Raw genomic sequence first — 57671 nt, forward strand, 5'->3', positions numbered from 1 at the left:
TGGCATTGAATGCTGAAAAGGGGTTTTCCAATAAAAACGTGGAGGTAAAAAACTCCTAATTTTATGAATATAGGAAGCGGTTCGAGGACTGTTGTGAGTGAATGGGGCCTGCCGATGGCGCGTTCAGGTGAGCGACTACAAATGTGTTGGCGCTATTTGGCGGCTAAATCGGACAGCTCCAACTCTTCGATTGGAGAGATTTTTTTATGGAATGAAAGTGAGAGAGCATTCATTCGCGTGAGACCCTATGAGTTTACGCCGGAGGAAGATGATGTGGCTAAGTCCGGAGTGGGAGTCTATACGGGTGCATTGAATCCTTGTGATCCTCATTTGAAAGTGAATAGTGTCTGTGTCCCAGTTTATTATGAAGCCGATATTTTCCTCCAAAAGTAAGTCCGCGATTTCAATCTGTCTCTCATCCTTCAACGGGAGGAGGATTTGGAAGTATCAACGGAAGTGTTTATTCGGCTGCGGTTGAAACAAGTTCAGAAGAGAGTGATCTGGGCGCTGGATCTTTATAGATTACAAGTCAAACCAGCCTGAAGCGAGATGAGTGTTGCAGTACTCACTTCGCTACGGTTTCGTTGCTGCTCTTGACTTAAATCGACCCCTTGAGGGCCTAAAGCAATGTGGAGGTCCTGAAGTTAATCAAGTAGATTTGAAGCTCGAAAGAGTGGGTCGGCAAAGGCATACGCATTTTCAGATGATCAAATTGTCGTCTGATTAATCTTTAGAAAAAAATTTGTCAAAATCTACGGGGGCCGGACATTCAATTATTTGTCCTACTATTTTAACGAAGGAACAATGCAAAAACATTCGTTGCAATTGGTACCGGTCGTGTATCATTCGATTGTATTTTAAGTCGCCATACCGAGGATCACCAATCAAGTGATGTTTAGCTAAGGCTGTGTGTTTTCGGATTTGATGTTGTCGCCCAGTAACCAACACAAATTTACAGAGAGAAAAATAACGGTTGGATCTCAGAACTTGAAATCTAGTCTCACAGGAAACCCTATCCTTAAAGGTGCCTTCAGGATTCCTACGACCCTCAGCTTTGTCCGTGAGAGGAGTAGTCCAAATGCCCTCACAAACATCGAGTTGGCCTCGAATAATACCAGTATAAATCTTTTCTACCTTTCTCCCTTGAAATTCATTGGCTAAATCTCTCGCACAATCCTTGGTCAATGCGATGAGCTGGATTCCACTTGTTTCCTTGTCGAGCCGGTGGACAGGAAATAGGAGAGAAATGCCCATTTCAGCTTCAATTGTTGACAATAAATTTTCTGTGTCTTCACAACTGTGGACAGATTTCCCTGTTCCTTTGTTTACGGCAAGAAAATCACTATTTCTAAATAGAATCTCTAATTTGCTCATAAGGCACAAAAAATGCCGCAAATATTTGAATTTGGCAACAAGGGCCGCATTTGACATTTGAGTCAAGACAACGATCCCCCATCTAATATGTCATTTGGCCCAAAATACAGCTACCTACTAACCGGGCACAAATAAATGCAACTAAGAAAAAAATTACTTGCAGTCCGGTACATCAAAGTGCTTCTTAAATAATAGCTTCTTTGCAGCGGCGTTACCGACGTCGCCTAAGACAGGTATTTCAAAGTGAAGAGACTGTTTAAAAGTCTTCGTTTCCCAGCGAATGCATTCGCCAAGTCCTTTGTTAGATCCCAAATCCTCCAGATCGGTACACACTTCCGTTTCATAACTCAATGGCAATCTGACGAGTCTTTTTCCATATTTGACGCATTCCAATTCCTGCACGTTTTCTTTGGTTGCGGGATGAGTGACATATGCTTCACAATAACTGATAGGTTCAATAGTTCGAATAAAATTATCTTTTTTGCACGTGTTGAGGAATCCGTGGCTGTGGGCATAATCGCCAAACCGAGCGATAGGATCGTTGACCGTAACGTTGATCGTACTGACGATTTCACTCCAGTCGCTACTCGGATTAATATAGTCAGCTTGCGCACCTGCGATTATAACGAAACTTATTAAGGTCATCAGCTTTTTCAAAATGCCCCCTCTTTGTTGGTGGTTGAAAGACTGACTCGTAAGGTACGTTCATTCGGGAGACGCACTTGTCTATCGAGTCAATCAGAGGCACCACTAGTCGAATGGGGATGTGAGGTCAAATTAAATTGAAATCTATAGATGGAAAGATCGAATATGCTATGAACGTTGAAATTTTGATCCTTTCAGATCGGAATTGACGATGTAAAAAATGTATTTACAATATTCTATTAGACAGAAAATGGAAGGGTACGGAGCTATCATGTCGATGGGTGGAAGGAGCTTATGCCAACGCAGAGATTTTTTTCAATACCATTTCATTGGAATTTTTTCTGTCACAATTTGAAATGAAAATTATAATCAAGAGTGCGCAGGAGATGAAAGAAGGGTTGGTTGGAAAATGATAAAAATGGATTTTGTGTTGGTTCCTTTTGTTCTGATGGTTTGCCTTGTTGGTTTGACTTCCTGTCGATGTAGCAAGCCTTTCATTCCAGAAAATGTACTCATAGAATTCGCGAATCATGATCTGTACGTTGAAGGATCTGATCAAACTTCCATTCTAGCGGGCTCGAATTTTACGACTCGATTTCAGGGATCGGATTCAAGGTTAAAGGTCAGCCAAACTCATAACATAGACGAGGCAGATGCAGAGACTCGTGCACGAGATCGCATTTACTTTGTAACTTCGCTCTATAGGACTCAGGTATCACCTTATCCAGACCGTCTGTCGAACATCATTTCTTGTGAGAGTCTTCCAGTCACAGATTCGCGCGAAATTGCAGGAGGTTGGGTTAAGCGCGTCCAATTGTGGGCTAATGAGCGATATACATTTGGAAGCTGCGAGAAAGGTCAACAGACGCAATTGGCCTTGGTGGTGATGGTTTATTGCAAAGAAAAGAAAGCCTATCTTGATCTGGAATACTTCTTGGGGGATAAGGATCATACCGAGGCTAATTTGAGTCGGGCAAACGCCTTTGAGGCTTCAATAAAGTGTCGTTGATTGATCCTTAGAACTGATCTGTATCTCTTTTATCCAGGAGAGTTAGCTATGCTCGGAATTGGTGATCTTCAAGATTTATCTGTTTGATCTGAGCAAAATATTGAAACTAAGGCGCCGACTTTATAATGTAGTGCATTATTTTGATTGATGAGGACGAGGTATTTTACTCTGCGTAAATTCGCTGCGTTAGATTTTTCTTTGGACATGTTTCCATGGTCAACACTTGTTATATTCGATTTCAGCGAATTATCGCTAGACTTGGGGAGTTTTACGGGGTCTTTGCGACTCATAGCAGCACAAATCAAAATCTGACCAAATTCTAAAATGGGAAATTAATGTCTTGATCCTCGCGGAGCACTATATTAACCAATAAAAGAGGGAAAAATTTCATACTAAGGGGGTAAAAGGTGCAAATATTAGGCATCTTTTTGGGTATTGCATTGACTTTTTTTCATAATGACCTTTTTGCCGATCAAAAAGTGGAAATCAAAAACAATCGACTTCATGTAGGTTCCAATCCGGAACCATTTTTATTTGGGGCGGAACTCCAATATTTCAGACTACGAGCTGGCCATGGTGCGAATATTCCAGCAGACAAAGTTTACCAATTGTGGGAGAGCGCACTTGGACAAATGCGCCGGGCAGGGATGAACTCCTTGAGTTTTTATATTCCTTGGGATTTTCACGAGTATCGCGAAGGTAAATTTGACTTTAAGGGAACTGTGGACGAGGACCAAGACGGGAATCCAGATTATCCCTCCCGCAATGTCGTCTACTTCATAGAATTAGCTCGAAAATATGGATTCAATCGAATCATGGTTAGGCCGGGGCCCTATATCAATGCTGAATGGGGATTTCTGGGTTTCGGTGCCATTCCGCTATGGTTTCATGAAAAGTATCCTGATTCCCACATGCGAAATCCTTTTGGTCGTCGCACGAAGCTTTATGATTACCACAATCAGGATCTTCTTCGATTGACGAAGAAGTGGTTTCAGGCCGTCTATGATCAAGTTCTGCAGGCGAACATGGGCGATGATAGTCCGATTGTATTTCTTCAGTTGGATAATGAAACAAATTTTATGTGGCAATCAATTTACAATCACGACTACAGTCAGGCCTCGATGGATCGCTATCGAAAATATCTTACAGATGAATACTTGGTGATTGGAAAAGTTAACAAGATTCATGGCCGAAATTATCAGGATTGGAGCGAGGTTTTCCCTCCTGTAAAACCAGGAAATAATCTTGCCGAAGATGCTGATTGGTACCGATTCAATGACTGGAGCATCTTCACTTATTTAAAAGAAATTCGAAAAATGTGGGAAGCGATTGGGATTCATGAACCACAGCTTCTCTTCACTCTTGCTGAGAGCTACAACGCTACTGAAAATGGACTTCTTCCGAATTTTAAACTGCGCTCTTGGCCTGGAAAAACAGGAATGATGACCGTAAATCTTTATCCTAAGACTTATGAATCAGGTCAGCTGTTAAACCTGCCTTTTAAGTCAGACATTGATGTTAAGTCTATGGTGCAGGCCAATAAGTTTTACATTGGCAATCAGGAGTGGTTGCTAGGACCTGAAATTCAGGCTGGCTGGTGGCGTGGAATCGGCGTTTCGGAGGCTGCTCGAACTCAAACCTACCTAACAACCATAGGCCATGGCCTTAAGGCTCTTTTTGTATATTATTTTAGCGAGGGGCAAAATTGGCAACATGACTGGGCCTATCACCAGATCCGTCCGATATTTGACAAGCTGCTAGCAGATCAAGGGTTTGAATGGGTTCCATCCGGGCAGCTGCCAGATTCATTTTGGGAGGAATTGCAAGATCGTGTTGATGACAATATTGTCGTTGGATTCAATGCTAAGGGCATCATATTGGATGGTCCAAATGCTGGCGCTGATTTGTATTTTGATGCTCCACTCGATGCTGAAGCTAATCCTCGCCCGCACTTTCATATTTTGGAAGATATTGGTAATAAAATCGCCCAGCCGTTTGGAGATTTTTTAGCTGGAGCCATCGAGGTGTCCGATAAGATCGGGTTGCTTAAAGATGTAAATTGTCATGCTCCTTCTCGAGCGGGCCAAAAGGACAACGTCCTATTGAATTCCGATTGGGCTGGAGGACTATTGGGCTTTTTGCTGCAAGCGGGATACAATCCCCGTATACTTCATGCTCATCTATTAAACGAGAAGTCATTGAAGGAACAAAAAATCGTGTTCCGCCAGGATTGTGGAGTTAGTAGTCATTCTTCGGCGATTCAGCTTAAGAATTACGTCTCGCAAGGTGGCGTTCTCATCAATTTTGCCGAACATACTTTTCTAGACGAAATAAAGAGCCAGGACCCTTTGCTTTGTGAGAATAAGGAATTTGCGTCTTTGAAGCTTCAATGGCAGGTTTGCACTCTTGGAAAAGGTCTCATCCTTCAAATTAAGGATCCATTTTACAGTCGGGTAAATTCTGACGACTACGCATCCCTAACAAAAATGATAGATTATCAACGATGGATGAAGGCGGAAATACCTGCATCATGGCCAGAACCACGGTTATCTATTGTCGGCGGTGGAGATAGAACGGTAGTTTTCGGTCGGATTTCACCTTCAAAAACGGGACTTTGGATTACCGTAAAAACTGGTCAAAAAGCAAAACAGGCGGTTGCAATTCGTATTGGCTCCGAAACATTAGCTATTGCAGGTTTGGCAAACTCAAAGCTGACCATACAAAACGTCGTGAGCGGCGAAAAAATGAGACACCTAATCGAGAAATCCGGAGATATTATCGTCAATATTGACCTTCAGTCTGAGGACAGTAAGGCCCTATTTGTCAGTCAAGAATTATAGTGAGGTAAATACAAAACAAATGACCGGGAGGGTTGTTCTATGCGCAAAGGAATTGTGCTCGTTGTATTGTCACTTTTGTGGTTTGACGCTTTAGCAGGACCTGAGTCCTTAGTCATGAGAAGGTACTTCGTTTCGACCTACCAAAGCTTAGAGTGCATGCGTGGGAAGGACGGACTTCTCATGGATAAGATTTTTGTAACCAATGAGAATAAACCCTGTCCCGTTGTTCCTGCGCCATATGTGGATACATCGCCCAGTAATATTGGTCTTGATCTTCTTGTTCAGGCCGAGGCCTTGCGTGATTCAATTCTTTACCGTCGAGCACTTAAAAATATTAACACCACTTTGATGACACTTACCAAAATGAGCTACCATGTCGATAGCGGCCTATTTTTCAACCGCTACAGGGTCGATGGCACTCTTATTCCAACGGACTTGTTTGTTTCTTCGGTAGATAATGTTCATCTCTATTTGGCCCTTTGGACTCTAAGCCAGCCACCCTACTCTTTCGATGTTGCTAGGGATCTTGTGCAACGAATGAATCTTTCTATTTTTCACGAGCCAAATACTGATTTGGCCTACGGAGGAATTGAATATCGGCATGGGCAATGGAAATTGGTTGGATGGGGATATCGTTACCTGGGAACTGAAGCTCGAACTATCTATGCGTTGGGGAGAGCTCTCCAGATTTTTCCCACCGCACGCACGTCCGACAACGTTGTGGCCGAACTCTTTGTCCATCCTAACTTAGGTGAATTATTTGGGCTTTGGGACGGAGGTACTTTCCAACTTCTCTTGCCGGAACTCTTGCTTAAAGAGAGTCAATACTCAAAGAAGTTTAATCAATGGTTTCATAACTATATCAATTTCGTCGAAGCCGAAAAAACAAGAAGGGGTCTTCCCGTTTTTCCTGCTCATTCAGCCTGTCAAATCAGGGCCATACCAGATGACTACAATGGACATGTTGGTAGCCTCAGTTTAGTCAGTACATTCAATTTGGAGGCTTTAATTCCATCTATTCGAGACATTTGGGAGCAGGTCGTCTCTCCTCATGCTCTATTTCTTATGGCCACCGTTGACCCACAGCGCATGTTCCCGGAGATAAAGGGAATGGAATCTCTTACAGATGGACACAAAACGCTCTATCATCAAGAGCTGGGCTGGATGGATGGACTTCATGTGAATGGATCGATGAATGGGCACATTGTTCCAGCACTTCTAGCTTTAGATCAAACAATCATTGCCCTTTCTTTGATACAGTCAATGTCTTCCGATGGTCTTTTGAGTTCGGCGCGTCTGCTTCAGCAAGATCCGGCTCGAGTTGAGAGGCTGAAAGAATTCTATGGGGAAATTGAGCACTTGATGTCTCGCCGCCCTCAGTAGGATTTGATTTAACCTGAACCTGACTGACGGACCCTTTACTTGTGGTCATTTTTTGGCGATACCGAAAGAATCTCATCGGTTATCCCTTTTTCATCTGGTATTATTTTTACCTCAGATAGTCTCGGTATCAAGGTTGACCAATTTTTATCTTTACTAAAGATGACCCTAAAGAGAGGAAGTGATTCTGCGACTCTTTTTGCGTTAACGAGGGAAACGGCATGCCAAAATTTCATTTCCAGGTTTTCGGGAAACATCTTTTCTGCTTTTCCGTAATGATTGAGGGCTTCGTCAATTTTTTTCTCTTCAATCGCTAAATCTCCTTGATTCATGTGCTCGTACGCCTTGTGTAAAGTGTAGAGACGCCTGAGTTCCAAAATTGGATCTGAATTGTCTTCAACGTGCAAATCGACGAGACGCCCGCTTGTTGATTGGGATTGAGAAGGCTGCCCTGCCACAACCAGAATGGCCGCAGATTGCTTTCCCCTCAAGTCACCTCCCGCAGCCTGTGCGGCCTCTAATGCCTTGAGCAATCGCTCAGCAAGGGGACCTTTGCTTTCCAGAAAGGCTCTCTCCATGACTTCCGGAACGCCTTCTTTTATCATCAGATTTGATTGAACAGAATAGTTCTCCCCGGAGCGATACCCGGCAAATTTGATACATGACTTGCCGGAATGAGTGGCTACATTTCCCTTAAAATCAAGCATTGCAACCTGCCGAATCTCTGGATGAGGGTCGGCGGCCCTTATTGCCTGTAGTGCCTGCTTTGCTGACCAACCTTCTTCCATCAATTTAATTCCACTCGTTCCGTAGCGCGTATCTATAAAGGACTGAGTTGCTACAACACCAACACCGGCTTTGCCCCAAGGCACAAGTGAGCCAATAGCGAACCAGTGTGATTGAACAGCCACACCCATCTCTCCCGTTCGGGGGTCTCGTGCGACAATGGAATAGGTGTGTACGGGTCTCGTTGATTTTGGCCTTTCGATCGCTCTGGCTTCAGTGAGAAGCGAAAAGTGAAAGAGGGACAGAACTGAAATATAATAGATAGCCCTTTTCACAAATTTCTCCGCTATTATTGAATTATAAGAAATGGCCGAGGGAGATTACAAAACGGCCATTTGTGAGTCAAGTAGGGCTCGCTATGTTGTATTTACAGAATATGCAAGATAAATTACAGGCTTGTTAGATTTCTTCTAAAGGTTTGAGTAACGGTGGATTTCATGTGGGTCACTCGTCTAAAATCAGCCAATTTTGCCTTAATATATTTTATTTCTGTGAGGTTGCTTGGTTGCTCCCCATCTCACTCAATTCGGTTTCCCACCGCTGCAGAAGTTTCGAATCTTCAAGAAAGGCCTTCACTGAGGGTGTTGGCCAAAAAACGTGACAGACGAATTGGCGTGGGAGCCGTCAATTCCGTATCGAAGTATTCTGATTATTCTCGAAAACTAATTGCGGATGAATTTGACTTTCTTGTCTCAGATTACTTTATGAAATGGAAATGGATTCACCCTCATCGTGATCTCTGGAATTTTGATGTTTCTGATGAATTGGTGAGATTTGCTCAGTCCCACTCGCAGCAGGTGAAAGGGCATGCATTGCTTTGGCATCGATCTCTTCCTGACTACGTAAAAAACAATCCTATCGGTTGGAGTGAGGTGAGAGAGCATATCGAGACCTTAATGATAAGGTACAGGTCCCAGTTGTCTGCAAATGGAGACAAGACTCTTTTTGCTTGGGATGTTCTTAATGAAGCTATTGGTGACGTTGACGGAAATGGAAAAGTGGTCCTTCGTGAAACAATTTTTAAGCGGTCTTTGGGTGACAACTATGTGGACAGAGTTTTCGCATTAGCAAGAGCAACCGATCCCGATGCACTTTTGATCTACAATGATTTTGGCCTTGAGCTTCCGGGTCCGAAATCGGAATTCGCATTGGCATGGCTTGAGGAATTGAAGTTGCGAAAGGTGCCAATTGATGTGATCGGTTTTCAATTGCACATTCCGTTGTGGAAAAAGGGGGCCCTAGAGAAATTTGAAACGAATCTGAAGAGGTATTCAGGTCTTGGATTCCAGGTGATTTTGAGCGAAATCGATGTAGCTTTGTTTTCATCTCAAGAGGAGTTTCAATCGATGAGCGAGGAGCAGGTGAATCAACGTCTTGAGAAACAGAAGAGAGTTTATGCAGAATTAATGAGAATATGCTTAAGGAATTCAAAGTGCATTGGACTCAGTCCATGGGGATTGAGTGATGGGGACTCTTGGCTAAGAAAAACTTTAGGTAAGAATTTTGAGGCCCCCCTCCTCTTCGATGATAGATTCCGAAAAAAACCCGCCTATTGGGGGATTCATGAAGCTTTGGAGTCACCTTAGGTGTAAAAGCTATTTGATACTTTTAGCCAATGCGGAAGTATTTAGTTGCGTGGACATGACTCTCTCGGTCGAGACGGTTCACAACTTAGTGCATCAGTTTTTCGATTGCCACCTCCACCTTCTGATTTTGTAAATTTTGATTTTTGGAACATTCGTCCTCAAGCTGACTCTGGCTGCCAAAATCGGGCAGAGGATTCGGACGAGCCTCAGCGAGGGCGGCGCCCTCGACCGAGGAAGAATCAAGGACATATTTCTTGTACGGGTCATATCCGTCTTCCCAGGTTTGTTTGGGAGTTCTTCCCAGGCAGTGCTTTCCGCTATGGGTTCGACGGGCATTGTATTCCTCTATATAGGTGTCCAGATCAGCCTGTATTTGCGCGGTGGACGTGTATCGGGTTTTTCTGAAAGCCACAGCATAAAATTCCTCTTGGATGATCTGGTTGAGACGTTCCGTGCATCCGTTGGTCTGAGGGTTACGCGCCTTTGCAGAGAATGCTCAATGTCGTTCAGATGAAGGAACAGCTGGTAGAGATCCGAACTTCTACTCCCGATTACTCGGATCCTCGGTCGGTCAGTGTCCTGAGAAGACGGACTTGTTCCTCATCAAAAAATGGAAGGACTTTGTCGTTCAAAAAATCAGCAGCCGTGATTGCTGTTTTGTCTGGGTAAAGCTTTGCAAAACCGACATTCGAAAAGGTGTCGATGCCGGTTTGTTGATATATCTTACCAACCCCTTTGATATAACCAACGTAATAAGTGTCCTGCCCGAGTAGAAACCTAGGGCGGAAGGTTTCAATCTCACCGTGAGCTTGCTTCTCTTCCTTTGCAGACTCGAGCTCCACAATTTGTGATTCGGTCAGAATCACGCCCCTCTCACTGGCAAAATTCTCAAGATGCTTCAAGCGGTCTGGCTTCCGAAGCAGATTGTGCCTGCTCCAAATTCCTCGGACTCTACCATCGCTGATCATCCTCCCTTTGATTTTGGGCTCGTGAGCGACAAGGTTCTGGCCTCGGGTTGGATACTCGAGGCTGTAGTCCAATACCATCTTTTCAATCTCCGGGCTCAGGCGATTTGCAATTCGTGGAGACCTTCGTGACTTCTCAAGTAGCCCTTCAAGACCATCTTCCGCGATCGCTGTTTTGATGTCATAAAAATGCTGCCGACTGACACCAAGATTGCGGCAGGCCTCAGAAATATTTCCGAGCTTCTCCGCAAGTTCCACTATGTTAACTTTCCGATTAATAATATACCGACTCAAATCTTCATCAGACTAATGTCTTGGTCGTGTAAACGCTTTTCAACAATTCCTCAGATGAAATGGCTTTTTTCGTATCCGTGGATCTGAAATTTCAGAATTTCTGGCAATCTTTGGCCACAATTGATTTTGTTTTGTGTCCCAAGATATCTGTTATTCGGTTTGCGACCTCCTGTCCTACGTAGCAAGCTCCTTTCTGTGAGAGATGTTCGAAATCGGTTTCAAAAAGATCTTTTAATCTTACTGTATTCATCACATCTAGAATGATTGATCTTGTTGAAAGGATTCTAGCTGGGGTAGATCCAAGTCCTATCTCCAGAACCTCGTCTCTCTCGTTTGGATATTGAAGAACCAATACTTTTACACCCTTTTTGTGAGCAAAGTCGACGAGCTCTTTATAGGCTTCGAATGACGGTATGGCGGATCTGCGTTTCTGGAAAATTCCCTGGTTACGAAAGACCTCGTTAAGCATGGAATCGTTATTAGAGATGGCGTAAAGTGAAAGTTGTCCTTTGTAAAGAGCGCGATCATCGGGGAGCCTCGCGCTCAATTGCTCCATGATTTCCTTGGCTTCATTCGTTTTTCCTATCGTAACATAGAACTGAATGAGGGAAACGGAGATTTCCTCGGGAAGTTTAACTTTACCGTAAATAGCCTTTACAGTTTCAAAACCCCGATGCATTTGCTTTTTAGCAAAGTAGCATTTAATCAGAAAGTTAAGCTGGTTCTTGGTAATCAATCCGAGCCGCATTGATTTTTCGAAGAGGGGAACAGCTCGGCATTTTTGGAGAGCATAAACTGCCCACGACTTATAGACCAAGATAGGGCCAGTATTTTGTAAGCTCTCGGGTAGAGATTCGGCGAATTCAATTACCTTCTTGGACATTCTTAGCCAGGAGAGGGATCTGATATAATCAGAGGCAATAGCTTCATCAATAAGAAATTCCGTTTTCTGGTCAAGATATCTCAGAATGTCTTTTACCTCCTCAATCTTTCCAATTTTTGCATAGAATGAGGCCGCTCTTGCCTTTATCTTCCCAAAAGAAAGAGGGTCCCATGGAAAGTCCTGAAGTTCGTTGATAATTGATAGGGCGGCTTCAGTTCTTCCGCTATTTGAAAGAATTTTCAGGTAGGCCAAACATTTATCTGGCTCCTTCAACGCCTTCATCTTAGTACAATCACCCTTATTTGAATCCGAATGATATATTAAAAGCGAAAGCGCATTGCCAATGCCATAAAAGCTCTCTCCCAAGCGACTTATGTGATCAAAGAAAAAACTCAAAACTCGCGAACGAGTGGTGATGTAACTAAATATTGGTGTCGTTTGTTGTCCAGTTTCTGATTCAAGGTCAGATTTTCCGAGCATAAGCACGATGAGAGCAGGATTGTATTGTTCAATATCGCGACGAATACTCTGAGTGACCTCTTCAGTTCTGAGAGCCGCCTTTGACATGTCGACCAAAGAAATGTTCAATTGAGACAGGCTGTTTGCAATGAATTTTATCGGATCTACAAAAATGGAATCGCCATAGACCAAAACCTGTGAGTGCCTCTCTGGGAGCGAGGAGTGCGCCCGAATCAGAACTCGGAAATACAATCCAAGTTCTGTGGCCATAAATAGAAAAGTCAAGATCAGAACAAATTTAGCCATTTCTCTGGATCTATTGCCTTGACTAATTTTTTTCATTTACTTACCAGAACATTTAGTGGAGGCAAAGTATAACAGTTTGGTGGGAGCTAGAAAAGTATGGAAACAATGATCGATCAAATTTTATTGGATAACTTCATTAACGGGCCTGCCCTGAACTGTATCTGGGATTTCGATGTTCATGAGCCTAAGCAGGGTAGGCAGCTGATCAATTTGCTTGATGGGTGCCGATAGTGAGTGAGCTTTTCTCACTCCTGGCCCCATAATCAGAAAAGGTGTCCAGGTTGCCTTGGTTGAATCTTTTTTTATAGCTTGCTTGTATCCACCCTCAAGAGGGACAGAAAAAAATGAGAGATCTTCAGTCATGTCCTCAGTCCACCCGTATCCCGGATTGTTTGATAAAATCAGATCACCCACGCGGTCCTTCGGCAATTCAAGAACTTCTTCTACGTCTTCCCACTTGGTTATGCCCCCAAAGGGAGATTTGCCATCGCCATCTCGTACTTCCCCCAGTACCTGAATAACTCGCTCGCGAAGTTGGTCATAGTCTGACCCATTTGCCCTGTGCCAGTTCCCACTCAATCCCCGAGGTCCAAGAAATATTCCGTGCATTTGCAAAAACACAGCTTGAGATTTCTCCCAATTGACAACTGGCTCTCCCGTGTTTGGTTCTATGGTAAATTTTAATAGACCTTTATTAGCCAGAATGTTATTAATTCGAACGCTTTGGTTGAGGACATGTGCTCCGTGATCCGAGCTGAAGACAATCAAGGTATTTGGATCTGAGTTTTTGATTATTTCGCCCAACATTGCATCGAGTCTTTTGTACATTCCAAGCACTTCAGTAAATCTATCGTCCCGTTCTTTAGCAGATGCTTGTTGATACTTAGCGCCCAATGGATCAACATACTGAATCCACCATCGTGATGTAAGCATTTGATTGGGATTGTAGACGTCATGTATGACCGCGTCTGGGTTGTACCGTGTTATAACTTCTTTGATTGCTTTTGTGTGCCAATCAAATGAAAATCCCATTTCATCCAAAAATGTACTTCGATCTTCGGGATAATAGATCAGTTGAGGTGGGAAATTATCAACAAAGTCGACCATAGGTCCTAGACTCGTCTGAAGATCGTTTGCAATCTGTGCGGGAGAGGTTATGAAATTATTCAAATTATCATAGAGCACGCGGACCCGGAAGAAACCCTCCTCTTTTATTCGGATAACATGAAAGCGCACATGGGATAAAAATGAAATATCTTCGACTTTCAAATTTGCTGGATGCCATTTTCCCCAATCGCCCTGTTTAAGATCGTCAAGAATTTCCTTTTTATCATGAGAAAAAAGAATCTTGTCGTACACTTTCTCTTTTCCATCAACTTTGCTCCCGTAGACGTAAGCAAAAAACCGTCCTCCCCAGTCTTTAATTTCAAACTCGAGAGGTGGTACAGAACTATTTATCTTTAAGGTCCAGCCCTCCGCAGGTTTTGCATCGACATATTGAGCTAATTTTGGTCCTTGAGTAAACAGCTTAGCGCGTCGACCCTGCTGAAATTGCAATTTTCCGTCACCTCGGGACTCATAGTTAACAGAATGTATATCTGCACCCCAGCCACCCCATCTCCCGCGGATGACAATTCCTTTTTCTATTTCAGGGGGTGTTGAGCCGGGAGTTGAAATGATGGCCACTTTTCTTCCCGCATTTTCAAGCATTGACCAAATAGCCGGGACTTTTCTTGCGACAGACCGAAATCCCCCAACTGATACCTTATTTAGGGGTTGACCTTCTGTGTGCATTGGACCATCAGAAACACCGTTTGCCTTTGGTGGCGCTCCGCTCAGCAAGGCAGCAAAATTCACTGGGGTGTGAGAGGGAAAAACGGGTATGGAATAGCCATAGGAGCCCTTATCCATCATTGTTTTAAAATTTGGAAGATCTCCCCGTTGGGCCCATTGATAAAGGGTAAAGGTGTCCGGTTCGGCGCGCACACCGTCGGGGATCAGCCAATACAGCTTAGTTTTTGTATCGGTCCTTTGAATATTCCTTCGGACAAAATATGTTACAAAAAATGCCAAAATAAAAAGGCTACAGAGGAACAATAACTTTTTCATTTCTCAGAGATCCCCTTCGCGTACCTATTGAAATTATAATTAACTAGTTTAGATAGACAAGAAAAATGTCGGGAAACCCTAACATGGAGGCATCTGCTCAAAGTTGTATGTCACTGCGTTTCTATCCATCTGTCTACCAGATGGTTGGGTAGCCACTCAGCGCGGTAGATTTGTTTTGGCGACTCAGCACTTCCGTTGGTTGGCTGTGGATACCGCCATTTCCACAATATTGCTCCGTACGAATCAATTTCAACAATAGAACTGTGTTCGCATCCATATGAAAAGAGGGTATTTCCGTTGTCTCGCCTCTGCACTGATCCGAGTCCCCTGCAACACATCCCGCCAACAGGAGGTTCGGTGTAACTCCAAACTACTTTGCGGGAAACGGGGTCAATTTCCTCTATGTAAGACGCAACGCCGGGGACATGATATTGTTCTCCTCTATGACAAAGAGTTACAAGTTTTTCATTTGAAATGCTTGGACTTGTTGCGCTTCGGTTGGAAAATGCTAAAATTCGACCATTGGTCAACCAAATGGCGTTGTGAATTCCGCACTTTGATGCGGCCTGAAAGGCCCAGACAACCTTTCTGTTTTCCTTATCGAAAATGAGTGCAATTCCGTTGTAGTTGTCAGATATAAGTACGTTACCTGCTCGAAATTCTGGATGATCTTTCATTAAGTTATTTGGCGGAATAATCTCCACGGAATTGATGTGAAAACGACCAAATGACCCATTTTCAATCGTATCCACTTTATAATAGCTGGGCTCTTTCAATGGCCCATCTATCAATGATTCGATTTCTCCCAAATGATCTTCGGGACGCCAACGCAGAATCTCCTCTCCAGACTGAGAGATATTGACAATAGAATCAATCTTATTGCGCCGGTTTTCCATATTTTCAAATTCAAGATTTATATACCAAATTGATTGATCTATTGGGGAAATGGAAATGTCATGAGAAACGAAATTTGGAACTTCCCAAATTCTATTGTAGTTTCTCATCTTTGTAATGGATCCGTGAAAATTGTCTGCGTAGAGAGCCGTGATCAAATCCCCGTTTTCCATCATGTTGCAATGCATTCCGTTGAGTTTTCGTGTGAGGGACCCATCCCTTTTAATAAGAGAGCACCCGATTCCAAAGGACTGAACCAATATGTATCCATCATCCTCGGGAATTTTGTTTTGGTTCCAAAGTAAAACCCCGTTGTCTCGTGCCTTTTGTAAAATTTCTTGATTATAATTTTGAACATAAAAAAAATGAAGAATGATCAAAGCAACAAAGAAAAAGGCAACAAATGCAAAAATCTGCAGGAATTTTTGTCTATTTTTTTTGGTCATTTGGAATCCACTTAAGCCACTGGGAACTTGATTCTTTTGGGTTGGCTTCGAGATATCGACCGGTTGTCGCAATGTTTTGGTGCCCTAAGGTCTTTTGGACCACGTGAATTGGAGCTCCATTTTCAAGAGCATGAGTCGCCGAAGTGTGGCGAAACCAATGTGGGCTGGGAACAGGATCGATTTTAGCTCTTTTAGCGGCCTTTTTTATAATTCGAAAAACTTGCGTTGTTGAGAGAGAACCGCAAGGTTCCTTTGTGGACATAAATAGAGGGGACTGAGGATCTACTCCGAGATTGTGTTCAATTCGGTAGGTCCATATTTCCTCTATGATCTCGTTAGGGACGAGTAGATTCCGGGTGATGGCTCCTTTTCCAAGAATTTGGATGAGAGAGTGCGATGCCTCCTTTCGTCGAATATCTCCAATTTTTAGGGAACAAAGCTCACCGACTCTCATGCCAGAAAAGTAGAGAAGCTTCATTATTGCACGATTTCTAGGGCTTGATTCAAGGTCATGCATTCTCAAGATCTGTTCGTTGGAAAGTATCTTTGACCCAATTCTGTTGGGAACTCTAATTGGAGATAGGCTGACGGCCGGATTTCTTTCGAAAAAACCAGTTTTTGTGAGAAAGGTGAGAAAGGACGAAAGGGAATTCCTGGTGAGATTTTGGGAAGCAGCTTTGAGGTTGGTCTTTGATTTTAAGAATACAACCAAGTGGCCAATTTCGATTTCCTTTAAAGATCGGACGGAATTTTCAAAAAGGTCAAGAAACTCAACCCAGACGCGCTGATAATAGCGTCTAGTATGGGGAGCTTTTTGGTAGAGCCAAGAAAAGAGAAGACCTTGCTCTTGGCTTGGCAGCTGGCCGAAAATTTGACGATAATCCTGGATTCTTTGCATTGTTATTGAGTTCCGAGAGGCATGAACGATCGGCTCAGGCGCCTGCAATTGATCGCATGAGACGGGAATTGAGTTTTTTTCCGGAATTTCTGTGTCGATATTCATCCGAATTGAACTCCTTCAGATTGTTCAATATCTGCGCGAAAAGGGAGGATTGCATAAATCTTATTTTCTTCCGTTCGAGGCATCAAGGTAAAATAATCGCAAATGCGTCGATAGGAGAGGTCGAGTGGACCAGCACAAAGCTCGAAGAGCCATCCTGTGAAATAGAATTGACGCATCAGTGACTCTACTATTGTGAAAAAGGGGATTTCGGTGGGATGGACGTCGCCCGTCCTTGCCTGTCCAAGGACTTATCAAGTAAATTTGATTTTAGGCTACTGTCGCTAGTGACCTTGCTCAATTCTGCTAATTTTAGATGCCAAGGGGACTTTCAATTTTTTAAATATCAACGCAAGAAAGAGAAATAGGAAAAGGAAAAAAATTGCGAGGATATTTCCGAATTCTTGGATGTCAAAGCTCTGAACCTTTTTAAGTGAGACTCCAGCTTGGATCAATAGCGCTATGTTGAAGAAGGCACCCAGGGATATCGAGGCAAAGAAATACAAAATTGGGAGCCGAGTATAGCCAAAAGTGAAATTTAGCACTCCGAAGGGAAAGAGAGGACTTAGCCTTAAGAGAACCAAATAAAGAAATTTGCGCGCGCCTAAATCCGGATTGAACTGGATTAATTTTGATTGACGGCCAATTCTTGGAAATTTATGAGAGATAAAATTAAAACCATATCGCCCCGTCGCGTATCCAAGAGCGGCGCTGAAAAACGTTATGGAAAAAATTGATAAGATAGAAGGCCAAAATCCCAATAAATAACCACTGGCCACGTTGATGAGAGCGCAAAAAGGAAGGCTGAAATAAGAGCAAACGAGGTGCGCAGCCATTAAAAAAATAATTGTAAGGGCTGAATTCGATCCGGTAATCCGCGTGAGAACTTCCAAATGAGTGGTAACTTTCTGTTTGGTTTCTTCGGATATCAAGAACGAAAAGTGTCTCATGATAAAATAAAGGACCAGACTCAGCAAAAGGGCCTGGCAGACAGATTCCATATGTTTCTTCTTAATGACCATAAACAAAGTCTTGTTCCTTTTCTAGATTGCACAGCCGTCTACTACGGCTTTTGGCTGCCATTGGCCTCGGTCCAATTGCCAGGGAGAGGTGGCAACTCTTGGCAAGCATTGCAAAGGAACGTCACGCTTTCAACTCTTGATTTGAAAGAATCACAAAAATATTCAAGATTTCAGAGAGAAGTTGCCGATGAACTCCGATCTCGCCGAAGATAGATCCTGTTTTCATCCGATCGGTTCGTTGAGTGGAAATATCGGCCTTTTCTCCGATAAGAGATTTTGAAGGGGCTAGATCTGTTCAGATAATTTGACAAGGTCCCTAACAAAAGTATAAACCCTAAGAGATTTCTATGACAAAACTTTCGAAAAAAATAGAGGAAAATGGACGACGACCCCGACGGAAAAACTGAAGTGAAATCTCATAGCCAAGTTTGGGGTTAGGTCCAGTCGTGACTCATCCGCATCTTCGCTTTGAGCTTCGAGGCGGATGTGATGCGAGTATCGTTTGTTTCGTATAACTTTCCGATAAAATCTGATTTCGATCCGGTGGGAGCACTTTTGGGGTGGTTTTTGCTGGCCAAGCAACGGAGGGCATTATGGAGTTGAACCCTGGTGAATTGGATTTCGGTAATATTAATGGTCTTCGCGAGCAGTGGGCAGAATTTGATTCTGAATTGCGGAAAGAGATCTTTTCAAAACTTTCGCGTCCTGATGCTGAGGAGCTATTTTTAAACCTCTCCGTTGACGATCAGTTGGAATTAATAGAAAAGCAGTCTTTGCTTGAGAAACGTTCCTGGCTTCGGCTTTTAGCTCTAGACGATGCGGCTGATTTAATTCAAAAATTCTCAAAAGATCAGCAGGCCGAAGCTCTCAACGTATTAGATAGTCATACTCGGAGGGAAGTCATGGGACTTCTTGCCTACGAAGAAGACAATGCTGGGGGATTAATGAATCCTCAGTATATTCGACTTCGACCCGATATGACGATTGACGAAGCAACTCAGTATCTTCGCGCTCAGGCTCGCACGCCCGTGGAAATCATCTATTACGCCTATGTTTTGGATTCCGAACAGAGGCTGAAAGGGATAGTGTCCTTTCGTGATCTCTTGATGGCTCCGCGTGAGAAGCTCATTAAAGATATCATGACATCAGAATTGGTCACTGTATCCGAAGAGATGGATCGAGAGGAAGTGTCTCGAGTGTTCACCCAGACTAACTTTGTGGCTATTCCCGTTGTCGATAGGAATCAGCGAATGAAGGGCATTGTCACATACGATGACAATGCGACGGTTGTTCAGATTGAGGCGACCGAAGATATTCAAAAACTTGGAGGTATGGAGGCTCTGGATGCTCCCTATTTCAAGGTGAATTTTTTGAGTATGATTAAAAAGAGGGCGGGGTGGTTAACCATCCTCTTTATCGGAGAGATGTTCACGGCCACTGCAATGGGGTATTACGAAGATCAAATTCAAAAAGCGGTTATTTTGGCCTTATTTATTCCCTTGATTATCAGTTCAGGAGGAAATTCTGGATCTCAGGCTTCGACTCTTATTATCCGAGCATTGGCATTGAGAGAAATTCGGCTGAGGGATTGGTGGAGGGTGTTGATACGAGAGATTGCTTCAGGATTGACTTTGGGGGCAATCTTGGGAGTGATCGGGCTTTTGAGGATCACCCTTTGGCAGCATTGGAGCCCCATTTATGGAGAACATTATCTGCTTGTTGCATTTGCAGTTTCTTCAAGTCTGGTAGGTGTGGTGCTCTGGGGCACAACGGCGGGATCTATGCTTCCTTTTCTTTTAAAGAGGTTGGGTTTTGATCCTGCCAGTGCTTCGGCCCCCTTTGTAGCGACCCTCGTGGATGTGACGGGTCTCGTGATCTACTTTACCCTTGCGAGTCTCATCTTAAGCAACACACTTCTTTGACGTGGCTGCGTTGGAAAATGAATGGATCGATAGTTCCGAGCACGTGTCTTGCAGAGGGAGTACCCTCGGATCATAAGCGTAAATATCTAGGATTTAGGACAATGTCTGCAAATGGGGCGAGGAGACTTAAAAATGGTTTGTGTTATTAAGCATTTGGCAATCCTTATTGCATGCTTTCCAGTCTTCAGCGCAGCTGGTGCAGGCTCTCGCTGTCAAAAGAGATTGGTGCACTCTCCCAAGTTGAAAGCATTGGATTCCATCTGGAGTGAAGCTGAAGCTAGAGAAATTACAACGGTTTATGAAAAAAGAAAAGCAATCTTAGCCTCTGGTGAAGATCTGAGGTCGGTCTATCTGCAAGCGGTGGGTGTTGCCGAGGCCAACACAAAATTGCGGGCTGAGGCCATTGCAGATGAAATTGCTAAGGGGGGCATTGCGAGTTTTGGAGGAGTTGACGCTTTGGTTGTAGGTGCCGGCTCTCAAGCATTAAATTTTGTCGGAGGGGCAGTTGACGCTTTGCGAGCAGTAAGGAAACATGTGCCCGGAACCACTGGCGGACCGTATTCAATTCATATAAAGCCAGAATTTCCCAAAGTCTTGGTGGCAAGTCCGGATGGGGTGGCACCGGCATTGAGGCTTTCGCCATCTGCTTCACAGACTCCAGTTATTTGGCGGAGAAGTTCCTTAGGAAAGATTGAGATTGGCAATGATCCGTTTCCATTTCCAGGGTCATCTTTCAGAACCGCTGATTTACTCGGTTTAAGTGAAAAAGCAGCTAGATCTGACGTGCTCCCTCGTTCGGGCTTCAGATCGTCAGGAGTGTACGAGTCGCGAGGTCCTAAATTACCTGAACTTAAGCCGTGGCATGAAGTGTTTAGGAGTGACTACCATTCTGATAACGGGAAACTATCGGGATCTGATGGGGGATTGCTCTTTTTTGATAATCAGCGGCAATATGAGCAATCGCTACTCACCCTGGCTGAATCGGGCGTGCCACTTTTGGATCATACAACGGTCACTTCTATTTCATGGGATTTTAATTCCCAGACGGCTCAGGTGGTGACAGGCCAAGGTCTTACAATTCAGGCTCGGTCTATTGTTTTGGAGACGGGATTGAGAGTTTCCATAATCCCAATTCAGGATGTGAAAAGCCTTAGACTTTTCGATCGTCAATCAACAGATTTTAGAACTGGACAGATTCCGTTGTCCTTCGGAACCGACTCTGATGTTTATCTAGCAGCTCAACAAGAGGGGAGATCCTTTCTTGATAGGATTCGAAGAGAAAGAACATTGATCATAGGCCATGGAAATGAAAGCCGAGATTTGATTGAATATATTTTGGGTCTTGATCCGAGAAAACCAGAAAGTGCGGGCTTGGCGAATTTGACTCAGTACAAAGGTTCCATCGTTTGGGCTGGGCAAGTATTTGAAAACGAGGGCGAATTTCTAGATGAGCTTCGCTGTTCTCCTGGTTTCTTGATGGTTAGGGGCGAGCATATAATTTACTCACGTTACTCGAGGTTGGCGGGCGCAATTGAGATAGACAAGTTACAGCCGATTTATCCCAACGTAGAGAGGGTCAGTCAGCAGTTAATTGGCGGATACAGTGTTAAGTTCTCTGACGGATCAACTGGAGATTTCGACAATGTTTTTGTTTCGGCAGGGTCTCAAGATCGAACTCCGGATGTCCTCAGAACTATTTCACACGGCGCAAGACTTGTTCCAGTGATGGGATGGATTTCTTCGGAGTCTGAAAGTGAAAACCACGGAGAGGCAATTCCAGTCGCCGCTCAGGTCGAAGTACCGGTCAATGGGGGGGACCAGTTCCAGTCATTGCCTATTTACTTGGTCGGTGAGGCCATGGTTCCTCACATTCTTCCTAAATTAATAGGAAAAAAGGAAATAGTCGGCCCGTACCCCGACAGTTTTGTCGACCCCAACAGTTATTCGCTTGCAAACCTCGCTTTTCGTAGTTGGCAGTTTGGAAGTAGATGGAGTCTCCAATTAAACCAACCAAGTTCTCCCTGAGCTGAAGAAATCAGGATATTTTTGAAATATCTCCCCAAAGTGATCTTGAACAATCAGTCCTTTTGTTAGAGAAGAGGGAGTGGCTTAAGAGGGGTAAAATGAGGTCTTTGGATATTTCCTTTATTAACTAAAGGACGAGTCGGCTCGTGAGAGTTCTTCATATTGGTAACGAAAGTTCATGGCGTGGGGGAGAGAATCAAATTCGACTTTTGATTCGGGGCCTCAATTCAGTCGGAGTTGAGAACTATGTCGCCTATCCGGCAGGAACGCCAGGGTACGAGCGTCTGAAATTATTAGCGCATCGTGCTATGGCACTTCCATCAAAAAATCCACTTAACCTTAACTCTATTCTTCATCTGGTTATGTTTTGCAGGAACAACAAGATTGATCTTATTGATGCTCATTCTTCAGGCGGTCATTCGTTGGCAATATGGGTCAGGAGGTTTGCTCCCCAGTTGAAGCTGGTAGTCCATAGACGGGTGGACAATAGAATCAAAAGGAATTTCTTCTCTGGTCGCAAATACAGAAACCAATTGGTGGACGAATACATAGCTGTTTCCGAATGCATTCGAAACATCCTAGTTGATTACGGAGTGAGGGAAGAAAAAATTCATGTCATCCGTGATGGTGTTGACCCATCTCCCTATGAAAAAATTGAGAAGAAAAAAGCACGCCAAAGTCTTTTGAACGCTCTTAAAATGGAATCTGAGTCTGACATCTTTCTCATAGGAAATGCTTCGGCCTTGACCCATCAAAAAGGGACAGACACCTTATTGAGGGCCGTGAAACACTTGAAAGAAGAGGGCCTTCTTTTTCATTGTGTCATCGCTGGGGACGGCGCTTTAAGGAATCAGCTTGAGGAAATGGCACAAGAATTGGGGGTCGATGATCGGGTGACGTTTCTTGGTTTTATTGATTATGTTCCTGAATTTCTGTCTGGTCTTGATTTGTTAGTTATGCCCTCAAACAATGAGGGACTCGGTAGTCTTCTCCTAGAGGGCTTACTGGCCGGCTGTTTTGTTGTGGCCACTTCAGTCGGGGGGATACCCGAAATAATTCGGGACAGCGACCTAGGATTGCTTTCTCCCAAAGGTGATGCTCAGGCCCTCGCTCGAAATATCATGAGGGCAAATTCTCGTAGACAGTCCATCAGTTCTGGACGAAGCTATGTGGTAGAGAATTTCGATTGTCGAAAAATGGCTCTTGAGACTCACTCAATTTATTTGAATCTCCTTGGTAGTCGAGTTTAATATGGCCACAATTTCAGCAGTGATCATTACAAAGAATGAAGAGAAAAATATCTTTCGTTGCCTTGATTCTTTGCAGGGCCTCGTAGAGGAAATTATTGTTGTTGATTCATTCAGTGTGGACGGTACACCACAAATTTGTCGCGCCTTTTCCCGATATTCAATTTGTTCAGACGGAATGGCGGGGATATGGAGAGACAAAGAACTTCGGAAACAGTTTGGCTCAGTCAGATTATATTTTATCCCTTGATGCTGATGAAGAATTGTCATCCGAATTGCGTCAGGAAATCCTCCATTTAAAGCCAAATCTATCGGGTGTTTTTTCCTTGAATAGGTTGACAAATTATTGCGGAACTTGGATTCACCATTCTTCGTGGTTTCCTGATTACCAAATGAGGCTTTTCCCTCGAAAATTGGGTCAATGGAACAAATCTTTTGTTCACGAGCATCTCGTTTTTTCCGAACCCCTTCAAATAAACAAGCTCAAGGGGCTACTGTTTCATTATTCAATCCCTTCGCTTGAACAGCACATTCTGACAGTAAATCGCTATACATCTCTCGCAGCTGAAAGGTTAGTCGAAGCCAATGGAAGTTTCTTTCTTTTTAAAGCTGCGACTCGTCCAATGTTTCATTTTTTGAAATGTTACTTTCTTAGATTTGGTTTCTTAGATGGATTTCATGGATTTTGTATTGCTGGAATTTCTTCGTTTTATGTTTTCTGAAGTACATAAAGGCATTTCAGATGAAGAGAGAAAGAGGCTCTTGAGTGTAGCCATATCTTTTATCACAAATGGGAGTGAGAGTGGGGGAAGCGGAAGACTCTGGAAACAGTTTTGATCCTAAAGCCGGAGATCGGGTCTCTCCAACGTTTTGCGTTTTGCCTTGGGTTCATCGTTTTACAAATATCGGCGGCGAAGTGCAGGTTTGTTGCGTGAGTGAGGAGTACGACAACAACAATAGGGACGAGAATAATCTCAAGATCAATGTAAACAGGATTCAGGATGACGAGATTCTTATGAATACTGAATTCATGAGAAACCTTCGTGTTCAGCTCATGAAAGGAGAATGGCCCACATTTTGTGAGAGATGCAAGCAAACAGAGAATGGAGGGGGTATTAGTCGTCGTCAAATTGAGAACTTTTCAAATTCGAAGTTTATCACCCGAATGATCAATGATACCCAGCCCGATGGAAAGACCAAAGTCAAAATTAGATCTGTTGATTTTCGCTTGGGTAACACGTGTAACCTGGCCTGTCGCATGTGCAATCCTCGTTCTTCCTCTAAGTGGATTAAGGACTGGTCAAAAGTTGATCAGAATTGGTTTGGTAAATCTGATGAGGAATTGGAATCTTTTCGCCGCTTCAAATATTATGAAAATCCAGAAGTTTGGGTGCACTTTAAAAGACAAATACCTTCTTTGCGGCATCTTCATTTTGCGGGCGGCGAACCAATGGTCGTTCGACAGATGCTTGAGGCAATGAAGATGTGTGTCAGCGAAGGATACTCGCGCAGCATTTCGGTTTCTTATAACACAAACGTGACGACGATACCGGACGAAGTCAAAGAACTCTGGCCAAAATTTCATCGAGTGCGTGTCTATGCCAGCATCGATGCGTTCGGTAGGTTAAATGATTACATCAGACATCCATCAAATTGGGAAACAATCAGCAGAAATCTGAGCGACTTGGAAGAAAATTATGATAAATATCGAATGGGCCATATTATGGTAGCATGTACCGCTCAGACCTATAACATCACGCAGGTGCATCACCTATTTAAATATTTGGGGGACAATTTCGAGCGCGTGATGCCAATTCCTCAGTTGTTCAATCTTTATCACCCCTTTCACTATCGAACTCAGATACTTCCTCCGCACCTCAAATCCTTGGCTAAAAATAATTTGCTGGAGGCAAAATCAAAAGCTGAAAGACTGATGCAAGATCGGCCAACGATGAGGAAATTTCTTTACTATTTGAACTCAGTGGATGAGGCCATTCATTTTATGGAGATGGAGGATCGACAAGATTTGTTGCCAGAATTTCTGCGTGCAGCGTTATCAAAGGATAAATTTCGCAAGGAAAACCTGTTTTCCTTGCTGCCTGAATTCGAGTTATTGCGGACAAAACAGCCCTCTCAGAGGGAACAGAATTCTTCCGCCCCTTCTTCATGCTTCTGATGTAGCTGTCCTCTCCATTTTTGGTGAGAGGCTATTTTTCAGAACTAACGAATAATCAGAAATACATTGGAGGCCTCTGCAGATCCTCCGCAATCGAGCTGGCGCACACGTACGGTCGTTGGCACTCCAGATTGAAAATTTCCAGATACGTCAATGTAAGGGACGAGAGCTGTTCCCCCACTTGCGTAAGATTGGAAATCATTAACTGGCTGGTTGTTTACCAGTATCGGTCCAACCGTCGTTCTGCTGTTATTGGTCCAGGGTTGTGAGTCCGTCGTTCCGCGGGCGAGTCGTTGTGGATTCAAGCCTTGCGAGGTGAGTTCAACGAGAAAGAAGTTGTCTATTTTTAGTTTAGACATAGATCCATCTGCAGAAGCCGTGCTCGATAGGGAAACAATTCGAGGTCCATTGACCAAAAAATTCAGCTGACTCTCGCCCAGGACAAATGGATGAGAAGGTGTGGCCGAGCTTGAATTGTGGTCACGAGACAGAACATCCATGGCACGAGGCTCACCGGCAGATCCAGACGAATGATGATTGACGGCACTGATGATCATTTTGTAATAGCACTTACCAGTTTCTGCTAAGGAGGGAATGACAATTTGATTTGCTGTGGTGTCAAGCTCCACAAATTCTCGGCATTCGGTAAACGCCGTATTTCGACAGATTCCGTCCACGATGCTTTGCCCCGGAGGGCATGCTATATTTAAGCTTACTGTTTCTGATTGAGACTCATGGCCAAGCTTGTCAATGGCCTTTATGTAAAATTGGTAAGTGCCTGGAACTAGATCGACGTACTCGATACTAGTGAGATTGGTGCAGTCGGTAGAGGCCAGATCTGTCGTCTGAAATGCTTTGTAACAAGTGGCATTCTGCAATCCAGATCCGATGTCTGAAACCCGAAATTGAACATTTATTTTCTTGAGCTCATCTGATTTGGCCGAACTGACAATGTTAATAACAGGTGCTGAGGCATCAACAGTAAATGGAAAATCGGGAGCCTTTTGTTCAAGACCATTTCGATATGCCGAAACGCGAGCGACGTATTTACTCCCGTCAGCCAGCGCGCAATTTGGAAGCGCTGCTACTAGCGAAGCTTCTCCGACGACAGCGAGAGGCCCACAAATCGTATGAGACAAATCGTTGGTAAAAACGGTTGCTTGATAGGATTGAGCACCTTCGGATTTGGTCCAAGTTATGATTGGTGAAGCGATCTCTGAGAGATAATTATCAATTTTTGTGTCAATTCCTCCAGTGATACCCAGTACGGCGAAAATGCTTGAAGGCTGTGTGTCGACCATAAATTGATATTCGGAGACCGATGATTCCCAGCCGACCTTGTCGATCGCTTTCACTCTGAAAGTGTGGTTGCCGTCACCTAGGTTTTGTAGAAGCGCCGGAGATGAGCAATTCGAGATTTCAACATTGTCAAGTGAGCAGTAGAAGCCCAGAATGCCTGCGCCACCCCTATCATCTCCTTGAAAAGAGACGGCACCTGCTTTTACCGTCAATGGTGAAGCCAGGAGAGGAGCAACTATTTGTACTGTTGGTGGCGTGAGATCAATAGTCCAAGAATAAAGAGCCAAGGCGGATCTGTTTCCGGCTTTATCAGTCACGTAGAAGGATAATCCATGCGAACCTTCGGCCAAATTTTGGATTTCTGTTAGGGTATTGCACTCAGCGAATTCGGACGAGCCAGGATTCTGGCAATAGATTTTGTCAATCCCGCTGACTTCATCAGTCGTGTGAAATAGGAAGCTGGCCATAGCCGTATTTTCCAGGTTTCTGGGGCCGCTTGAAACCTGAACGACCGGAACTTCTCGATCCAATACAATACTGGCACTGATACATAAGGAAATGATTCCAGTGTCTCCCTTGAGAATGAGATGAACTTGGCTGTTGCCATCGTTATCGGCCAGTGACCAACTAACTTCTGGGGTGAAATCCTGCCACGAGGCTTTGTCTGGATCTGGGCAGTGCCCATTTTCCAGAGCCATAGTGGTTGCTCCCTGTGCCATGATCTCAAGAAGTACCTGTTGGCTGTTCGTAAATTCCGCGCTCTTATTGATAGTGAGAGCCCCTTTAGGGGTGATGTTACCAAGGTTTGCATTAACGGGATTGTAGCTTAAAGGAAGGCTTTGAAAATTAACGTCACCACAGTTCTGAAACAGAAACGGAAGAAGGCCTAGAAATGCGGCAACGGCAAGCTTTTTTCCAAATCCAAATATAGTTGAAATTTCTCTTTGAAATATTCCTCACGTGACCACCCCCACTTCCACGTGATTAATGCAATGCCCATTCCGATAAAGCTCGTATTATCAGTTTACTACAAGTCAAAAAATCTTTGTAGTTTCAATAAGTTGGCATACTCTTGCAAAGCATCAAAGCGATCCGTTTCGCTTTGGTATGGACAACTTTTAACTCCTGTCTAAAAGCTCGACTTTGATGGATCGTTCAAATTTGATACTTGATGCGGAGTAACTGCTTGGGCTTTTTTGGGTCTACTGCGAATCCAAAGGTAAATTGTCAATCCGACGATGCCGCCCACGAGAGTGCTAATGCTCTGAGCCAAGATGAGTTTGTTCATGACCCATGTGATAGCTCCGTCGCAGCTAACGCCAATTGGGACCGGCGGACTGGCATACCAAGAAAGAAACTTGGGGGACAGCCAACTGCTTAAGCAACTAAATAGAAAACTCATCGAGAATACCCAGATCATCGGTTTTGCCATAGTGTCAGTAATATTTGTGATCTTTCATGAAAAGGGAATGAAAAAATGGAGGGAGTGAAATGATTTTAGTGAAATTTTTGTCGAACTTGCTGGGCTGGAAGAAATCGCTTGTGGTTCGAGAGAAGCTGATCGGCCTCTCTCTGAAGAGGAGGATCGAATCGCCCGCTACAAGGTTTAAAGGTCGGCCTCTTCGGCCCTAGATGTCATTGTTCCTGTCGCTGATAATTCAAAGGCTGTTGGACATTCTAAGATTTGTCAGTAGCAGTTACGACAGAAGATTCAGATTTTTCTGCTCAGGCATTTGATTCAAATGAAGACGGATTTATTTTATTGATTTTTCAAGTTTAAGAAGGACTTCCATTTGCGCCTGTTGAATCTTAAATAAGGAGCTCATTTGTTCTGAGATGAGAAGATCCAATTTACGGTGTAGATTTCTAACTTCCATTTCGGCTTTTAAATTAATCATATAGTCACTCCGAGCTCGTCTCCGATCCTTTTCTTCCTGTCGATTTTGGCTCATCATGATGACGGGCGCCTGGATGGCCGCAAGACACGAGAGAATTAAGTTAAGGAGGATAAATGGATATGGATCAAAAGGCTGACTTTTCAAAAAGACAATGTTAAGAAGGATCCATCCTGATATAGCGATAAAAAAAATAATTATGAATATCCAGCTGCCACCAAAATCGGCCACTTTGTCAGCCAGCATCTGTCCAAAGCTCAATTCTGAGTCATGTTCAATTTCAAGAAGTCTCGATGAAAGCAACTGTTCTTCCTTGATTGCATCGGTAACCAAATCGGCTAATCGGTGCAAGTGGAGGCTTTCCTGCTCAATCATATCTCTTAGGTCCATGAGTTCCTCTATGTTTGAATACGGCTATTGCCCTGCTTATTGTTTGTACTATTTAAGAAATTTCCAGTCTCATTTATGATTTCTAAAGCAATTCCTATTTGCAGAGCAGACCTTTTGGATTTCGTCTAATATGGCGTTTTCCATAATCTTGTTTCCCAAGTCATTAAAATGACAACAACTGTCAATGTAGAGATCCTGTTGTTCGTTTTTGAATATCCACATGAGATTCCTAACAGGCAGTCCAGATTTGGCCAATTCATCAGCCGTATCGCTCAACATTTTCATTCGTGGATTGAGAAAGGCCGCCCATGCCGGATTGATGAAATTTTCAATTTCCCTGTATGAAAGTGATTTGGATCCCTCTAGGTATTGGTTAGGTTGGACAAATGAGATGTAGGGGAGGTTTCTGCTTTTTGCGACCATTGCCGATAGGGATTGATACTTCTTCCAGACAGCAAGGTTCTTTCTTCCGATGGATTCCACATCATCTGGAGGTCTCATTAGCTTCCGCCCCTCATTGAGCTTATCTCGATTCAATCTCTCGAGGCGACTAAAACTATTAACAAGAATAGTCCTTAAGTTCGACCAGAAAAAATAAAAGGCCCGACTACTTGATAGATACTCGAAGCGCTGGGGCAAAAAATTGATGAACTGGTATAAATATCGAACTGAGGCTTGAGCAGTAAATAGGCCATAATTAAATGAATTTTCAGAAAAGTAACGGTTCCAAAAAATGGGATATTCAAGTGGAGAATAAAAATCGTCGTCATGGCTCATCAGCTCATTGAACCCATCAATATTAATGACAAGATCTACTTGGTCAATAAGGTAGCTCAGTATAAAGAATTGCTGCGGCTGCTTATATCCCCCGGTTGCTAGGTTTAGGAGTCTAACGTCCAGATTTCTCAAGCCTGAAATTCTTTGCTTTAATATTTCCTCAAAATGTGTCCAATCGCCAAATATTTCTGCGACTGAGCCGCCCAATAGAAGAATTCTAAACTCATTAGCAGGATGATGTTCTCTTGCATCTCCAATGAGAGACAAGTTCTTTTCACGCATAAATCCAAACAAAGGATGAGGTTTCATGTCCTGGGCCCATTGGAGGATTTCCAATTGACTGTCGAATCTGTAAGTTCTTGTTTGAAAAACAGTCTGCGGGATTCCTAAGTATTTGGAGACTATTCGAGCAACTCCTTCAGAGACTCCTAGAGTCATGACCAGGATCAATGCAGAAAGGAAAATTGAACGCACCATTTTCTCGATCCTAGCAAAGCAATTAGAATTTATGAAAGGGAAAATGTTGGCAAGGACCAGGCTAGTTTTCGAGAGCCCCAGCATTGATCCAGTCTCTTAGTGCGTCGAGTTGGCTTGTATTCAATACGGTGCCATTCAGAGGCATAGCCTGAGAGAAACACTGTGTGTAAAGCTGACTTGCTTGGGCATCTCCGGCGGTGATCTTTCCGGTACTGATTGTGGTGCCATAATTTGAATAATCAGTTTGAGCTCTTCTCCCACCGGGCTGATGGCAAGAGAGGCATTTTGGAGCCAGAATGTTTTCGTGAATATACGAAAAAGTGGCCTTTACGGATGGATCACTTTGATCATCTATGCTACCCAATTGTCGACTCCACTCGGTAATAGCGGATCTAAGATCGTTGGAAAGATTGACGGGGATTCCCGAATGCCCACCAGAAATTTTTTTGACCAATTTCGATTGATCAGGGGAAGTAAGATTCACCAATTGGGAATTCAGAAGCAGGCTGTGTGACGACCCAGGATCGCTGACGGCAAAGAGGGGACTTTGTTGTGCTCCATGGCAGGCGGCACAATTGCTGGAGACTAAAGGATAAAGAGTTTGCTTGTATATGGCGAGCGAGGATTGACTGGTTTGGCTGGAACTCTTTTCATTGTGAACTGGTGAGCAGCTTTGGTACAAAGATGAAAAACCCAAGATGACCAAAAGAAAGAGTGCTATCAATTTTAATGTTCCGCCTAAGTGTTTCACTCCGACTCCAATAAGCGATGCCGATTCGACAAAGGCAATCGCCACATCAAGGCTTATCGGACATCAGGGCTCAACCCTAAAGTTCGCTCCCATCAAGGGGGTGCAATGGCTTGGGTTATCCAAAAAATTGTTGAGTTTTTAGCCAGTCGTTGGATTTTATCAAATAGGGTCAAATTTAGCCTCATTTAGACGGATTCCGATCGGCATATCCGTTGCAATTGAAGCGGAGATCATTGGGAGAATGGTAAATGTTCTTGATTGACTTTCTAATTGTTAGAACGCCATTAAAGCCAAAATTTGGCTCGTTAAACTCAATTTTCCAGATATCTCTGGTAGTGCTTTTGTTTTCTACGGTGGCTTGCAGTCCCGACCTGAAAAGCTCTTCCTCAGTTAATCCTGGCGAATCAGGGAATTCTTTAATGCCATCGAGTGGGTTGAAGCTTGAAAATGCCCTTGATAAACTTCCGAAGAATCAACAGTCACTTGATGTGATTTGCGCAAAATCAGGATCTGACAAGTTTCGAAAGGCCTTCTGTCAACCTAATCGTCCGCAGATCAAAGGCCTTAGAGACCTTTACTCAATCTTAGGGATTTCAATTAATGATACCAACTTTTCTTGTACCACGAACTCAGTTTCATTGGTGCGAAATGATGTGAGTGTTCTCAATCCGCGATGTATTGGTTTTACTCGATTTCAACAAGATGCTGAGGCATTGGCTATCGGATACCAGAGAGGGGAGTTAACCTTGGTTGAAATCATTGCCAAAGATCCACAAAGCAAGGAATTAGCATTCTATCTACTCGACTATGATATTCCTTGTGAAAAGAAGCCAGGTGGCTGTCAACCAGGGGAATACTTTGTCGAATCGTCCGAAGCAGGATGGGTGAATCTCTCTTTCTATGAGGATGTTTCTCTTGCGAACACGGCATTTGATTGTACAAATTGTCATCAGCCTGGAGGTCACGGGACAGAAAAGAAATTGAGAATGGCAGAAGCAAGTCTACCGTGGACTCACTGGATGAGCTCCGACACTGATTGTGGTAAATCTTTGACGGAAGAATTTGAGGCTGCCCATAGTGGTGAAGGGTTCTATGCGGGAATACCGCTACAGCGCTTTCCTCGAATGAAGGCGGAAAATTTGGAATTTTTCGTTAATAACAATGGATTTAAAGGGAGAACTCACGGAAACGACTTTTACAATTCATTTCAAATTGAATCAGAAAATACTGAAAATCCCGACGTCCTAAGCCCCACTTGGTTTGAGGAATATGAACGAAGAAATTTATTCCTGGGTTTGGATTCCTTTGGAGGAGTTTCAATGCCCTATTCCAAGTGCAAACAAAGCGATCCCGATCGTCTCAATAGCTTCACAAAAAAATATCGAGCAGCAGTCTCAGGCCAGGCCACTCTGGCTAGCGTTCCCTTTCTGAGTAAAGTCAACAAGGATTCTGAGATTGATTTGCGTGAGCGGGGCCTATTAGCTGCGCAAAACTTAGATGATAAACAGCTTTTGGAGAGAGCTTGCCTGCCCTGTCATAACTCAAAAGTTGATTCGTCTATTAGTAGAGCAAAATTTAATGCGGAGCTACTTGGATTAAACTCTATAGCAACAATTGATCGGGCAATTGAGCGTATCAGAATGTCGAACGATGATCTGGAAAAGATGCCTCCCAAACTTTTTTTGAATTTAATAGATACAGAAAAACAGCGGCTCATTACCTACTTGGCCTCACTGAAGAAAAGGGGGAATTGATCAACGGGTCGCTCTTATCTATCTGAACTGAAAACAGGTGCGTTTGCTCAGTAGTTTATTGGAAGATTATAATTATTAATTGAGCAATTGCATGCTTGAAGATTCAAGCGACAGTTGACGAAGGAGAGTAAAATGTTTGTTCGAACGATAAAAACAGTTGTGGTAACGGCAGGCCTGATGACGGTCAGCATTGGCTGTTCAGAATTTCAGGCGTCAAAGTCAAAGTTGGAGAGTTTCCCATCAAACATATCTTCAGACAAGGGGAATATGAGCCAAACAGATATCGCTTTGTCAGCAGTGACCCAGTTGTTAGCGGATCTACAGCTCAGTCAAATTGACGGTCTTATGGCTTCCCGGGAAATGAGACAGCTAGCCTTTCAAGGAGAAAACGAAGGTTGGGGCGGAGCCGCCGCTGAGAATTCGTTCCAGGCAGCTCAGGGCTCCGGTGGCTGGGGCGGCAGCAATGGTGATGATCCCAATAAACCTAGGGACACATTTAAAATGGAGCGTGATTGTGATTTGGGTGGAAAGGTGTCGTCCACTTTTAAAGCGAAAAACATAAACACAAATGGACTCGCCGCCTTTGCAGAGGCTACAACCACTCCGATGGAGACTCAGACTTTTGAACTCACACAGGATTTTACGCAGTGTCGATTCTCTGATACATCTCATTCTATATACGTAGTGAATGGACAGTTGAAAATCCCAGTCCAGGCCACTTCTACCGGAGTTTTTACTGTGAAGAAAGCAGTATTTGGTTTGTCAAGTAAAGGCGGTGGCGAAGTTAGTGGACGGTTAAAGATCACATTGTCAGATACCGAAACAGTCAATTGTGAATTGCGAGTAGGTGCTGAGGCGGTAACGGCAACAGGAGAGGTCCAGAGGGCCCAAAGGAAAGGCATCATATCTTTGCAGTCGACATTTTCTGGTCAGGTGTGCGGAGCAGAAACGCAGACTGATTCTGTCTCTGCAAAAGTAATTTTTTAAATACAGTTGGAAGGGGAGGGTCCGCCCCTCCTTCCTTTAAAGCGGACTGGACTCGGCTGGCTTCAAAAAACTGATGTTCCTATGAAGGTCCTTGCCTTGGTCCTGTTTGGCTGCGCCAATAGCCACTGAATTGTTTAAACATTTTGAAGCAAGGGTCAGCATTTCAAACTGGCAAGGCTTCACATTGAGAAAAATGGGTGATTGTGTGTCAAACCAGCTCAATGTGAGAGGATTTTCCGGAATTGGTGAGCTTGGATTACCCCAATTTACTCAAATGAATATGCTGAGCCGGATCAGGGTTGGGACGAACAAACATCGAACGATATTGAGCCCACGAACATTTAGGGTAATGGACCCTGCTAATTCGGCTGGCCCCTATTTTCAAATGTCTGGCGTGGAATTTGTAACGACAAAATAGACGGAATAGAAGTCCTGGTGATTTTCATTGGGCTACTTCTTTCTTTCTTTCTTTCTTGGCTTAAGCGGTCCCATTCGTTTACAATTTTTGAGTGATACTGGTACGAATTAAATTGATTGCTTGCTTTTTGGCGATGGGGATCACTTGTCTTATCCTGGCTGAGGATGGCAGAGTCTCATGGAGTCAAAAAATGAGGGAAACCGCAAGGGTCCTGATTGATGGGTTTCCGTATTTATATTCTAAACTGGAGTTTCGAGACCCAAAGAACAAGAAAAGGATAACATCCTATATCCAGGGCCTTAAAGAGAACATCCATGAGCTTCCGACAGGCGATGGAAGGAATCTTCTAGGATCAGATCCTCTGATAGATGAATTCAATAGGGAAATTCCACAAACCCTGAGCAAAGCTTTGGAATCTTTTTCGGCCAAAAAATATGAACTGGCTCAACAGCAAGTTCGAATGGCTATTCATAAATGCGTTGCTTGTCATACAGCGTATCAAGTGGGACCTTATGACAGCAAAACAAATGACGAAGTTGTGGGAATTCCTCTGGATCCTCTGAGCAAATTCGAAGTCAGTATTGCACTTCGCCAGTTCAATTCGGCACTGTTCATTCTGGAATCTGTGATTGGTGACGGCAAACGCCTCAATCAATCAGGTGACCTGGCCCTCTTTTACTTGCGGATGCACCTTCTGGTATCGATTCGTTCTTTACAGGATAATGAGAGAGCCTTGAGGGCCATTGACTCATATGCCAAGAATCGCAAGAATTCCTCAATCGAGGAAACGCAATTGATAGGCCTTTGGAAAAAGGACATGGGATTTTGGCAGGCGCTGAAGGGGTCTCCAAAGGAAAAGCTTTCACAGGTTGAGACTCGCATATTGGGCGCAGGTTCGGCTTCCGTGAAATACGGTGACTATGTCCTGCGGCTCTTGAGCAGCTTTTTGCTGCATCAGTCTCTCGTTGAACAGACAGATTTGAAGGGGAAAAAACGGGTTTATAGGTCACTGGCCGATACTTACCGAGCCTTAGATTTGCCAATCTTGTCTGATCTTTCGGTGTTGTATACCCGCTAAATGAATTGCTGCTACATGTAATGATTTCAAGCTCTTGTTTACATATTGTGTGCCCTCTGGCTTTGAGCTAGCCAAGTTCATTAGAAATTCCTGGGGATTAGCAATGAAATTTGTTAACAAAGTCGTAGTGGTACTCACTTCGGTTGGCCTTTTTTGGTGCCAAGAGGTTCTGGCTCTCAAAAGATGCTTGCAAGAAATGGAGATTATTGGACAACCACATTTTTTTCATTTTCCAGAGACCTTTCCTGTTGTTGACAACAAGGCTACCGACCCTAACACCTACACTCAGTCACGTGGCCTATTGGAGGTGGACTCTCTTAAAGGCCAAAGCTATTCAGGGTTTCTCTATCAGGGGTTCCTGAGTTCCCTATTTAATTTGAAGAGAAATGGCATCTGGGTTGATTCTGGTCCTGGTGCAATGACTTCAATTCTTGATTATATAAAACTAAAGGCAGATGACGCTGCTCGAATCGTCACTATTTCACCGAGGTTGTCAAAAATAACAGCTCATTTTGAGGCTCTGATAAAGCTACTTTCGCCTGAGCGTTTTTTTCCAATTGTGGGCATTAAGACCGAGCAGGTTGATGAAATACCACAAGGATCAATAGATTTGTTCTCGGATGTATTTGCCGCCGGAAGCTACTCAGACCGACCTGATCTGGTCTTCTTTAATGCTGTCAAATGGTTGAAAGTAAAAGGTGAAGCCTATATTACGATGACAACTAATACATTTTTGAGTGACGAGTCGTTCGAACGGACATCCGCCTTTCCGTTGTTTTCAAGAAAGAAAGTGACAAGGCGATGGAGAGATCGATCTTTTCTTGAGATTTTTAAAGATATGGTGGGTGTTGATGTGATGTATTCAATCAAGGAACTCGGTCGTGGCGAGGCCGCTCTGCAACTGAAATTTATCAAACGTGATATGCAAATTTCAGTTCCAGAACTTCGACTTTTGGAAATTGATAATTCTTATCCACCCTTAAGAAGATTTGAGAAAACTGGAAAATTTTTAATCAATTCCGATTAGGGCTAAAATGAGATGGGAAAAATTAATGAAAACAAGATATGCGGCAATTTTATTGATCCTGGTTTTTGGTTTTTTTGGCAAGTTTTTTCTGTCGATTCTTGGTATCGACGGAAAAGCCTTCGCTGGTGGCGAAAGCGTTCGTTCGGCCTGTTTAGATTTCGTCCGTCAGCGAGGACCGACCAATGAGAAGCTTCACAGTGAGCGGGAATCAGATTTGCAGATTTTTCGGAACCATATTTTTCGGGCGAGAGAGAAGGCTTATCAAGCCGAATTCCCTGATCGCATAGGTTCGTTTTTTGGTGGAAACGAGCACGACATGATCGTGCCCGTTTCTGTGCCTGACTCTCATGCCTTCTATTTTGATTCTGGAGCTGATGTTTTCCGACTGATGCTCGATTTTCCGGGAGCAGAGAACTACCACTTGTTACTTGCTGTTGACTCAGGCCAGGACATGGATCAACGGCTGGTTCAGTCAATCAAGATGAGACTTGAGACAATGGCGACATCTATTGAAGTTGAAAGAAATGGCTCTTGGGAGAGGTTATTTGGTTTTCATGCGTCAAACCCATTGATTTTGAAAGTCGTGTTTGATTTTTCCAGTGAGTCTCTAGGCCAAACCAAAAGAGTTTGGATTCATCCCTTTGATCCAAACCGTAGACCTCTGCTTAATGACCTCTTTGACGATGATTCCTTTCGAGGGCCTTGGGTAGGGTTCATAGGAAATGGGCTAATTAATATGAATCCGAGGGACAAAACAAGGGGTCTAACAAATAGAATACTGGAAAGGCTTTCGCCAGATGGATGGTATATTGGCGTCGAAGATGTGAGGGCTTTTGGAGTTGAATTGTCCAAAGGCCTTCTAACAACAGACTCTGAGAGGGAAGTGATAACAGATGTTCTAGAGTCTCTTGGAGCCGATAGTATCGTTCAGTCTGCAGATAGGGCCTTCGAAGTAAAAGTAGACACAAAAGCAAACTTTTTTCCAAATTGGCATCCAAAAGTCAGGAAGGCCAAGTCAGCGAAGTGGGCTGAATTTGCAGTTCTAGTTCGAAAACCGCAGGCAGTCTCTAACAGAACTCTATCAGAGGTTCGAGTGGCCAAGCTTATATTAAACTCACGGATTCCTGGGAACGCATTAGCAGGTGTCGGTGGGTCTGAAAAATTTTCCTCGGTCGTGGCTGGAGTGATAGATCTTGTCTCTTTTGATTTGCGCGAGAGAGTACTCACAAGGCTGGAGCGCTTGGGAGCCGCAGAGCTTGTGAAATGTTTATTGGAGCTTTATGGATACTCTACTTCTCTAGAAAATCAGTCCCTCATGGAGAAACAAGTTGAAAATTTATTGATCAGGTATCCTGAGATAGCCAATGTGAAATGGTCTCAATTATTGAGGACCCTTCGTGACGACGATGATTTTCGAGTCTCAGTGCGATTCAGAATGCTTGAGTTTTTGAATGATCATATTTCCAAAAACCCTAAAATAGATTTTCCCGAGGACTGGGCGTTGAATATTCTTAGCCAGATGGATATTTTGTGGTGGGAGCAGTTAGATAGATTGAATCCTTTTTTTACGGGAGAATTTTTGGAGAAAATGCAACAGTGGCCGGCTTCTTACCAGAGACTTGTGTTTGGGTATTTCTTTTATTTTTCTGAAGGAGTGAACCTTAAGAACAAAAGCCTCAAGGACCCATCAAATTTGGTTCTCCTCAGGGGTCTTATGGATACGCCAATTTCCATCAAGAGATTTCTTGATTTGTTGTATCGTCAAAAAAAATCTCATGAAGAGATTGATAGAGAAGAGCTGCTGAGGTTAGCCAAAAAAGTGGCTGTGATGAATGAAGCGAATAGGGTTCTCCACTCACTGTTTCAGGCGGAGATAATTGGTAGCGGTGATGTCCTTAATCCACAAAGGTTAGCGATAGAACTATTGGGATCGGTCGATGGAGTAGATAGATCTATAGATAATAGGTTAAGAGCTTTAGAAAAGTCCACAATTCAAGAGGTTGCTCTCGCTTCGAATCTCGCCTTGCTGATGCGCGGGAAAAATTTGGCTTCTAGCAGGCCAATTTTTGATTCATTGGAGAGAGGTGAGTATCGCGTTCTTATAGCATTAGTTGCGATCCATAAAAAAAGAGATCTTCGATCTTTGCGTTCTGAAAGGGAAGGTACAATTTCCACACAACTTGTGGATCTGATGAACAATAATGAACTGCGCGTGGCTCGGGTATTATTAAATATTGTGGAGCGCGCTCACCTTTGGGGATTGGATTCCCAAGACATAAATACTTTTATTGAAGACCTCGATCTTTCGGGAATATTGGAAAGGGAAAAGAAACTTAGGGCGGCGAAAAGGAGCTAAAAAGTATTTCTTCGTGCCGCCCCTCAGTTTTCTTAGGAAAGAGAAACTTGTTTTGCAACTTACTCGAAACAGTAAGATATCACAGGAACTGATTCAATAGAATGCGATCCGTAGGTCTCAAGATCCTGAACTTTCACCCCATAGTATTTGATCTCGACAGCATTTTTATCGGACCCATGCGGAAGGTTCACACGAATATAACCAGCCCCTTCGACTTCTTCGCCGCAAAGATTTTCATTTCGATATGAAATTTCTAGGCTGACGGGAAGCAAAAGAACATATTTGTCGTTGAGCCTAGATAAGTGACTAAACGGAACTTCGTAGGGAACCCACACGTCTTCGAATTTCACAGTTCCATCTGCATCTATAAGTTGCAGAGTCCTCACCTTGAGGACGACCCCTAAATCAATCCTTTGAGGATTAGCCCAGCTTACGGTAAAGTCCTTCGAGATCAAATAGTGGGAAAGATTACTGAGATGTTCTATATTTGATGTTCCTTCTCGAACCACGTGGTCGGAAGAGAGAACTGAGAGGCTTGGCGGCAGTAGTGCCTGAGACTCAATCGCCATAAATAGAGCTAAAAAAGAAATAAAAAATTGTTTCATGTACCCTCCGTTTAAGAAATTTCTTGTAGAAGATTTGAACCCGGTGCAAAGACCCTGTCAACCGGAGACACTTTAAACTCCTCACTCCGTTATTATTATGATGTCTCTTTTGACAATGCTAACAAGAGCTCTGGTCGATTATTTCGAGGATTATTGACGAGATTTGATACCTCTCTTGCTTCCAGCCAATCAGATGGGCATGGTTTAAGGAGATTCTTCAACTCCAAGATATTACGGTTGTGCGGATCAAGCCATTCTTGCTCCTCCGATCGGGAAAGTATAGCCGGCATGCGATTGTGTATCTTAGATACAAGTGAATTCGCTGACGTGGTGATAACCGAAAAAGAAAAAACCATTTCATGAGTGTCCTTGGATTTCCAAAACTCCCACACACCAGCTACACTCATGATGGGTTCCTTTATTAAGGATATTGCGTAAGGTCGCTTCGGCCCGCCGTCGGTGCGTTGCCACTCAAAGAACCCAGAGAATGGAACAACGCATCGACGATGTAGGAAGGCCTCTTTAAAGCTACGCTTCTCGTCAATTTCTTCTGCCTTGGCATTTATAAGGCTATACTTATCGGCCGCCTTAACATCCTTTGCCCAAAAAGGGACAAGGCCCCATCGAAAGATTGCAATTCGTAACTCGCCTTGTTCTCGAAAAACGATAGGTGATTTTTGAGTTGGTGAAAGATTGTAGTTAGGAAGTAAGCTACTCATAGGGTCATGCTTGGCCTTCTCATTTAAATAACGAAAAAAGAGCTCCTCTTCAGAATAAGTATGATAGGCTCGACCGCACATTTTAGAAGCATAATGGATTTTCCATATCCAGAGGCATAGATTAATTTATAAAATGGCATATTCCTAAAATTCTTTCGCATTGACGCAGCATAGAATTTCAAATGAAGCACAAATGGAAGTTGATTGGCACCTCGGGCTGCTGAGGTCTCGTGATTTCGGAAAAAAATCTTGCATATGATGTTATCTTCCGCAAATGACTTGGTACTAAATGATTTCTAAGGCTTAATTCGTTTTCTCGAGCCACTGATTTACTAACTCCTTTGGTAACCATTCGGCACGGTAAATCTGAATAGCCTCGTCAGTATTGGAAACTCCAATTGGGACCTTCCACTTCCACACGACATCCCCCCATGAATCGACTTCTATGATTGCGCTTTTGGTGCAACCGTAGGAGATGAGGGTGTTTCCATTTTTTAATCTCTGGACAGAACCATAGTGTTTACAAAACATTTTACCAATTGGATTTTCCGTAAAATTCCAAACAACGTCGCCGGAGAGAGGGTCAATTTCAATGGCGTATGAAAGTACTTGGTAAACTGGTATCTGATCGGCATTCACAAAGATCAGAATATTGTTGTTTTCAAGCCAACGAGCGGAATGAACTCCATGGCCACTTCTTACACGGTAAGCTTTAACGGGCATTCGAGTTATCCGATCTACAATTAAGAGTAACCCACTCATCGCATCTGACAGAAGAATATTTCCCTCTCTAAATTCAGAGCGGTACTCCATGAGGGAGTTTTTTGGTATGGATTCAATCCTATTAAAATGAGTGAATCCGATCGATTCGTGGCTTGTATTCCCATCTCCTTTTTTGTATTTGTGTGGGCCATTCAACGGGTGATTGATCAGAGCCTCTATTTCGCTCAAGTAATCAATGTCTCTCCAGCGAAAAATTTCTTTTCCATCTTCGTCCATTTCAACAGCGATATCGATTCGTTCATATTGTTTCCCCTTTTTTCTGGAGTCTAAACTGAGATACAAAATTGATTTTTCGAATGGTGACACTGAGACATCGTGGGTCACCACTGCGGGGACTATCCAGTCCTTTCGAAATGGGGTAAATTTGGAAATTCCGACTTCCTCATGGGTTAGAAATGAAATCGCCCTACCGTCTTTTAGAAGATTGCAATATGAGCCTGGTATTTTGGATACTGTTCTGCCGTCCATTTTGATGAGAGAACATCCCATTTCAAAGGTAATGACTAAAATGTATCCGTCATCGTAAAAGATACTATTCTCTTTTAATATGAGTACACCGTTGGCTCTTAACTGTGCCAAAGATCCATTGATTCTTTCTTGGCGAACCAAGAAGGGGGGCTTGACCGCTGCAACAATGAGTAAAAGCCCCGCAATGGCTACCATTCGTTTTGGCGAAGACGGTTTCAGGACTGAGAATATATTCATCATTTGAATTAAGATGCAGACTGCCATTTTGGCAAAATGTGTTCTCGACTAGCCTTGCTTTTCAAAGTCCAAATAACGAAATCGATGTAGTAGTGAACTATCATAAAGCCAACCATCACATCGATGGGATGAAACTGCCTATTTTTCATCAACAGAAAGCAACCGTAGGTTGCCAAGCCACTCAGAACAATCAGTGGGAGTATGAACCAACCAAATTTAATTGCCCATTTTCCAAAATCAAAAGGGCAACTGGTTTTATTCATTTTCATCAGAAACACCAAGCCGAGGTAGGCGATACTATGATGAGCATTGAACACATAGAATTGGGAATATTTAGGAAGATCTGCAGCGAATGGCCATGGTATAGTAACCATTAGTGCTGTTGCAAAAAAAAGAATGAATGGCAAAGAGCAAACGCCTTTCCAAACCAGGTAAGTGAGATAAATGGCAGCAGAGATTGTGACAATTAGGCTGAGAATACTGGAGATACCCTGCGCAAAAGGAGAACCTCCCCAGGCATCAACTGCCACACGCGCAGCTATCAATAAGAGAAAAATTGATTTTTCTACATATCGTTCTAGATCAAGAGGAATGGTTTCTGACTGCTTTCGATAGATCTGAAGAATCATATAGTTTTGCATGCTCAGGTGAATATTCGCAACGATCAATGAAACCTTAAACAGAGACACCCATTGCCAGCTATGCCTTCCGTCTAGGAAAAATATTGGAATCGTAAATCCAAGGAAAAGGACGATAGGTAGAATTAAACGAAAGGCATAGTTTTTCACAGCGAGCCTGATCTGGTCCGCATGATCCTTTAATAGGACAAATGTTGCCAAAAAATGAGGAAGTCGAACCAGGGGACCATAAACAAAAGATAAAAAGGAGAGATCCCCAATGACAAAACCAAACTGGCTAATAATGATAGCCGAGGGAATCAGTATCCAAAAGCTAGAAAAGAAAGTCAGATCAAACCTCGGTGCCAATATCCACGATTTCATTTCAGGATGACTCCATGTGGTGACAAATTTAATGTTGCCTGAAGAAGGGCAATAGTTGAAAGTAAAAAAATAATACATCGCATTATTGGAAGTGAGTGATTCTTATGCAGTGATTTTCATCAGTGTTGAATCTGCCTTTTTCCTTGGGATACAATTGACTGTTCACTGGGTAATTTAGCTCTTAAGCGGGGTGGATAATGGGGATGAATCGTCGTCAGGCTTTGTATGCAATTACTGGCGGGCTGGCATTGAGTGGTTCATTGGGGCTTGGGATGCGGTTGCTTCGACGCCAGTTTTTTCGGTCGGGTGAGGCCTCAGCCATTACGTTGGGTAGTGACAGAGTGACGAAGGACACTTTTCTAACTGAGGCCTTTCTTGACTCTCATAGAATAGAACAGGTTGAGTTGCCAATGAAAGAAGGGCATTCAGCCCTCTGTTTGCCAGAGAGGAAACTGGTATGCATAGGACATAAGAGTACCACCAGCCTGTTTTTAGATAGTGATAATAAGGTGATAAAAGAAATCAAGGCCCCAAAAGGATACATGTATGGAGGCCATGGACTTGTCTTTCTAAATCAGAAGCGAGTGTTAATCACCGCACATGCTGCAATTGCCTCTTCAGAAAAGGATTCTGGGTTAATTCAAGTCTTTTCGCTGGACAAGATGGAACTCATTCAGCAATTTTCCAGTCATGGCATTCACCCGCACGAAATCAGACTATTGCCGGGTGAAAAATCCTATGTAGTCACTCACTATGGCATGTTATCAGAGGAGAATAATCCGAACCCCCAACATTTCACTTTTGGCGTTTTAAATCCGAAGCTCAGTGTTTTTTCGGTTGAAACCAATTTGCCAATCGTTCATCATTCTGTGACTCCAAATTATGCTATCTTTACCCACATGGACATCGGATCTGACGGGTTGGTCTATGGCGTAAACAATCAATATTGGCACACAGATTTTTTCAAAAAAAACCGTCCGGAACATGAATTTGGCGATAATGATTTCACTTTAGATCCTCTTGAGGAGAGAAAAGATCAAGTGGCGGTTCCCCTTCCCCTGGTCATTATTGACCCAGCAACGGGAAAGCAAACAGATATATTCACATCATCAAAAACTCAGCGGAGATCTCAATCGATAGCAACAAATTTTCTGATGGAAAAGGTAATTGCAACTTATCCTTATTCACATACGATTTTGGTCGTTAACCGAGATTTTTCAGCCTCAACTTTCGATACGCGATCTTTTGGAATCTCCGGAGTAAGGGGCGTCTGCGAAATTCCCTTTACAAGCAAGATCGTCATTACCGGAACAGAGGAAAATATCGCAGTGATTGATTTGAAATCCATGGAAAGAGTCCAGTTTTTCCCTGCAAAACTGAACGCGTCCATTCATGTTTCAATTCGCACATAATTGCGAAGTCATTTTTTTTCCCGTAGGCATCGATGGATGACGTGATCCATAGTTGATAGAAACTGAGAGCGATTTTCTTTCTCCATCGCTTTCGGTCCGGTATTTTTGTGACCAAGGTCTCTCAAATGTGAGTTTAGATTTCTTATGGCCAACGCACTTCCAATATTTTCTGAATCAAGTTCACGTCCTTTTGGACCGACAACACGCGCTCCACGTTGGATACATCTGTCAGCAAGTAGCAGATCAGAAGTGATCAAAATGTCACTTCTCTCGATATTTTCAGCAATCCAATCGTCAGCGGCATCAAAACCGCCTGAAACCACTTTCATTTCAATAATGGGCTCAAAAGGAACATTGAGATATTGGTTGGCCACAAGAATCACTTTAATTTGGTGGCGTCGGGCAAGCTTGTAAACCTCTTCTTTTACGGCACAACCATCTGCATCGACGTAGATAACCAATTCTGAATTCAATGGATCCATCCCTGGTACGACAATAAAATCCAAAATTTCAATTCATATTCCATTGATTCCTCAGCATCGGGCTACAAGATAAATGTCAGTCAAAATGTACCTCAAATGCTCCTTCCCTTCCAGCTCGAAATCGGACTTGTATGGGTTGCCAAATCAATTTTCGCCTTTTCTTCCATACGGTATTTGGAGACTTGAGAACTCACAAAAGGCCATAAAAATACGCCGGTTTTTATGTGTAAATCTAGCAACTTAGACTGCAAGAAAGGCGAGTTTGTTTCAGAAGTTGAATTGATTGGCCGATGAGACCTTAGGCAAGTCAACATTTGTGGGGTATATGCTCAATGAAATTTCGGACCTTATTTCTATCGGGCCACAATACTATAGTTCTAATTTGTCTGTGTGGGATCTATTTCTTTTATGCAAACTGCGGATTTCGGTCCAATCACTTTCTAGGCATGACTGAAAACGACAGCAATTATTCCTATACGGGGGCCACAACCACATTAGAAAAGCAAACAATTGTAATTCATCCCTTTGATCCTGGTGGAGGCGAGGACGAGCCTGACTCCTTTGCACGCGAATTGGTTCAGACATTTGGTGATTCCTCAAAGTGGACTGGAATGAATTTAGGTTTTCTCTTCTTTTAAATCCGATGCAGGAAAAGGATGATGCAATGGTCCTGCGTATCGATAAAGCCTTTAAAGTGGCTCAAGAGTTGAAGATTCGTCTTCTCATCCATATTAACCATGAGTGGCTCTTCGGCTTTTTCCGGCTTATGATCCTGAGTACGGAAATCTAATGATTCAAACTATCACTGGCGTAAAAGCTCTCGGTTTTAACGATTATAAAAGAGTCGATAGCTCTTCTGAAATTATCAAGCACGTTGAATGGAAGAGCTGGACAGAGCCATATTCCAATTATCACCTCTTTTGGGGATCTGAAAGTATTCAGCCACCAAAAGTCAATTACAAGAGTCCCTACATTCGTTCTCTTTTGACCCAGAAATCGGCCGTGATAAAAGAAGCGATCGCGCAAAGCATGGCCAAGTATATGTCTGAAGACAATTCGTTGTTTTTGGGACTTGACCTCGGGTGGGAGACATCGCTTGATGACAATGATAGCAACGACGGCCAGGCCCAATCGGGTACAGGGCACTTATAGATTCCGGCTATGGCCCAAATCAGCTCAATGACCAGGAAGTTAATGAGTTCTTGGGAAAAACGGCAAAGGAGTACGTTGATTTCGCTGCTTCGATCTATGCATCCCCCTATATTCCTAAGGAAAAAATGTTTTCTCATTATTTGCTTCTTGATAGGGACAAACATTTTCCTGGGTACAATTACGAGAGGTGGATTCGCAATCCAGCCCATTTAGCCAAAGAACAAACCATGATGATTCCTGGATTCAGTATGTACTGTACCACCAATGACTGCTCTGAAATAAAAAATGAACTTCAGTCTCATGCTCCAGGCGATTGGGTGATAACGGAGAGTGGTCCCACCTTACTTCCAATTTTGATCAATGGATTTCCGGAATTGAATATTCGCCCTCCTCGCTTCATGACGCTTTATGCATTCGGGGCAAACATAAAAAATGATAGTGAGATGATTAAAATTATTTCTGATTTGTTGCGAAGAGCCCCACCAGAGCCTAGAGAGGGAGTTCCTGGTCCGGCGATCGGGGTTATCGATGGAGTTGGAGAAGGTCCCAATGGCACAGTCGGAGTGGGTGGTTGGGCCTGTGTTCCTAAGAATGCATTGAGCATAAAGATAAGAATCTACGCAGGAGGAGCTGCAAATCAAGGTGGTACCTTGATTGCTGAAACGCTGGCAGATCAGGTGCGAGATGATGCTGGAGTAAAGTCTCTCTGTCAGACGAATTTCACGAAAAATGGTTTTGGTTACCTCATCAGCCCTCAAGATAGACTCACCCACGCCAATAAGAAAATCTATGTTCATGGTGTTTCGACGGACTTCGGTGGCAGCAATGAACTGCTTGGACATTCTGGAGAGTTTTCTGTCATAGCTCCTTTAACACAACCGCCACCTCCTGAACCATTAGTTCCTGGTCCGGCGATCGGGTACATCGATGGAGTTGGAGAAGGTCCCAATGGCACAGTCGGAGTGGGTGGTTGGGCCTGTGTTCCTAAGAACGCATTGAGCATAAAGATAAGAATCTACGCAGGTGGAACTGCAAATCAAGGTGGTACCTTGATTGCTGAAACGCTTGCAGATAATGTGCGAGATGATGTTGGAGTAAAATCTCTCTGTCAGACAAACTTTACGAGAAATGGTTTTGGTTACCTCATCAGCCCTCAAGATAGACTGACCCATGCCAATAAGAAAATCTATGTTCATGGTGTTTCGACGGACTTCGGTGGCAGCAATGAACTTCTTGGACATTCTGGAGAGTTCTCAGTGCCGCCTACCGTCAGTCATTAATTCTTCCGATTTTTAGCGCAATTTCTGAAAAAGTCGATTATTTGTCCACAATAGAAAAACGCGAAGTAAAATGTCTTAAAAATGGAGGCTCCCAGGTAATTTTCAGACCTCGGATTCTATTTTTGTTCTGAGCTATTTCGGCCATTCCTTCAAGAATATAATCAAAATGGCTCTGGGTATAGACCCGACGAGGAAATGCAAGTCGCACCAGTTCCATCGGTGCAGCTTGAAATTTTCCATCCACGGTTTTGCCAAACATGACTGAGCCGATTTCACAAGAGCGGATTCCTTCGGCTAAGAACATTTCACAAACTAAAGCTTGTCCCGGGAGCTGTTCCTGCGGAATATGAGATAGAAAACTCTTGGCATCGATATAAACAGCATGCCCACCGGCTGGTTGCATGGTGGGAATTCCCAATTTATTTAATCCATCGGCCATGTACCTTGACACAGCGATACGATATGAAAGGTAGGACTCATCGAGAACTTCTGTAAGGCCAACTGCCAGAGCCTCCAGGTCCCTCGCTGCAAGACCTCCGTAGGTTGGAAAGCCCTCCGTAAGAATAAGCGAGGCACGCAGGGAGGATAACCAGTGATCATTCTTTAGCGCAATAAAGCCGCCGATATTTGAAAGAGCATCCTTTTTCCCGCTCATCATGCAACCATCTGCCAGAGAGAAGGTTTCTTGAGCGATATCTCTGACGGAGCGAGATTCCTGTCCTCGTTCCCTCAATTTGATCAGATAGCTATTCTCAGCGAATCGACAAGCGTCCAAAATAAATGGAATTCCATATTTCTTATAAATCCTTGAGGCCTCTCGAATATTCTCCAAAGAAACGGGTTGGCCACCGCCCGAATTGTTCGTGATAGTCAACATACCACACGGAATTTGTGTCCGATATTCAGAGCAAAAAGAATCAAGCCTTTCCAGATCAATGTTGCCTTTGAAGGGGTGCATTTTAGCAGGGTCTCTTCCCTCTTTAATGACCAAATCCACGGCTTCGCCACCAGCTTGTTCGATGTTGGCCCGAGTGGTATCAAAGTGATTGTTAGACGGTATCTTCATTCCCGGTTTAAGGATGACTCCAAAAAGCAGGCGCTCGGCTGCTCGTCCCTGGTGAGTGGGTATAACATATTGATATCCAGTAATGTCACGGACTGCGTGCTGGAAGTGTTCAAAGCTCGTTGAGCCTGCGTAGCTCTCATCAGCAACCATCATTGCGCCCCATTGAGCGGCACTCATGGCGCTCGTCCCGCTATCGGTCAAGAAGTCAAAGGTGACATATTTCGCTGCGACCAAAAACAGATTATATCCCGCCTCTTCGAGAATTTTCTCTCTGCTTGCACGAGAGTGAAACGGCAGGGGCTCTACCATTTTAATTTTGAATGGCTCTATAATGGTTCGTTGGCGTGTCGGTTGGCTTTCCAGTTTCATTTCGGATTATTCCAAGGGCTTAAAACGTGCTTGAAAAAATCGCAGATACTTTGGCTCATAAATCATCTGAAGGCCCACTAAATTTTTTCGGTCTTCATAAAGTGCTACCACTGCATCCACCGTCACGTCACAATGAGACTGGGTATAAACACGACGAGGAAATGTCAATCGGACAAGTTCCAGCTCCGGACAGTGGTCTTTGCCCGTTTCCTTATCTCGACCTGCCGAAACAATTCCTCGCTCCATTGAGCGAATTCCAGCTTCCAAATAGAGCCACGCTGCTAAGGCCTGCGCCGGATATTGGGTCTGCTGAAGGTGAGGCAGAAACCGTTTGGCATCTAAAAAAACTGCATGTCCACCGATGGGGCGTACAATTGGAATCCCAGCCCGCTCGAGCTTTTCTCCAACATAGGCTACTTGCCCGATTCGCGCCTGAATATGTTCATACTGAACGGCCTCGACAATACCACGAGACATGGCCTCCATATCTCGTCCCGCAAGCCCCCCATAGGTATGAAGCCCCTCGTACAACACGACCATGTTGCGCGCTTCTTCAAAAATATCCCAATCATTAACCGCCAAAAATCCACCGATATTTACCAGAAGGTCTTTTTTGCCACTCATCGTACAGCCCTCGGAGAGGGAACAAAATTCAAAAAGGATTTCAGCAATGGTCTTGCCTTCAAAGCCTTTCTCTTTCGTCTTGATAAAATAAGCGTTCTCAATTGCGCGAGTCGCATCAAGCATTACTTTAATGCCGTGCTTAACGCAAAGTTCGCGAACCAGTCTCATATTCGCCATTGAAATGGGTTGTCCACCGGCCATATTTACAGTTGCGGCAACACAAACATAGGGAATCCGATTGGCACCAACCCGTTTTATCAGGGACTCCAGTTTACCTAAATCAATGTTGCCCTTAAATGGAATTTCACTTTCAGAATCATGAGCTTCATCTACGATGACATCGACAAACGAAGCTCCCATTAATTCCTGGTGAGCACGAGTCGTCGTAAAATACATATTCCCTGGAACAAAATCGCCGGGCTTGATTAAAATGCGAGAAAGAAGGTGTTCGGCTCCACGTCCCTGATGGGTAGGAATAAGATATTTATAGCCATAGTATTTCTGTACATTGCGCTCCAAATTGTAAAAGTTTGCACTTCCAGCGTAGGCCTCATCCCCAAGGATCATTCCAGCCCACTGACCATCGCTCATAGCATTTGTTCCGCTATCAGTTAACAAATCAATATAAACATCGTCACTCTTCAAAAGAAAGGTATTGTATCCGGCTTCTTCAAGAGCAATTTTGCGATCATCCCTTGTTGTGGTCTTAAGAAGTTCGACCATTTTGATCTTGAAAGGCTCAGCCCATGCTCTTTTTTTTTGTTCGTGAGAATGATTGTTTTTCATAGGCTCCAAGTCCATAAATGGCTCAATAGTTGAAGAATGACCTGAGTTGTACTAAGAAAATCTACGGCAAGCAAGCAGGTGGTTTTTCAAGCCATCGAGACCTCTTAGGCCAAGGAGTATATGCGTCACGAACTCGTATTTGGAGTTTTTATTGTAAAGTCAGATAATGTAACATATTATTTGTGAGTAAAAAACATGTCCCATATAACTCTAGATGATTTTGAAGACATCGGCACTTGGACTCCTCACTCCTCAGGGCAAATAAACCTCAAATTAACACAGGGTGCAGGGCTCAACGGCAAAGCCCTAAAGTTGGACTTTGACTTTAAGGAACCGCAGGGATTTGTCACTGCTCGCAAGGAGCTTTCCTTTTCAACGCCAGACGACTACGCCATTTGCTTTGATTTTCGCGGAAATCTTTCAATAAAGAAGTTCGAATTAAAGCTGATTGATCAGTCCGGCCAAAATGTTTGGTGGTACAATTCTCCCCATCTTGAGATTTCTGATAAATGGCAAAATATGTCGATTAAGTCCCACCAGATTGAATTTGCCTGGGGTCCCTTAGGAAGTAACAGTGATCCCATAACAAGTGTTGGAGCGATTGAACTCGTTTTTTGGGCTGACTCATCAGAGAGGGGATCGATATGGATCGCCAATCTCGAACTCATTGACAAAACAATCCAAAATCCTCCAGTTGTTACTGCATCCAGTTCGCTTGCAGGCTATAGCCCAGATTCCTGCTTGGACCCATCATCTGAAAAAGCTTGGAGAAGTACGACTGCAAAAAAGCCCCAATGGTTGAAGATCAATTTTGGAGAAATTCGAGACATTGGCGGTTTGGTCATTCATTGGGACACTTTAAACCAAACTAAAAAATTTGAAATTCAATGTTTGAGTGAAGAGGCCAGCGAGTGGAAAACCATTTATCACGCCGAAGCTGTGTCGCATGTGCGAAGTTATGTGTATCTTCCCGGAACGGCATGTCGTCAGCTGCGTTTCAATTTTTTGGAAAATTATGGATCAGAGAGTTTTGGACTAAAGTTCCTCGAAATAAAAAATCATCATTTTTCCCGATCTCAAAGTTCCTTTTTTAAAAACGTCGCTCATTACGAACCAAGGGGAACCTTTCCAAAATATTTCTATGGGGAACAGAGCTATTGGACCGTGATTGGGACTCCTCAAGAAAATTCATTCCAAGCACTCATTAACGAGGAAGGAATGGTGGAGATTGATAAAGGCAGTTTTTCTGTGGAACCGTTTCTCGTAGTTGAGAAAAGATTGGTGACTTGGAACGATGTTGAAGTCACGCAAAGTCTCGAGCCTGGCTTACCAATCCCATCAGTTCATTGGAAAGGAAGTGACCTTCATCTTCAAACGACTGTCTATATGGATAGCACAGAGAAGAGATCTCTTGTTTACATTCGCTATCGTCTTCAGAATTTGGGAGAAAAGGATCAAAATGTTTCCTTATTCGCCTTGCTGCGACCATTCCAAGTGACCCCTCCCTGGCAGAGTCATCTTAAGTTCGGTGGGATCTCACGAATTGATGAACTGAATGCCTTAGAAGGCGCTATTCAAGTCAATAAGGCGAAAATCGTAATTCCTCTGTGTAATTCTGAACGTCTTTTCTTTTCTTCTTTCGATCAGGGACCGCTCAGCTCAATTATTCGCAATGAGCCGCTACCTGAATTATCACAATTGGTCGATAGTTGCGGGTGGGCTTCAGGCTCAATGAAATTCAAATTTGATTTGAAACCGAATTCAATTGGGGAGGTTTATTTAGCGATACCAAGCGACAATTGCTCGACTGAGAAAAAAGAAATAAAGAAAATCTCACAGATATCTGGTTCTGGGACCTTCCAGAGAGTTGTACGGAACTGGAAACTTAAACTCAACTCTGTAGAAGTCACCCTGCCGAATTCTGAACAATATTTTATTGACGCCCTTAAAATATGTGCAGCACACATTCTTATCAATCGTGATGGTCCGGCCTTTCAGCCTGGCCCTCGCCGATATGCATGCAGCTGGATTCGTGATGGCGCCGTGATGGCCGCCGCTGCTCTTCGTATGGGATTTGATGAAGAAGCAATGAACTTTATCAAATGGTACGCCAAACATCAAAACGAGAAAAACGGACAACTCCCTTTTTCTGTCGACGATGAAGAACATTCTGATCCACCAGAGCACGATAATCTTGGTGAGTTCATTTTTACCATTGCAGAGTGTTTCCGCATAACAAAAGACATGGAATTTTTAAGATCTCTGTGGCCATCTGTTCAGAAAGCAATAGATCAAATTGAGTTTCTTCGTAATCAGAGGTTAACCAATAAATATCTGCAACCTGAAACTCAGGCTTTCCACGGACTCCTGCCAGAATCGGTTAGTCACGAAGGGTATTTGTTTCGACCCGTTCATTCGCATTGGGATAATTTTTGGACTTTACGAGGTTTGATTGACGCCGCCTATTTGGCCTGTGCTTTGGGAGAGCTTAAATCAGAAGCTCATATTTCTGAACTTTGCAGGTCATTCAAAGAGTGCCTTCTAGACTCTGTGAATTTGACGATAAAAGATAAAGGAATTGATTATTTTCCTGGCTCGGTAGAACTGGCTGACCTTGATCCATCCGCCACCGCCATCGTTGGATCTCTTCTCAATGATGATCAATTTTTTACAAAAAAGGAGTTTCGAACTACCTTTGAAAAATATCTAGCTGATTTTGATACAAATCACAGAAGAGATTCCGGAAAGTGGATTAACTTCACTCCCTACGAAATGCGCATCATAGGAACACTCGTGAAAATGGGAAGGAGAGAAGAATCCTACAAACTCTTAAAGTTTTTTATCCACGAAAGAACTCCTCATGCTTGGAATCAATGGCCAGAAATTGTTTGGCGCGATCTCAAGGCCCCGGCTCACATCGGAGACTTACCTCATTCGTGGGTGGGTGCTGAATTCATTCTTTCTTTTTTGTCATTTTTTGCCTATGAGAAGCCCGATAAAAGTCTCATTCTGGCCGCCGGCATTCCAACCGATTGGCTAAATCATGGCGGGCTATCGATCAAAAATCTTCCAACTTATTTCGGGAAATTAAATTATACCCTACGAAAAATTGAAGGGGACCTCTTGGAAATGTCCGTATCTCACGACTTTTCTTCCTCTGGTGTCGCAATGATTATTAAGCCCCCCTCTCTTGGCCGCATGATCGAAGTTCACGTAAATTCGAGAAAACTTTCTGAGTTTGATCCTGAAAACTTAACAGTCTGCGATTGTCCGGCAAAAATTCTTATCAGGTACTCATCTAAGGATTAGAACTGTCCAAGGAACGAAGGCTCCATAAACCGTCCCCTCTTAATTCCAAAATTTGATCATGAAAGAGAAGAAGAGCTGGATCATTAGTTGTACTGATATAGGTGATCGAAGACTCATGAAGGGCCCTATAGATCATCTTCCGGATCTCCGGAGCAAGGGTACTGATTGCTTCATCTAAAAATGAAAAACGAGGCTTAGCTATGAGAAGCTGTGCAATTGATAATAGCTGAGATTCGCTTGTCGACACCCGGGTGGACCAATCTTGATCTGCATCGAGCCCCCCAACCCTGTTCAAAAACGACCCCAATTGAACTGCATTTAAAACACTTACTAAAAGTTGATCTTCAATGTTATTGTTTACACAAGGATAGGTTAAAACAGACCTCAAAGATCCACGTTTCAAATAGGGATGCTGAGGCAAAAACATGAGTTGATCTTGCTGCGGCCTTCTAATCCGACCTTTTCCGGCTGTCCAGATTCCCGCAGTGGCATTAACCAACAGGCTCTTTCCCACGCGATTTGGGCCGACAATGACCAGCCGTCTTCCTGGAGAGATTTCTAGGTTCAAGTTGAGAATCAGCGGGGCCTCGTTCTCGGGTCCCAAAATAGTGAGGTTTTCGTAGCTAATCGACTCGTTTCTATCAATAATCTCGATGGTTGGTCTATGAGCTATTGGCTTTTTTAGCATTGCTTCATTCAGTGAATCCAAACGTGAGACAATTGCTACAAAAGACGAGAGTCTCTGAAATTCAGTGATAATCACAGAAAAGGAGCCCAGCACAAACGCAAATGCAGACGCCGCTTGAGTGACGACCCCAAATTCCCGATTTCCATCCAAATAAATGGGCGCTACGATGATGATTGGAACAAGCTGGGCCCAATAATTATATCCAGTCGTAAAAAAGCTGAGATTTCGGTTGACTGATATAATCCACTTGAAATTATCGACGACAATCGCCAAACCTTTTTGAACTCTCGTCAGCTCTTTGCTCTCACCGCGATTTAAGGCGACAGCATCGGCGTGTTCACGAATTTGAATCAAATCATACCTTAAATCTGCCTCCTTTTTTAGCTGAAGAAAATTGAGGTGGACGAGGCGATATCCAAGTAAAAAAGTGATTACAGAACCAACTGTGGCGTAAGCCAGGGCCCCGTAGACTAACCAGGGCGTGATCGACCATAGGATGCTGGCAAATCCAATGAATGCGACCACAGAGTTAAGAATTATGAGAAAAAAAGATAAAGTTGTGGCAGTAAATGTTCGAATGTCCTCTGTGATTCGCTGATCAGGATTATCGATATCGGGTTGTTCATTTAGCCTGCAATAGGCTCTATTGCCCAGATACTCACGCAAGAAATAATCTGTTAACCACTGCCTCCAGTACAAAGCGAATCGCTCTTCAATGAAACGAAAAAAAACAGCCACCACCGTAATTATTCCGACTATTCCGGCGCACTGAAGGGCCAAGAGCAGAAACATCGTCGACTTTCCATCGGCTAAGACCGTCATCATGTCTCGATTGAGATAACTTGAAAAAATATTTAGTCCATTGATAGACAATGACAAAACAACCAATAAGCAAAGGAGACCAAGTGCCTTCCCGCCTTCAGAGGAGACGAAAAATGGCCGTGCCACAGAGTACAAGCGAACCCAGAATATTCGCTTTATGGGCCCTTTTGATCCTTCTAATGAAATAGTTTCCTCCTATCATTCAAATTCAACTGCCATTCCCACGGACAGCTCGATTCTATCAGATTCTTATCCGCTTGGCAGCCAACTCTTAACTATCTGTGAGATCTATCAAAACTGCTGAAATCCCCGCTTGTTGGCCTTGCCCCATTTAAAAATAAGGAGTATCTCAAAGAGATGAAAAAAGCAGATCAGACGAGGGCAAAGATAATTAAGTCGGCCGCCTTTTGTCTGGCTCATTTTGGCGAGCGGGAAACGACATTTCAGGCTATTGCCGATCATTGCGGGGTGAGCCAGCCTTTGGTTGTAAAGTATTTGAAAAATAGGGAGGTATCTTTTCAAGTGTTCTTGATGAAATGGTGGAAAAAGCCCGGTCTATAACGGTAGAGGTAATCAATCAGAGCTCCTCTGCCAAAGAGGCTCTTACCAATTATTTATTTGTTTCTTTAGAAAATTTTGAAAAAGATCAAACAATACCTAGAATTTATTTGATGCTCTATTATTTTGCGGGAATTGATCCAAAATTCAGAGCAATAAATTCACAAATCAAAAAAGTTGCAGTTGATAGAATATATGGCATCCTTGAGGCAGGTATTGAATCTGGCGAATTTCGGCGCTCTCTTGATACCTATGGTTTAGCCCGTATTATTCATGATGGAATAGTTGGGATATTACTAAGTGCAATTACAGAAATTGGAGCGCCCCCAACGAAAAAGGTCATCAAGGATTTCAGTGAAGCTATTCAAGCTCTAGTGAAGGCTTGATCTCAGGCGCCTTAGGATTTCGTGCTACATCAACAGGTATAAAAAATGAAACGTATTTTGCCTTCGAGAGTTGTACTTCATCTAAATTAAAGATAGCACCTTCCGAAAGTGGTTCTTCCCTTCTCATTTTCTGAAGACCACCAAAAGCATTTTCGAAGGCATAGAATATCCAAATGGGGTCCTTTGCACGCTCCAATTCCCGAAATCTCTCTGAATTAACATCAACGTGGTCGTAATTTGTTGGTAAAGTTCTCATCTCAATCGCTGCAAATGAATGAGGTGCATCATTAGGTATTTCCCGATGAGCCACTCTGCTCTTTTGAAGTCAACGCAACCAAACCCAAATCGATAAGTGGCTCAACTTCATGCGGCGTTAGGAGAATTTTAAGTAATTTTTGTTCCTCTCCAGAAGAAAGAAACAGAGTGAAAATTTGGTCTAGCTGGCGGGCGGTTACGATGCGGTGCCAATCTCTGATAAGATCCTGATTCAGCTCCAGCACATGTTCAGTTACTGCTTTTATTTTACCTTCAACTTGATACTTTTTGTTAAAGGTTCTCGCAATCGCTCGATCAGTTGGCAAACCTTGTCTCTTAAGGGTTCTCAGGACGGCAGAATTGACCTGAAAGAACACCCGATTGACAATGTTGTTCTGCCTCAACCAAACAAACAACTGTCGATATAGATATAACTCCATAAATTTAATGTCGTGGCCCGTAACCAATGAGTCCTTTGAATTTTTAGAGACTCAGGCGGCCCACTTCGGCGATCACTTCTCCGGGCGATCGCTCGATAGGGCCTATTTCATCTTCAACATGAAGAGGCTCACTTATATGTGATGAAAGGAAGACCTGGAGATGGAGCAGCGGCTGGGCCTTGTCAGTAAGCCTCTCAGGGTCAATTTCAGCCAAGACGGATTCGCTGAGGTCATTGATAGAATAATAATGAACTAAAAAGTGAATGATGCGTTCGCTTTCAGTTGAGTCCTGCTCAAGAATTCGCGGCAATAAGGTGGTCCTCTCCCAGGACCCTGAAGCGAAAAGCTTTGGTAAAGATTCTTTAATGCTCTTTCCTTCGCCGAGACAGACGGATTCAAAGGCCGTTTTGTGGCTGTGCCAATATGGTCTGCCGACAAGTATCTTTCAATTTGTATTTCGGTGTTAGCCGCCAATTAAAAAGGGCCACCGGCACAAATTAAGTTTGGCCACTTTCCCCCGTCTCGGCGGGGCCAAAGGAGGCCTTTATGGATCACTGGCAATCGGCCACAGATTCCAATCGATTTATTTACGAAGTGATCGGGGTGATTTTCTGTAATCATCCCAACCTGTTGGAATTCTTTTTCGAAGGTAGATGTCCGCGAATTCGTTTTCAGGCCATGGAAGTGCACAGGCATGCCGCGTGTTTTCCGAGCGACGAGAAACAATTGATTCGCGTTTCCTTGGATGTCTGGAGCGGTTCGGGCAATGCCAAGGTTTGGCAGCTTTTGGAAACAGTGGACTCTGGCAATCTTGGTAACGTGCTGGAGGCATTGGGAAAATTGCGAGGTCGGTCGCGCGCCAATTAAAATTCCCCACCTTGGCGTTGGAGCCGAGGCTGCATGATCACTCCTCGTGTCCCACGACGGGACCGAGGAGGCTTTAGCCGGTGATAACAATGGATATTTTTCACAAAATAAGAGCTCTTGATCACCTTGGCGAGAACAAGTCCAAGATTGCGCGGGAGCTTGCTCTTGATCGAAAGACTGTGCGCAAGTACCTCAAATCGACAGCTCCCCCACGCTATCGACCAAGATCCACTCCCTCGAGGCAGGATTTTTTTGCCGAGTTTGAGAACTTTGTTCGCGGGAAGATCGTTATCGCCCCGGAGCTTTCGGCCGGCGAAATCTATGCTCTGATTCGTCCGCGAGGCTACCTGGGTAGCGAACGCACGATTCAAAGGCGAATGAAATCGTGGTGCGAGGCAAAGCCAAAGGAGCGCTTTTTTGAGCAAGATTATACCCCTGGCGAGCAGGCCCAGTTTGATTTTAAAGAATCAATCGAGCTGCCGTTTTTATCGGGCCCGGTGATTGCGCACTTACATTTTGGCACTTTGCCGTTCTCTAACGCTTGCGTCATCAAGGGCTTTCCCCACAAGACGTATGAATGTTTCATAGATGGTGTCCATTCATTTTTTGAAAAAATTGGTGGTCAAACAAAAAATATTCGAATCGACAACTTAAGTCCATGCGTGAAACGGGTGAGAAAAGATGGGGGCCGTGACTACACGGATGCATTTAATAGGGCGATCAAATATTACAATTTTGGCGTTCTTCCCTGCTCTCCAGGGCGAGGCAATGAAAAAGGTGATGTT

50 protein-coding genes and 1 pseudogene (1 of these 51 running past the window's edge) are annotated in these 57671 nt (G+C 43.6%); 26 read left to right on the forward strand and 25 right to left on the reverse strand.

Annotated elements, in window-relative coordinates; translation table 11 throughout:
- Window positions 1-63 precede the first annotated feature (63 nt).
- Complete coding sequence (locus IPJ71_18795; protein ID MBK7845689.1) at window positions 64-393, forward strand: hypothetical protein; 330 nt, start codon at window positions 64-66, stop codon at window positions 391-393.
- Between the two features lie 330 nt (window positions 394-723).
- On the opposite strand, the gene IPJ71_18800 is transcribed toward IPJ71_18795, so the two are convergent.
- Window positions 724-1374 carry an RNA pseudouridine synthase gene (locus IPJ71_18800; GenBank protein MBK7845690.1) on the reverse strand — a complete coding sequence of 217 codons (651 nt, stop codon included), beginning with the start codon at window positions 1372-1374 and terminating at the stop codon, window positions 724-726.
- Window positions 1375-1527: 153 nt separating this feature from the next.
- Complete coding sequence (locus IPJ71_18805) at window positions 1528-2019, reverse strand: hypothetical protein (protein ID MBK7845691.1); 492 nt, start codon at window positions 2017-2019, stop codon at window positions 1528-1530.
- A gap of 409 nt (window positions 2020-2428) precedes the next feature.
- On the opposite strand from IPJ71_18805, the gene IPJ71_18810 reads away from it, so the two are divergent.
- The 3 genes from IPJ71_18810 to IPJ71_18820 all read left to right on the forward strand — a co-directional run bounded on the left by IPJ71_18810 (window position 2429) and on the right by IPJ71_18820 (window position 7251).
- Window positions 2429-3028, forward strand: a complete 600-nt coding sequence (locus tag IPJ71_18810) for a hypothetical protein (protein ID MBK7845692.1) — start codon at window positions 2429-2431, stop codon at window positions 3026-3028.
- Window positions 3029-3435: 407 nt separating this feature from the next.
- Window positions 3436-5868: a beta-galactosidase gene (locus IPJ71_18815; GenBank protein MBK7845693.1), complete on the forward strand. Its 2433-nt coding sequence runs from the start codon at window positions 3436-3438 to the stop codon at window positions 5866-5868.
- A gap of 39 nt (window positions 5869-5907) precedes the next feature.
- On the forward strand, window positions 5908-7251 hold the full coding sequence (locus IPJ71_18820; GenBank protein ID MBK7845694.1) for a hypothetical protein: 1344 nt from the start codon (window positions 5908-5910) through the stop codon (window positions 7249-7251).
- Between the two features lie 35 nt (window positions 7252-7286).
- Here IPJ71_18820 and IPJ71_18825 read toward each other — a convergent pair whose 3' ends face one another.
- Window positions 7287-8297 (reverse strand): DUF1028 domain-containing protein, encoded by a 1011-nt coding sequence (locus tag IPJ71_18825; GenBank protein ID MBK7845695.1) that lies wholly within the window; start codon window positions 8295-8297, stop codon window positions 7287-7289.
- 174 nt (window positions 8298-8471) lie between these two features.
- Here IPJ71_18825 and IPJ71_18830 point away from each other — a divergent pair, with 174 nt between their 5' ends.
- Window positions 8472-9620, forward strand: a complete 1149-nt coding sequence (locus IPJ71_18830) for an endo-1,4-beta-xylanase (GenBank protein ID MBK7845696.1) — start codon at window positions 8472-8474, stop codon at window positions 9618-9620.
- Between the two features lie 271 nt (window positions 9621-9891).
- Here the strand turns inward: IPJ71_18830 and IPJ71_18835 are convergent.
- The 7 genes and pseudogenes from IPJ71_18835 to IPJ71_18865 form a co-directional block, all read right to left on the reverse strand.
- Window positions 9892-10879, reverse strand: a pseudogene (locus IPJ71_18835) (transposase).
- Window positions 10880-10970: 91 nt separating this feature from the next.
- Window positions 10971-12527 carry a hypothetical protein gene (locus IPJ71_18840; protein MBK7845697.1) on the reverse strand — a complete coding sequence of 519 codons (1557 nt, stop codon included), beginning with the start codon at window positions 12525-12527 and terminating at the stop codon, window positions 10971-10973.
- A 120-nt stretch (window positions 12528-12647) separates the two neighbouring features.
- The gene (locus tag IPJ71_18845) at window positions 12648-14636 is read right to left on the reverse strand and encodes an alkaline phosphatase family protein (protein MBK7845698.1); all 1989 of its coding nucleotides are present in this window, start codon (window positions 14634-14636) and stop codon (window positions 12648-12650) included.
- Window positions 14637-14746: 110 nt separating this feature from the next.
- A complete protein-coding gene (locus tag IPJ71_18850; GenBank protein ID MBK7845699.1) occupies window positions 14747-15976 on the reverse strand; it encodes a hypothetical protein in 1230 nt (409 codons plus the stop codon).
- The gene (locus IPJ71_18855) at window positions 15960-16979 is read right to left on the reverse strand and encodes a tyrosine-type recombinase/integrase (protein MBK7845700.1); all 1020 of its coding nucleotides are present in this window, start codon (window positions 16977-16979) and stop codon (window positions 15960-15962) included. Before IPJ71_18855 ends, IPJ71_18850 begins: the two co-directional genes overlap by 17 nt.
- A complete protein-coding gene (locus IPJ71_18860; protein MBK7845701.1) occupies window positions 16976-17155 on the reverse strand; it encodes a hypothetical protein in 180 nt (59 codons plus the stop codon). The genes IPJ71_18855 and IPJ71_18860 overlap by 4 nt, the downstream gene beginning before the upstream one ends.
- A 105-nt stretch (window positions 17156-17260) precedes the next feature.
- Window positions 17261-17977: a VTT domain-containing protein gene (locus IPJ71_18865; GenBank protein MBK7845702.1), complete on the reverse strand. Its 717-nt coding sequence runs from the start codon at window positions 17975-17977 to the stop codon at window positions 17261-17263.
- Here IPJ71_18865 and IPJ71_18870 point away from each other — a divergent pair.
- From IPJ71_18870 to IPJ71_18900, 7 genes are all read left to right on the forward strand, one after another.
- Window positions 17870-18211 carry a hypothetical protein gene (locus tag IPJ71_18870; protein MBK7845703.1) on the forward strand — a complete coding sequence of 114 codons (342 nt, stop codon included), beginning with the start codon at window positions 17870-17872 and terminating at the stop codon, window positions 18209-18211. The two genes, IPJ71_18865 and IPJ71_18870, sit on opposite strands and share 108 nt — an antisense overlap.
- A 380-nt stretch (window positions 18212-18591) precedes the next feature.
- Window positions 18592-19920 carry a magnesium transporter gene (gene mgtE, locus IPJ71_18875; protein ID MBK7845704.1) on the forward strand — a complete coding sequence of 443 codons (1329 nt, stop codon included), beginning with the start codon at window positions 18592-18594 and terminating at the stop codon, window positions 19918-19920.
- A gap of 132 nt (window positions 19921-20052) precedes the next feature.
- Entirely contained in the window at window positions 20053-21945 is a 1893-nt protein-coding gene (locus IPJ71_18880; GenBank protein ID MBK7845705.1) for a hypothetical protein, read from the forward strand.
- Between the two features lie 146 nt (window positions 21946-22091).
- Window positions 22092-23195, forward strand: a complete 1104-nt coding sequence (locus IPJ71_18885; GenBank protein MBK7845706.1) for a glycosyltransferase family 4 protein — start codon at window positions 22092-22094, stop codon at window positions 23193-23195.
- A gap of 1 nt (window position 23196) precedes the next feature.
- Entirely contained in the window at window positions 23197-23442 is a 246-nt protein-coding gene (locus IPJ71_18890; GenBank protein MBK7845707.1) for a glycosyltransferase, read from the forward strand.
- A complete protein-coding gene (locus IPJ71_18895; GenBank protein MBK7845708.1) occupies window positions 23411-23914 on the forward strand; it encodes a glycosyltransferase family 2 protein in 504 nt (167 codons plus the stop codon). The genes IPJ71_18890 and IPJ71_18895 overlap by 32 nt, the downstream gene beginning before the upstream one ends.
- An 80-nt stretch (window positions 23915-23994) precedes the next feature.
- Window positions 23995-25368 (forward strand): twitch domain-containing radical SAM protein, encoded by a 1374-nt coding sequence (locus tag IPJ71_18900; protein ID MBK7845709.1) that lies wholly within the window; start codon window positions 23995-23997, stop codon window positions 25366-25368.
- 44 nt (window positions 25369-25412) lie between these two features.
- Here the strand turns inward: IPJ71_18900 and IPJ71_18905 are convergent, their stop codons facing one another.
- The 4 genes from IPJ71_18905 to IPJ71_18920 form a co-directional block, all read right to left on the reverse strand.
- Window positions 25413-27365, reverse strand: a complete 1953-nt coding sequence (locus tag IPJ71_18905; GenBank protein MBK7845710.1) for a hypothetical protein — start codon at window positions 27363-27365, stop codon at window positions 25413-25415.
- Window positions 27366-28421: 1056 nt separating this feature from the next.
- A complete protein-coding gene (locus IPJ71_18910) occupies window positions 28422-28952 on the reverse strand; it encodes a DUF1003 domain-containing protein (GenBank protein ID MBK7845711.1) in 531 nt (176 codons plus the stop codon).
- Window positions 28953-29021: 69 nt separating this feature from the next.
- A complete protein-coding gene (locus tag IPJ71_18915; GenBank protein MBK7845712.1) occupies window positions 29022-30206 on the reverse strand; it encodes a hypothetical protein in 1185 nt (394 codons plus the stop codon).
- A 61-nt stretch (window positions 30207-30267) separates the two neighbouring features.
- The gene (locus IPJ71_18920; GenBank protein ID MBK7845713.1) at window positions 30268-30957 is read right to left on the reverse strand and encodes a hypothetical protein; all 690 of its coding nucleotides are present in this window, start codon (window positions 30955-30957) and stop codon (window positions 30268-30270) included.
- A gap of 248 nt (window positions 30958-31205) precedes the next feature.
- On the opposite strand from IPJ71_18920, the gene IPJ71_18925 reads away from it, so the two are divergent.
- The 5 genes from IPJ71_18925 to IPJ71_18945 all read left to right on the forward strand — a co-directional run bounded on the left by IPJ71_18925 (window position 31206) and on the right by IPJ71_18945 (window position 38577).
- Window positions 31206-32711 carry a hypothetical protein gene (locus IPJ71_18925; GenBank protein MBK7845714.1) on the forward strand — a complete coding sequence of 502 codons (1506 nt, stop codon included), beginning with the start codon at window positions 31206-31208 and terminating at the stop codon, window positions 32709-32711.
- Between the two features lie 132 nt (window positions 32712-32843).
- Window positions 32844-33698, forward strand: coding sequence for a hypothetical protein (locus IPJ71_18930; GenBank protein ID MBK7845715.1), 855 nt, complete (start codon window positions 32844-32846; stop codon window positions 33696-33698).
- Window positions 33699-34306: 608 nt separating this feature from the next.
- Window positions 34307-35194 carry a hypothetical protein gene (locus tag IPJ71_18935; protein ID MBK7845716.1) on the forward strand — a complete coding sequence of 296 codons (888 nt, stop codon included), beginning with the start codon at window positions 34307-34309 and terminating at the stop codon, window positions 35192-35194.
- A gap of 103 nt (window positions 35195-35297) precedes the next feature.
- Window positions 35298-36221 (forward strand): hypothetical protein, encoded by a 924-nt coding sequence (locus IPJ71_18940; GenBank protein MBK7845717.1) that lies wholly within the window; start codon window positions 35298-35300, stop codon window positions 36219-36221.
- A gap of 25 nt (window positions 36222-36246) precedes the next feature.
- Window positions 36247-38577 carry a hypothetical protein gene (locus IPJ71_18945; protein ID MBK7845718.1) on the forward strand — a complete coding sequence of 777 codons (2331 nt, stop codon included), beginning with the start codon at window positions 36247-36249 and terminating at the stop codon, window positions 38575-38577.
- Between the two features lie 59 nt (window positions 38578-38636).
- Here the strand turns inward: IPJ71_18945 and IPJ71_18950 are convergent, their stop codons facing one another.
- The 4 genes from IPJ71_18950 to IPJ71_18965 all read right to left on the reverse strand — a co-directional run bounded on the left by IPJ71_18950 (window position 38637) and on the right by IPJ71_18965 (window position 42390).
- The gene (locus IPJ71_18950; GenBank protein ID MBK7845719.1) at window positions 38637-39182 is read right to left on the reverse strand and encodes a hypothetical protein; all 546 of its coding nucleotides are present in this window, start codon (window positions 39180-39182) and stop codon (window positions 38637-38639) included.
- A 95-nt stretch (window positions 39183-39277) separates the two neighbouring features.
- The gene (locus IPJ71_18955) at window positions 39278-39982 is read right to left on the reverse strand and encodes an SOS response-associated peptidase (GenBank protein MBK7845720.1); all 705 of its coding nucleotides are present in this window, start codon (window positions 39980-39982) and stop codon (window positions 39278-39280) included.
- 222 nt (window positions 39983-40204) lie between these two features.
- Window positions 40205-41392, reverse strand: a complete 1188-nt coding sequence (locus tag IPJ71_18960; protein ID MBK7845721.1) for a hypothetical protein — start codon at window positions 41390-41392, stop codon at window positions 40205-40207.
- A gap of 5 nt (window positions 41393-41397) precedes the next feature.
- Window positions 41398-42390: a hypothetical protein gene (locus IPJ71_18965; GenBank protein MBK7845722.1), complete on the reverse strand. Its 993-nt coding sequence runs from the start codon at window positions 42388-42390 to the stop codon at window positions 41398-41400.
- A 203-nt stretch (window positions 42391-42593) separates the two neighbouring features.
- On the opposite strand from IPJ71_18965, the gene IPJ71_18970 reads away from it, so the two are divergent.
- Window positions 42594-43802: a DUF1513 domain-containing protein gene (locus IPJ71_18970; protein MBK7845723.1), complete on the forward strand. Its 1209-nt coding sequence runs from the start codon at window positions 42594-42596 to the stop codon at window positions 43800-43802.
- Window positions 43803-43810: 8 nt separating this feature from the next.
- Here the strand turns inward: IPJ71_18970 and IPJ71_18975 are convergent, their stop codons facing one another.
- Window positions 43811-44284, reverse strand: coding sequence for a YaiI/YqxD family protein (locus tag IPJ71_18975; GenBank protein MBK7845724.1), 474 nt, complete (start codon window positions 44282-44284; stop codon window positions 43811-43813).
- A gap of 446 nt (window positions 44285-44730) precedes the next feature.
- Between IPJ71_18975 and IPJ71_18980 the strand changes: the two genes are divergently transcribed.
- The 3 genes from IPJ71_18980 (at window position 44731) to IPJ71_18990 (ending at window position 46716) form a co-directional block, all read left to right on the forward strand.
- On the forward strand, window positions 44731-44922 hold the full coding sequence (locus IPJ71_18980) for a hypothetical protein (protein MBK7845725.1): 192 nt from the start codon (window positions 44731-44733) through the stop codon (window positions 44920-44922).
- A gap of 103 nt (window positions 44923-45025) precedes the next feature.
- Window positions 45026-45436 (forward strand): hypothetical protein, encoded by a 411-nt coding sequence (locus tag IPJ71_18985; protein MBK7845726.1) that lies wholly within the window; start codon window positions 45026-45028, stop codon window positions 45434-45436.
- Between the two features lie 50 nt (window positions 45437-45486).
- Complete coding sequence (locus tag IPJ71_18990) at window positions 45487-46716, forward strand: hypothetical protein (protein MBK7845727.1); 1230 nt, start codon at window positions 45487-45489, stop codon at window positions 46714-46716.
- A gap of 37 nt (window positions 46717-46753) precedes the next feature.
- On the opposite strand, the gene IPJ71_18995 is transcribed toward IPJ71_18990, so the two are convergent.
- Together IPJ71_18995 and IPJ71_19000 are read right to left on the reverse strand one after the other, a co-directional pair.
- Window positions 46754-48151, reverse strand: a complete 1398-nt coding sequence (locus tag IPJ71_18995; protein MBK7845728.1) for a tryptophanase — start codon at window positions 48149-48151, stop codon at window positions 46754-46756.
- Between the two features lie 6 nt (window positions 48152-48157).
- Window positions 48158-49561: a tyrosine phenol-lyase gene (locus tag IPJ71_19000; GenBank protein ID MBK7845729.1), complete on the reverse strand. Its 1404-nt coding sequence runs from the start codon at window positions 49559-49561 to the stop codon at window positions 48158-48160.
- A gap of 195 nt (window positions 49562-49756) precedes the next feature.
- Between IPJ71_19000 and IPJ71_19005 the strand changes: the two genes are divergently transcribed.
- Window positions 49757-52870, forward strand: coding sequence for a discoidin domain-containing protein (locus tag IPJ71_19005; GenBank protein MBK7845730.1), 3114 nt, complete (start codon window positions 49757-49759; stop codon window positions 52868-52870).
- On the opposite strand, the gene IPJ71_19010 is transcribed toward IPJ71_19005, so the two are convergent.
- A complete protein-coding gene (locus IPJ71_19010) occupies window positions 52860-54506 on the reverse strand; it encodes an ABC transporter ATP-binding protein/permease (GenBank protein ID MBK7845731.1) in 1647 nt (548 codons plus the stop codon). The genes IPJ71_19005 and IPJ71_19010 overlap by 11 nt on opposite strands.
- 231 nt (window positions 54507-54737) lie before the next feature.
- Between IPJ71_19010 and IPJ71_19015 the strand changes: the two genes are divergently transcribed.
- Both IPJ71_19015 and IPJ71_19020 read left to right on the forward strand, forming a co-directional pair.
- Window positions 54738-54941: a TetR/AcrR family transcriptional regulator gene (locus IPJ71_19015; GenBank protein ID MBK7845732.1), complete on the forward strand. Its 204-nt coding sequence runs from the start codon at window positions 54738-54740 to the stop codon at window positions 54939-54941.
- Window positions 54917-55324 (forward strand): hypothetical protein, encoded by a 408-nt coding sequence (locus IPJ71_19020; protein MBK7845733.1) that lies wholly within the window; start codon window positions 54917-54919, stop codon window positions 55322-55324. Before IPJ71_19015 ends, IPJ71_19020 begins: the two co-directional genes overlap by 25 nt.
- On the opposite strand, the gene IPJ71_19025 is transcribed toward IPJ71_19020, so the two are convergent.
- The 3 genes from IPJ71_19025 to IPJ71_19035 are packed head-to-tail and all read right to left on the reverse strand — an operon-like array spanning window position 55299 to window position 56329.
- Window positions 55299-55634 carry a hypothetical protein gene (locus IPJ71_19025; GenBank protein ID MBK7845734.1) on the reverse strand — a complete coding sequence of 112 codons (336 nt, stop codon included), beginning with the start codon at window positions 55632-55634 and terminating at the stop codon, window positions 55299-55301. The genes IPJ71_19020 and IPJ71_19025 overlap by 26 nt on opposite strands.
- Complete coding sequence (locus IPJ71_19030; GenBank protein MBK7845735.1) at window positions 55612-56019, reverse strand: hypothetical protein; 408 nt, start codon at window positions 56017-56019, stop codon at window positions 55612-55614. The genes IPJ71_19025 and IPJ71_19030 overlap by 23 nt, the downstream gene beginning before the upstream one ends.
- Window positions 56020-56062: 43 nt before the next feature.
- Window positions 56063-56329 carry a hypothetical protein gene (locus IPJ71_19035; GenBank protein ID MBK7845736.1) on the reverse strand — a complete coding sequence of 89 codons (267 nt, stop codon included), beginning with the start codon at window positions 56327-56329 and terminating at the stop codon, window positions 56063-56065.
- Window positions 56330-56565: 236 nt separating this feature from the next.
- Between IPJ71_19035 and IPJ71_19040 the strand changes: the two genes are divergently transcribed.
- Window positions 56566-56886: a hypothetical protein gene (locus IPJ71_19040; GenBank protein ID MBK7845737.1), complete on the forward strand. Its 321-nt coding sequence runs from the start codon at window positions 56566-56568 to the stop codon at window positions 56884-56886.
- 80 nt (window positions 56887-56966) lie between these two features.
- Window positions 56967-57671: the beginning of an IS21 family transposase gene (locus tag IPJ71_19045; protein MBK7845738.1), read on the forward strand. The gene runs 792 nt beyond the window's last position; 705 of the gene's 1497 nt are visible here — the first part of the coding sequence; the start codon lies at window positions 56967-56969; the stop codon falls past the right edge of the window.

Source organism: Bdellovibrionales bacterium, from assembly GCA_016714165.1.
Taxonomy (GTDB): domain Bacteria; phylum Bdellovibrionota; class Bdellovibrionia; order Bdellovibrionales; family UBA1609; genus JADJVA01.

Excerpts from the sequence above, each read along its gene's own strand:
- IPJ71_18850 (MBK7845699.1), bottom strand. The coding sequence starts at position 15,976 with ATGACCAAAAAAAATAGACAAAAATTCCTGCAGATTTTTGCATTTGTT.
- IPJ71_18970 (MBK7845723.1), top strand. The coding sequence starts at position 42,594 with ATGAATCGTCGTCAGGCTTTGTATGCAATTACTGGCGGGCTGGCATTG.
- IPJ71_18860 (MBK7845701.1), bottom strand. The coding sequence starts at position 17,155 with ATGCGTCAATTCTATTTCACAGGATGGCTCTTCGAGCTTTGTGCTGGT.
- IPJ71_18810 (MBK7845692.1), top strand. The coding sequence starts at position 2,429 with ATGATAAAAATGGATTTTGTGTTGGTTCCTTTTGTTCTGATGGTTTGC.
- IPJ71_18820 (MBK7845694.1), top strand. The coding sequence starts at position 5,908 with ATGCGCAAAGGAATTGTGCTCGTTGTATTGTCACTTTTGTGGTTTGAC.
- IPJ71_18980 (MBK7845725.1), top strand. The coding sequence starts at position 44,731 with ATGACTGAAAACGACAGCAATTATTCCTATACGGGGGCCACAACCACA.
- IPJ71_18960 (MBK7845721.1), bottom strand. The coding sequence starts at position 41,392 with ATGATGAATATATTCTCAGTCCTGAAACCGTCTTCGCCAAAACGAATG.
- IPJ71_18930 (MBK7845715.1), top strand. The coding sequence starts at position 32,844 with ATGTTTGTTCGAACGATAAAAACAGTTGTGGTAACGGCAGGCCTGATG.
- IPJ71_18965 (MBK7845722.1), bottom strand. The coding sequence starts at position 42,390 with ATGAAATCGTGGATATTGGCACCGAGGTTTGATCTGACTTTCTTTTCT.
- IPJ71_18955 (MBK7845720.1), bottom strand. The coding sequence starts at position 39,982 with ATGTGCGGTCGAGCCTATCATACTTATTCTGAAGAGGAGCTCTTTTTT.
- IPJ71_18915 (MBK7845712.1), bottom strand. The coding sequence starts at position 30,206 with ATGGTGCGTTCAATTTTCCTTTCTGCATTGATCCTGGTCATGACTCTA.
- IPJ71_18880 (MBK7845705.1), top strand. The coding sequence starts at position 20,053 with ATGGTTTGTGTTATTAAGCATTTGGCAATCCTTATTGCATGCTTTCCA.
- IPJ71_18890 (MBK7845707.1), top strand. The coding sequence starts at position 23,197 with ATGGCCACAATTTCAGCAGTGATCATTACAAAGAATGAAGAGAAAAAT.
- IPJ71_19000 (MBK7845729.1), bottom strand. The coding sequence starts at position 49,561 with ATGAAAAACAATCATTCTCACGAACAAAAAAAAAGAGCATGGGCTGAG.
- IPJ71_18935 (MBK7845716.1), top strand. The coding sequence starts at position 34,307 with ATGAGGGAAACCGCAAGGGTCCTGATTGATGGGTTTCCGTATTTATAT.
- IPJ71_18925 (MBK7845714.1), top strand. The coding sequence starts at position 31,206 with ATGTTCTTGATTGACTTTCTAATTGTTAGAACGCCATTAAAGCCAAAA.
- IPJ71_19020 (MBK7845733.1), top strand. The coding sequence starts at position 54,917 with ATGGTGGAAAAAGCCCGGTCTATAACGGTAGAGGTAATCAATCAGAGC.
- IPJ71_19040 (MBK7845737.1), top strand. The coding sequence starts at position 56,566 with ATGGATCACTGGCAATCGGCCACAGATTCCAATCGATTTATTTACGAA.
- IPJ71_19005 (MBK7845730.1), top strand. The coding sequence starts at position 49,757 with ATGTCCCATATAACTCTAGATGATTTTGAAGACATCGGCACTTGGACT.
- IPJ71_18870 (MBK7845703.1), top strand. The coding sequence starts at position 17,870 with ATGAGTGGTAACTTTCTGTTTGGTTTCTTCGGATATCAAGAACGAAAA.
- IPJ71_18845 (MBK7845698.1), bottom strand. The coding sequence starts at position 14,636 with ATGAAAAAGTTATTGTTCCTCTGTAGCCTTTTTATTTTGGCATTTTTT.
- IPJ71_18910 (MBK7845711.1), bottom strand. The coding sequence starts at position 28,952 with ATGGACCTAAGAGATATGATTGAGCAGGAAAGCCTCCACTTGCACCGA.
- mgtE (MBK7845704.1), top strand. The coding sequence starts at position 18,592 with ATGGAGTTGAACCCTGGTGAATTGGATTTCGGTAATATTAATGGTCTT.
- IPJ71_18945 (MBK7845718.1), top strand. The coding sequence starts at position 36,247 with ATGAAAACAAGATATGCGGCAATTTTATTGATCCTGGTTTTTGGTTTT.
- IPJ71_18995 (MBK7845728.1), bottom strand. The coding sequence starts at position 48,151 with ATGAAACTGGAAAGCCAACCGACACGCCAACGAACCATTATAGAGCCA.
- IPJ71_18940 (MBK7845717.1), top strand. The coding sequence starts at position 35,298 with ATGAAATTTGTTAACAAAGTCGTAGTGGTACTCACTTCGGTTGGCCTT.
- IPJ71_18975 (MBK7845724.1), bottom strand. The coding sequence starts at position 44,284 with ATGGATCCATTGAATTCAGAATTGGTTATCTACGTCGATGCAGATGGT.
- IPJ71_18950 (MBK7845719.1), bottom strand. The coding sequence starts at position 39,182 with ATGAAACAATTTTTTATTTCTTTTTTAGCTCTATTTATGGCGATTGAG.
- IPJ71_18795 (MBK7845689.1), top strand. The coding sequence starts at position 64 with ATGAATATAGGAAGCGGTTCGAGGACTGTTGTGAGTGAATGGGGCCTG.
- IPJ71_18800 (MBK7845690.1), bottom strand. The coding sequence starts at position 1,374 with ATGAGCAAATTAGAGATTCTATTTAGAAATAGTGATTTTCTTGCCGTA.
- IPJ71_18865 (MBK7845702.1), bottom strand. The coding sequence starts at position 17,977 with ATGGAATCTGTCTGCCAGGCCCTTTTGCTGAGTCTGGTCCTTTATTTT.
- IPJ71_18840 (MBK7845697.1), bottom strand. The coding sequence starts at position 12,527 with ATGGCTAAATTTGTTCTGATCTTGACTTTTCTATTTATGGCCACAGAA.
- IPJ71_18855 (MBK7845700.1), bottom strand. The coding sequence starts at position 16,979 with ATGAATATCGACACAGAAATTCCGGAAAAAAACTCAATTCCCGTCTCA.
- IPJ71_18905 (MBK7845710.1), bottom strand. The coding sequence starts at position 27,365 with ATGGCTCTGGAAAATGGGCACTGCCCAGATCCAGACAAAGCCTCGTGG.
- IPJ71_18805 (MBK7845691.1), bottom strand. The coding sequence starts at position 2,019 with ATGACCTTAATAAGTTTCGTTATAATCGCAGGTGCGCAAGCTGACTAT.
- IPJ71_19015 (MBK7845732.1), top strand. The coding sequence starts at position 54,738 with ATGAAAAAAGCAGATCAGACGAGGGCAAAGATAATTAAGTCGGCCGCC.
- IPJ71_18830 (MBK7845696.1), top strand. The coding sequence starts at position 8,472 with ATGTGGGTCACTCGTCTAAAATCAGCCAATTTTGCCTTAATATATTTT.
- IPJ71_19030 (MBK7845735.1), bottom strand. The coding sequence starts at position 56,019 with ATGGAGTTATATCTATATCGACAGTTGTTTGTTTGGTTGAGGCAGAAC.